The following is a 57,671-nucleotide window of genomic DNA, read 5'->3' as shown; positions in this document are numbered from 1 at the left end:
ATGACAGGTTAAGCCGCAATCCGCCCTGATAAATCAGCAGGCCGAAAATAACCGAGACCAGAAGGCCAAGTAATGCGCCTGATGGTGCGGCATAGCCCCCGCTCTGCTGGAAAATTGCCAGAAGAAAAAAGACCGATTCCAGCCCTTCACGCGCCACGGCAAAAAACACCATGGCAATCAGCGCCCATGTGGCAGATTTTGCAGCCAATGCGTGCTCAATGGAATGTTGCAGCTCATTTTTGAGAGAATGCGCGGCCTTTTTCATCCACAAAATCATCGACATCAAAACAATCACAGCAACAAAGCCAATAATCGCTTCAAATAATTCCTGAATTTTTTGCGGGAATTCAGCACTGATAATCTGCAGCACTGCACCAGTGAAAAAGGAAAGTGCTATTGCTAAGAAAATACCAACCCATACTGCAGGCATATAGGATGATCGTCCGGTTTTATGAAGATAACCGGCAATAATGCCGGTCAGGAGAGCGGCTTCCAGCCCCTCACGCAGCATGATCAAAAACGGTGCCAACATTGGCCAGCTCGCAATATTATTAAAATGGTTTTGGGCGCAAATACCCGCATTATGATGTAAATACCCAAACCAGAACAATCACTTAGAACATTTTCAGTTCACATTATCCGGCTGCGCCATAAAAGCAAAAGCAGAGGTTCAAGCAAGAACACATAAATATGTGAGTTATACTCATCTTTTATATGAGCACAGCTCCTGCGGCAACAAAAAATATGGGAGATGCAAAATTTTTTATGGAGCGGCTTGGATTGCAATAGCAAACCGGCGCCGCCCCAAAATTTATTTTCTTATCCTGCATATTAGCAGGTTGCCCTGTATTTCTGGCCCTGTATTTTGAGCATAAATAAAGGCTTTAAGGGTTTATATCTCAGCCAGAAGACGGCAGCACTGTTTTAATGATTGTGCGATCCAGCTCTTCATATTGATGCAGCCCGATCGTGTCATAAAGTTCGGCACGGGTTTGCATTTCCTCCACCATAGCCTTGGTTGAACCATCGCGCCTGATAATTGTATAGAGCTTTTCCTGCGCCTTATTGGCAACACGCAGGGATGAGACCGGCCAGATCACCATTTTATAGCCCATTTCTTCAAATTCCTGCGCGGTGAAAAAAGGCGTGCGGCCAAACTCCGTCATATTGGCAAGAAGCGGCACACCCGGCAGGCGTCTGGCAAATTCCCTGAACATTTCCGCAGTATTTAATGCTTCGGGAAAAATCGCATCAGCGCCGGCTTCAATATAAAGTCTGGCGCGCGCAACGGCACCTTCCAGCCCTTCACTGGCGGCCGCATCTGTACGGGCAATGAGATAGAGATGACGCCGCGCTTTGGCGGCAGCTGCAACCTTGGCTGCCATATCATCAGCGCTGGCAAGTTTTTTATCGTTCAAATGGCCGCATTTTTTGGGCAGCAACTGATCTTCAATATGCACGGCTGCAGCGCCTGCATCTTCAAATGTGCGTACCATATGCATCACATTCAGCGCCTCGCCATAGCCGGTATCGCCATCTACCACGAGCGGCAAACCACTGGAGCGGGCAATCTGGCGGATAAAAAACGCCACCTCATCCACAGTGATAATACCAAGATCCGGCAACCCCATAGAAGCGGTCATGGCCGCACCGGACAGATATAAACCTTCAAAACCGGCATTGCGTGCCTGAATGGCGGCCATACCATTATGCGCACCCGGCAATGGCACAATGCCGGGTTTGTTCATCAATTCACGAAACCGCTCACCGGCGGGTTTTACAGGCAAATCAGAAGCAGATAAATAGGGCATAGAACTTACTCAAACGGTTTTGGATATTGTGGCAGACCGTTCATCAATCGGGATAAAGGTCAGATGATCAGGGCCGGTATAATTGGCCGACGGGCGGATAATCTTATTATCAATGCGCTGCTCGATAATATGCGCTGCCCAGCCGGAGGTGCGGGCAATCACAAACAGCGGGGTGAACATGGCCGTTGGCACGCCAAGAATATGATAGGAGACCGCGCTGAACCAGTCGAGATTGGCAAACATCTTCTTGTTTGCCATCATCACATTCTCAATGCGCTCGGCAATATCAAACATTTTTGTGGTGCCTGCCTCCTGAGAAAGATCGCGTGCCACTTTTTTGATAATCTCATTGCGCGGATCTGCAATGGTATAGACCGGATGGCCAAAGCCGATCACCACCTGTTTTTGTTCAAGCTGACGCAGGATATCGGCCTCTGCCTCATCCGGATCGCCATAGCGTTGCTGAATCTCCAGCGCCACTTCATTGGCGCCGCCATGTTTTGCGCCGCGCAGCGCACCAATGGCACCCGCTATACAGGAGTAAATATCAGAACCCGTGCCGGCAATTGTGCGCGCGGTGAAAGTAGAGGCATTAAACTCATGCTCGGCATAAAGGATCAGTGAAATATTCATTGCCCGCACTGCAGAAGGGCTTGGCTCCCTGCCGTGAAGAACACGCAAAAAATGCCCGCCAATGGTCTGGTCATCCGTCTCAAGTTCCACCCTGCGACCATGATGGGCAAAGTGATACCAGTAAAGCAGCATCGAGCCGAGCGATGCCATCAGCCGGTCGGCAATATCCTTGGCGCCGGCCTGCGGGTGGCCGCTCATTTCAGGCAATACACAGCCAAGAACAGATACACCGGTGCGCATCACATCCATCGGATGGCTGGCTGCAGGCAGCAATTCAAGGGCAGCCTTTACATTGGAGGGCAGGCCGCGCATAGCCTTGAGCTTTTCCTGATAGGCGCCTAACTCGCGTTTTGTCGGCAAAGTGCCATGCACCAGCAAATGCGCCACTTCTTCAAAATCGCAATAGAGGGCAAGATCATGAATATCAAAACCACGATAATGCAGATCATTGCCGCTGCGCCCGACTGTGCAAAGGGCGGTATTACCGGCAACCACGCCTGACAGGGCTACGGATTTCTTCTTTTGTGGTGTTACCGGTGCATTTGTTTCATTGTCTGCAATGCTCATCATTTTCTCCCATTCTGCCTTTGATATTTTCCGATCCCTCCCGGATTTTGGCGGAAAAACATGCTGCAGTTCAGATTATGCGTTGCGGATAGCGGGCACTGCCAGATGCAATGCCCGCATGAGGCTTCAGCCCTGCCAGTCAAAAATGCCATGCGCCTTGCCGGGCTCACACTGCCCCGGCAGCGCCGTAATATTGAGCCCCCATAATTCATCAGCTGATAAGTCACACAGGCGCTCAACAGTTCTGATGAAGCGATCCTGCTCCTGTGGTGCAATGATGCCTTCAGCTAAAGTGCGGAACTTATTGATATAATCTGCGCGTTTAAACGGACGCGCACCAAGCGGATGAGCATCGGCCAGCGCCAGTTCATCTTCAATCACGGTGCCGTCCTGCATGGTGATGACGACACGGGCGCCAAAGGCTTTTTCCTGCGGGTCATGGCTGTGGTAACGCCGTGTCCATGCCGGATCCTCCACCGTGCTGATCTTGTGCCACAAGGCCACGGTTTGCGGGCGCTTGGCACGTTCCGGCGCATAGGAGCGCTCATGATGCCATGTGCCATCCTCCAATGCCACGGCAAAAATATACATGATTGAATGATCAAGTGTTTCACGGCTGGCATTCGGATCCATTTTTTGCGGATCATTGGCACCGGTGCCGATCACATAATGGGTGTGATGGCTGGTATGCAGCACAATGCTGGCAATTTTGGAAAAATCATGAATCCTGCTGCGCATGCGCCGTGCCAGATCAATCAGTGCCTGACTTTGATATTCCGCAGAATGCTCCTTGGTATATGTGTCCATAATGGCGCGTTTGCTCTCACCAATCTCCGGCACCGGAACAAAATATTCAGCATTCGGCCCGCCAAGCAGCCAGGCGATAAAACCATCCTCCCCTTCCCATGCAGGTGACGGCGCGCCCTCGCCGCGCATCACACGGTCAACCGCCTCAATCGCCATTTTGCCGGCAAATGCCGGTGCATAGGCTTTCCAGCTGGAAATCTCGCCCTTGCGCGATTGGCGTGTGGTGGTGGTGGTATGCAACCCTTGCTGGATTGCCTGATAAATCTGCTCGGTGCCAAGGCCGAGCATAGCGCCGATACCGGCCGCAGCTGAGGGGCCTAAATGAGCGATATGGTCAATTTTAAATTCATGCAGGCAAATGCCTTTTACCAGATTAACCTGAATTTCATACCCTGTGGCAATACCGCGAGCCAATGCCGCGCCACTCAGCCCGCAATGCTGCGCCACAGCCAGCATCGGCGGAATATTATCGCCGGGGTGGGAATAATCTGCTGCCAGAAATGTATCGTGAAAATCCAGTTCGCGCACTGCCACGCCATTGGCCCATGCCGCCCATTCGGGCGAAAAACGCTGATCTTGCGGCAGGCCAAACACCGTGGCACCACGCTGATAAGGGTGAGCAACGGCCTGCATACGGGCGCTGACCACCGGACGGCGCTTCAGCGATGCTGTTCCAACAGCCGCATTATCAATAATGCGGTTGCCGATCATCTCAACAACGTCATCATCAAGCGGCACATTGTCTGAAGCCATGGCGGCAAATTTCCATGCCAGCTGATCTTCACGCGCCAGATGCTCGGCAGATTTGTAACTACGCACTTTATGAAGTTTCACAGACATTCCCTTTCTGTCATGACAAAGCTCTCCGCCTTCGTGTCTTAAAACTATACAGCCGCAAAATTTTACGCCTATGCTTAAAAAGGCGAAGTGGCGGCGCCAAAATCTTGTGAAATTGTAAAGTTTGCGAAGTCCGGATTGACAGGGCAGTTGGCAAAGAGGAAATTCGGCATCAGGATTTTAGGCTTCAGCGTTGATCTGACTGGTCGGGAGGACCTGGGCAATGCGTAAGACTTTTGTTGGCATAAAACTGAAAAAACTGCGGGAAGAACGCCGGCTCACCCAGATGGTCTTGGCAAAAACACTAGGAATTTCACTTAGTTATCTGAACCAGATCGAGAATAATCAGCGCCCCTTAACGGTGCAGGTTCTGTTGCGCCTCAATGAGGCTTTTGGCATTGATGTGCAATTATTCTCAGAAGCCGATGAGGCAAGGCTGGTCAGCGATCTGCGTGAGGTTTTTGCCGATCCGCGGTTTAATCAGCATCTGGGCAAGACAGAGATCCGCGAACTTGCTGCCAATATGCCCGCTGTCGGGCGGCTTGTGGTTTCACTTCATAAGCAATTGGGGCAAGCGCAGGAGCAATCTGCATATCTTGCAAACCAGCTTGGTAATGACCGTTCCGCCGATTTGCCGGCCATGCTTTCCACGCCTTATGAGGAAGTGCGCGAATATTTTTATACCCATCGCAATTATATTCCGGAGCTTGATCATCAGGGCGAGATGTTAAGCCACAGCCTTGGCATGCCGGTGGGGCGGATGAAATATGCGCTGAGTGAATATTTAGCCAGCCGCCATAATGTGCGTCTGGTAGAGCCCGCACCCGATGATAATACAGATATTGTACGTCATTTTGACGGTCATGCCCGCATTATCAGCCTGTCGCCGCGGCTTGATGAGGGGCAGCAGGCTTTTCAGCTGGCAACACAGCTTGCTTTTCTTGAACAAGGGCAGTTGCTGGATCATCTGCTTGAAAAAACCGTTTTTTCGAGCCCTGAAGCACGAATTCTGGCACGTATCGGCCTTGCCAATTATTTTGCCGGCGCGGTATTAATGCCCTATATGCATTTTTGGCACAGTGCCGAGCAATTGCGCTATGATATTGAGCTTCTTGAACAACGCTATGCGGTGAGTTTCGAGACCATTTGCCACCGGCTGAGCACACTCCAGCGGCCTGAGGCACGTGGCGTGCCGTTTTTCTTCATTCGCGTGGATCGTGCAGGCAATATTTCCAAACGTCAATCGGCAACGGATTTCCATTTTTCACGTTTTGGCGGCACCTGCCCGCTCTGGAATATTTATGCTGCCTTTTCTTCGCCCGATCGCATTTTAACCCAGCAGGCGGAAATGCCCGACGGGCGTACCTATTTCTGGATTGCCAAAATGATCCGCCACCGGCAGGGTGGCTACAAGGCGCCTTCCAAGAGCTTTGCCATTGCGCTTGGCTGTGATCTGCACCATGCAGAAAGGCTGGTTTATTCCAAGGGAATGATTCTGGATGATCCGGCTGCGCGCACGCCAATTGGCGCCGGTTGCAAAATTTGCGAACGGCAAAAATGCCCGCAACGTGCCTTCCCTTCCCTTTATTCAACAATAAAGGTAGATGAAGCACAAACTAATTTTGCGCCCTATATGTCGGCCTGAGTGAAGTAAATACAGCTATATGTCTGATATATAAGAATAATTTTACACTATACTATAGTAGCATAAAAAGATTTTGCCGTATTATCAAACTTGACAAGCCGCGCCCGTCTTTTCATGCTGTTTGATGAGAACATTTCATTCTGGGAGAATAAATATGAAATTGGGCACAGGTTTTCGCCGGTTTATGGCTGCGGCAGTTATCGGCACGGCTGCGCTTGGCATCAGCGTTGCTGTAGCGCAGTCACCGGCATTTTTCCGCATTGGCACCGGCGGCACTGCCGGCACCTATTATCCTGTGGGCGGGCTTATTGCCAATGCGATTTCCGGCAATGGTGATCAGGGTGTGCCGGGGCTGGTGGCAACGGCTGTTTCTTCCAATGGTTCTGTGGCCAATATCAATGCGGTTAAAAGCGGTGGTCTTGAGGCCGGTTTCACCCAGTCCGATGTCGCTTACTGGGCCTATACCGGCACCGGCCTTTATGACGGTAAGGGCAAGGTTGAGGATCTGCGCCTGATCGCAACACTCTATCCGGAAACCATCCATCTTGTTGCCCGCAAGGATGCAAATATCAAATCCGTTGCCGATCTTAAAGGCAAGCGCGTTTCGCTGGATGAGCCGGGCTCCGGCACCATTGTTGATGCGCGGATTGTGCTTGCCGCCTACGGGCTGACAGAAAAAGACGTGAAGGCAGAATATCTCAAGCCGGGGCCTGCCGGTGACCGCCTGAAAGACGGCGCTCTGGATGCCTATTTCTTTGTTGGTGGTTATCCAACCGGCGCAATTGCCGAGCTTGCCAGCACCAACGGCATCTCCCTTGTGCCGATTGAAGGCCCTGAAATGGAGAAAATCCTCAAAGATTACAGCTTCTTTGCCAAGGATACTGTACCTGCCGATACTTATAAGGATGTGGGCGAGGTCAATACAATTTCGGTGGCCGCACAATTGGTCACCAATGCCAAACAGCCTGATGAGCTGATTTATAACATCACCAAGACCATGTGGAACGATGCCACACGCAAGGCTCTTGATGCAGGCCATGCCAAAGGCAAGATGATTACATTGCAAAATGCGGTAACCAGCCTTGGTATTCCGTTGCATCCCGGTGCCGAGCGTTTTTATAAAGAGGCAGGCCTGCTGAAATAAATCCGGTTCGCCGCCGGGATAATTCCTGTGCGGCGGCTATGCTTTATCTTGTCTGCCATGGCCACCGGGGCGGCCGTGGCAGATTTTAAATTTTCATAATCTGCATTTTTGAGTACAGGGCTCCTTTCAGCCAGGCGGGAAATGCATAATAAACAATTTGGAAAATTGCCTATGACCACAGAGCAACAATCGCGCAATGTGATGGAACTGGATGAGGAAAAAGCGCGCGAGCTTGAAGAAAAGTTCGACTCCGAAATCCGGTTCCGCCCCCTCCTGCCCCTGACTGCGCGTATTGTCGGCACATTGCTGATCATCCTGTCGCTGTTTCATTATTATACGGCCGGTTTTGGTATCCTGTCAGAGACCATGCATCGCGGCATTCATCTGGCATTTGTGCTTGGTCTGGTATTTCTGGTATTTCCGTTTTCTGGACAGGGCTATTCACAGCCTGTGCAATCCACATTGCTGCGCCCGCTCGGCATATCCTTGATAGACTGGGCGCTGGCTATTGGCGCAGTCGTGGCGGTTATGCATGTGCCGCTTATTCCGCTGGATGATCTTGCGTTTCGCGTTGGCAATCCAACCACAACCGATGTTGTGCTTGGCGGTTTGCTGATCCTTGTCCTGCTGGAGGCAACACGCCGCTCGGTTGGCTGGCCATTGCCGATTATTGCCGTTCTCTTTATGCTTTATGCCTATTTCGGGCCTTCCATGCCAGGCATATTGGTGCATCCGGGGTCATCCGTAGCGCAGATTGTTGATCATCTTTATATGACAACACAAGGCATTTACGGCATCGCGCTTGGTGTTGTGGCCACTTATGTGTTCCATTTTGTGCTGTTTGGGGTTTTTGCCACCCGTATCGGGCTGGGGCAATTATTCCTTGATTGTGCCGCATGGATTGCAGGGCGTTTTGCAGGCGGCCCCGCCAAGGTTTCCATTTTCGGCTCCGCGCTGTTTGGTATGATCTCCGGCTCATCTGTTGCCAATACAGTCACAGTCGGCTCTCTCACCATTCCGGCCATGATCCGTCTTGGCTATAAGCGCAATTTTGCCGCGGCTGTTGAGGCCTCTTCATCCACCGGCGGACAGATCACCCCGCCGATTATGGGGGCTGCCGCCTTTCTTATGATTGAGTTTCTCAATCTGCCTTATACCACCATTATCATTGCCGCTATTGTGCCGGCTTTCATGCATTTTTTCGGCGTGCTGATGCAGGTGCATTTTGAAGCAAAACGCACAGGCCTGCGCGGTATGAAGCCGGAAGAAATGCCGGATCTGAAAGAGGCCTTCAAACGTGACTGGCCAACCGTTATTCCGCTTGTGGTGCTCATTGGTGTGCTCTTGTCCGGCTATACGCCCTATCTGGCCGCCTTCTGGGGAATAACGCTTTGTATTGCTGTCGGCCTTCTTAATCCGCGTAAACGCATGAGCCTGACCGAAATTTTTGAAGGTTTGCGCGATGGCGCCAAATATGCGCTGGCTGTTGGCGCGGCAGCGGCAACGGTGGGTATTGTTGTTGGCGTGGTAACACTCACAGGCGTTGGTTTTAAAATCTCTTATATTGTAACCAGCACTGCGGCGGATATTGCCAACTGGTTCGGCACATTTGTGCCCGCAAGCCTGATCGGCACTTCAACACTCACTTTGCTGTTCACACTGATTATGACCGGCGTGGTCTGTATCTTGATGGGTTGCGGCATTCCGACAACCGCAAATTATATCATTATGGCAACGATTGCCGCGCCAACACTGGCGCTTCTCGGCGTGGAGCCGATTGTTGCCCATTTCTTCGTGTTTTATTACGGTGTGCTGGCCGATATTACGCCGCCTGTGGCCTTGGCTGCCTATGCGGCAGCGGGCATGGCCGGTGCAGACCCGTTCAAAACCGGTAATACTGCCTTCCGGCTTGGGCTCGGCAAAGTTCTGGTGCCCTTTGTCTTTGTGTTCTCGCCATCCCTCCTTCTGGTGAATTCCGGCTTTTCGTGGGGAGAATTTTTCACGGCCTTTATTGGCTGTGTTATCGGCATTACCGCGCTTGGCGCAGCACTTTCCGGCTTTATGCTGGCAAAAACAAAACGCTGGGAGCAGTTTTTGCTGATCATTGCCGCTATCTTGCTGGTTGTGCCGGAACTATACACATCCCTTGTCGGATTGCTGCTGCTGGTGCCGGTGCTGATCCGTCAGGTCGCAGAACTGCGCCGCCCACAACCTGCCTGAAAACCGGTTTTATAAATATGAATATCGCCGCTATTTAAACAATATAGCGGCGGTATAATTATAATATCGCAGTTTTTGAAGGATGAAATATCAGTTGTCGGTGACGGCGTTTAATTCTTCCAGCCTGTTCCAAAGCCGCCTGACGGCGCCACGTTGATTATTTCTGGCACAATAAAGCCGGATCTCCACCTGAATATTCCAGCTCGGATCAGCACCCGGCACAAGCTGCCCTGCGGCAAGCTCATCTGCAATCAGGCTTGAGGGCACCCAGGCCATGCCCCAGCCGGACATTGCCATGCCTTTCAGGCTGATCGACATGCTGCCCTCATGCACAAGCCGGTGTTCCGGCATTTTACGGGCAAAGAGCTCCCCCAGTAAATGTCCAAAAAAGGATGATTTTTCATAGCCGATATAGTCAAACGGCTTTTCTTCATCATTCACGCAGTGCAGTGGTTTTCCTTCAGCATCAGGCGCACTTACCGGAATGATCTGCTCATAGCCGATCACTTTATAATCAAAATCAGAATTATTGAGCAGCAACGGCACAGAAGGGTGAACATAGGTCAGCAGAAAATCACAATCGCCATCAACAAGTGCGTTAACATTGCCCTCAACACTGCCGCTATCCGGTCTCAGGCGCGAGAAAACCGGATATTGCAGGTCCTGAATCCGGCGCAGCCATTGCGGGAAAAATGTAAAAGACAAAGTATGCAGGGCAATAAAGGAAATTGTTTGCGCATCCATATTCTGATGCGCCTGAAAACCCTGTCTGATCTGATAAAGCGATCTCAGGGTTTCCTGTGCAACGGGGATAAACTTCTCTCCGTCCTCTGTCAGCCGTGAAGGATAGGTTGCCCGATCAATCAGGGTTGTGCCCAGCCATGTTTCAAGCTGTTTGATACGACGGCTGAAAGCAGATTGGGTAACATGGCGCTCATCTGCCGCTTTTGAAAAATTGAGCGTATGCGCAAGCGCCAGAAAATCTTCGACCCACTTAATTTCCACACCAGGGATCCTTCACCATGATTGCCCGCCCTGCACACAATTATGCAGCCACAGCACAGGATTTACACGATATAAAGGCGTATTTGAACAAAAACTTAAAAAAAGCTGGGGCTTATCAGCTTTTCTTAACAACGCTGATAAGCCCTGCCTGTCATTCATAGCAGGTTTTGCCTGTTTTGTAACAAACAGATTTTGCCACAAAACAGGTATTTCAAAAATTTACCGGTAATATTCGAGCATCCGGCTGCGGTTTAAAACCAGCTCTGCATGATTATCGCCTAAAATATGCAGGCAGACACGCTTGACCCACGGGCCGTCATGGAGCGTAAACAGATAACGGCCATTGCCAAGATCCAGCATCGGCATTGTTTGCCGCACAGGGCCTGTACCCATAATAACCGCGCCATCAATAATTTCAAAATATGCTCCATAAGGCGACCGCCACATACCATCAAGCTCGTTTCCTGCAGGCTTTGGCACAACAGGATAAAGACGGCGCGGAGCATGGCCGATCTCTCCTTGTAAGACCTCGCCAGTCCAGCATATCCGCACCGGTGAAGTGGCCGAGCGTGATGAAAACCAGCCATTGCCTTCATCATAAAGCGCATCTTCATTATCGATATAGGTTATATTGCCATTTTTCATCTCAACCCAGTGATGGCCGGTTTCCGTCAGATAAAAACCATCGGGAATTGTGCTGCCTGCCCGTGGCAGGGTGCGCCCTGTTAATGCTGCCATTGCGGCCTGTGCTATCTGCGCGCCATTGGCATCATCACGATTGGCAACAACAATAAAACCGCATTGATGTTCAGGGCAGATCAGCACATAGCTTTTATAACCGGGATGAGAGCCGCCATGACCAACAAGTTTCAGGCCATCCAGCTCAGAATTAACAAGCCCCAGACCATAGGCAGAAAGGCGCCCGTCGGCCATTTTGCGTGATGCGCCAAGTTTATCCATCATACCGGCAAGTTTGCCCTTGCCGCACATGAATGCCTGCGCCCAAATAGCAAGGGCATTGGCGCTGCCGGTCAGGCTGCCTGCTGCAGAAATATACAGGCCTGCCGCGCTTAACTGCCATTTTTTGCCATTATGCCAATAGCCCGGCACCAAACCATCCACAGGATCATTCCACATATCAGGGGCTTTAAACTTCACCCCAAGCCATGGCACAATTTCATTCTGCAAATAATCGTCAAAGCGCAATCCCTGACGCTCCAGCGCAATTTCCGCCAGCCGGTAACCGGTATTGGAATAAGAGATCTGCGTGCCGGCATCAAAATTAAGGCGCTTCATAGTTGCGTGAAAATCCATCAGCCGGTCATTATGCGTTTCCGTATAGATAGAAAGACCGAGCAAAGTGAGACATTCACGGGTATCGGGCAAACCGCCGCTCATATCCAGCGCCCGCCCCACGGTTACATCAGCAAGCGGCTTGTTTAATTCCGGCAAATATTTTCCCAGCCGTTCATCAAGGCTGATTTTATCCGGATTTTGCAAAACCATAGTGGCAAAGACATGTTTGGTAACAGAGGCATAACGCACAACACTGTCTGCTGAAAACGGCTTGTGCGTAGCAAGGCTCTCCACGCCGCCTGCTGCGTGAAAGCGAATATGATCCGCATCAAAACCAACAATGACGCCTCCCGGTTCATTGGCAGACCATTGTGCAGCCAGATTTTGTGCGGTTTTTAAAGCAGCGTCCCAATTCATAGCCATGAGGGTTTCATGCTCCTGTTGATGCGGATTGTTGATTTTGCCGATAAGAAACAGGCCGGAAAATCCGGCCTGTTGCATGATTATCGGGGCTCTTCAACCGTAATGCTTAAATTGCGCAATTCGGTTGTATGAGGATGCGTTGTGCGGCCTTGCCGCAGATCTTGCGCGGTGAGCTGCTCCACCATCACCCCGTTTTGCATAACCCCGACCTCAGGGCAAAGATGCGCAATAACCGCAAGGTTGTGGCTCACCAGCACATAGGTCAGATTGCGCTGTTCACGCAGATCAGCCAGAAGATTGAGAATTTCTGCCTGTACTGACACATCAAGCGCCGAGGTCGGCTCATCCAGCAGCAAGACCTGCGGATCGGCAATCAGCGCACGGGCAATGGCCACACGCTGGCGCTGGCCGCCGGAGAGCTGATGCGGATAACGGAAACGCACCGTCTGCGGCAGCGCCACATCATCAAGCGCCTGCTTAATGCGGCTCTCAATATTATCAATATTATGAACCAGCAAAAGTTCGCTCAAAATACGGTCAATGGTCTGGCGCGGATGCAGGGAACCAAACGGATCCTGAAACACCATCTGCACAGAGCGGAAAAACTCCGGCGTGCGTTTTAAAGGCGCATCCTTGCCGTCAAAGGCAATGCGGCCAGACCAGTTCTGGTTCAGACCCGCCATGGCGCGCAGAATTGTTGATTTGCCGGAGCCGCTTTCGCCGACAATGCCGAAACTGCCGCCTTTGGCAACCTTGAAAGAGACGCCCTTTACAACCTCACGGTGGCCAAATTGAATTTTTAAGCTGTCAACTTCAATCATTATTTCAGCCACTCCGGATCACGGGTCATTACCGGCAAACGATCGCGCGGATGCGTCAGCGACGGAATGCAATTGAGCAGCCCCTTGGTATATGGATGCCGGGCATTGCCAAGTTCCGATGCTTTCAGCTCTTCCATCACCTGCCCCATATACATAACCAATACGCGGTCACAGAAATGGGAAACAAGCGGCAGATCATGGCTGATCAGGATCAGGCCCATGCCGCGGCTGGAAACCAGATCATCAATCAGGCGCAGAATTTCTGCCTGCACGGTTGCATCAAGCGCTGAGGTCGGCTCATCGGCAATCAGCAGTTCAGGATCAGGTGCCAGCATCATGGCAATCATCACGCGTTGCCCCATTCCGCCGGATACTTCATGGGGATAGGCATGTGCCACTTCACGCGGATTGCGGATTTTCACCTGATCGAGCAGATCAATTGCCGCTTCCAGTGCCTGTTTTTTGCTGCCGCCTTTATGTGTGCGCCAGCTTTCAGCCACCTGCACACCAATGGTTTTAACCGGATTGAGCGAATATTTTGGATCCTGCAAAATAAAGCCAACCCGTTTGCCGCGGATCTGACGCATCTGCTTTTCAGAAGCATTCAGCAGATCCTGCCCGTCAAAACTTAAACGGTCAGCCTTGACTTCGGCAATATCCGGCAGGAGTTTCATTAAGGCGCGCGCAGTCAGGGATTTGCCTGAGCCGCTCTCGCCCACAATGCCGAGTTTTTCGCGGCCAAGCTGCAGGGAAAGACCGCGCACTGCTTCAAAACGTGAGGTGCGGGTCTCAAAGGCTATTCTCAGATTTTGAATATCTACCAGCATCTTCATCTCCCTCAGTTTTGCTTCGGATCGAGCACGTCACGCAGACCATCTCCGAGGAAATTGAAGGCGAGAGAGACAAGAAAAATGGCAATACCCGGGATTGTGGCAACCCACCATTGCTCAAAAATAAAGCGTTTGGCTGTTGCAATCATTGCGCCCCATTCCGGTGACGGGGGCTGTGCACCCATACCAAGAAAGCCAAGGCTTGCGGCAGTCAGGATGATGGAGCTCATATCAAGAGTGATGCGCACAATCAGGCTCGGCACGCAGAGCGGGGCAATATGACGGGCAATAATGCGCGCCGGTTGTGCACCGGTCAGCCGGTAAGCGGCAATATAATCCGTGTTGCGAATAGTCATGGTTTCTGCACGGGCAAGGCGGGCATAAGGCGGCCAGGCTGTGAGTGCAATCGCCAGAATGGCGCTTTCAACACCAGGTTTCAGCGCAGCCACAAAGGCGAGTGCAAGAATAAGGCGCGGAAAGGCAAGAAACACATCTGTGACCCGCATCAGGATTGTATCAACAATGCCACCAAAATAACCGGCGACACAGCCGATGATCAGCCCGATCGGCGCAACCAGAATAACAACAGCAATAACCATGCCCAATGTGACACGGCCGCCATAGAGAATACGCGAAAAAATATCGCGCCCCAGCTCATCGGTGCCAAACCAGTGTTCGGCGCTTGGCGCGGCAAGACGATTGCCAAGATCCTGCACACCCGGATCATAAGGCGCAAGCCATGGTGCAAGCAGCGACACAGTCACAAATACCAGAATAATGAACAGGCCGATCATTGCCAGCGGATTTGACTTGAGATTAAGCCAGATACGGTAGCGCCGGCCCCAAAGAGCCTGCGAAGGTGAGGACGGCGTTTCATTCAGCGCCCAATTATGAAAATTTGCAAAAATCATCTGACGCGTGGATCCAGTATCTTGTAGAGAATGTCAGCAAACAGGTTTAGCCCGACATAGATGACACCAATCAGAAGAGTGGCGCCGACGACAGGGTTCATATCTGCATTCATCAGCGAGACAGTCAGATATTGCCCGAGACCCGGCCAGCTGAACACGGTTTCTGTTACCACGGCTCCCTCAAGCAGACCTGCATAGGTGAGAGCCAGAACTGTCACCAACTGCACGGCAACAGTCGGGAATGCGTGTTTCCAGATTACTGATGTGGCTGACAGCCCTTTGGCGCGTGCCGTAATGACAAATTCACCTTTCAGGGCATCCAGCATGAATGCGCGGGTCATACGTGTGATATAGGCCATGGAAAAATAGGCCAGAATAATGACTGGCTGCGCCATATGGCTGAGCGCATCCCAGAAGGCATCCGTATCGCCGTCAAGCAACGTATCTATTGTCAGAATACCGGTGACATGCGGCACCATATCCTGAAAAATAATATCCTGCCTGCCAGGCCCCGGCGCAATGCCAAGTGCAGCGTAAAAAATAAGTAGCGAAATCAGCGCGAGCACAAATGTGGGCACCGAATGGCCGGCAAGACAAATGACGCGGATAATCTGATCGGTCATGCTGCCCTGACGAACAGCTGCCCAGACCCCGAGCGGAATACCAATGACAGCCGCAATAAGCAGAGCGGCCGTTGCCAATTCAAGAGTTGCCGGAAAATAACGGGCAATATCTGTGGTCACAGGGTTGCGGGTTAAAATGGAATTGCCAAAATCGCCATGCAAAACCTGACCGATATAATGGAAAAACTGCACAATAAGCGGCTGATCCAGCCCCATTTCTGTGCGCACACGTTGAATAACAGCCTCCGGCGCATTATCGCCAACGGCTGCAATCACAGGATCAACCGGCATAACGCGACCGATCATGAAGGTGACAATAGCCAGTCCGAACAGCGTGATTAACACGCTGCCCAGAGTGCCTGTCAGGGTTTTCAGTCTCTTATTCAAGCTTTCGCAATCCCTGCATAGGAGTGGCTGTCAGAAAGCACGCCAAGGCGCATACCGGTCACGTCCTTGCGGCAGGCTGCTGTCAAAACAGTTTGCAACATCACAACAAACGGGCTGTTATGCATGAATTCGCGCTGCAATTCTTCATAAAGCTTCACGCGGGTTGCAGGGTCTTTCTCATCGCGAGCGGCGAGTGATTTCTTGGCAAAATCTTCATTCTGGAAGTTTGAGCGCCAGGCAAAAGGCTTGGTCTTGGCATCATCTGAAAGATCAGACACGTTGCAGAACACATCAGCATTGGTATTTGGATCAAAATAATCCGAGCCCCATGCAGTGAGTGCAATTTCATGCTCACGGGCACGCATTTTGGTGAGAACCTGACGATTTTCCGCTGCACGCAATTCCAGTTTGATACCGATTTCTGCCAGATTGGCCTGAATGGCCTGTGCAATATCCGGCCATGGCTGTGCGGAATAGTGATCCATGCTGATGGCAAAACCATCGGCAAGACCGGCTTCAGCCATCAATGCCTTTGCTTTTTCCGTATCTTTCTGGAATGGCAGGTCATTTACCGCACCGGGAAACCCTTCAGGAATAATGGTCTGATGCTGCTGGTGGGTCAGCGGCACGATATTTTCCTGTATACCCTTATAGTCAATTGCCCATTTAACGGCTTCCCAGAGCTTTGGATTTCTGAGTTTTTCAACTTTCTGGTTGAGTGACATCAGGCCGATACCGGCAATACCCTTGGTAACCAAAGTGAAATTGTCATCACCTTTGAGAACGCGTAATTGTTCGGATGTCAGATTACGGGCAATGTCCACATCCCCCTTCTGAAGCATAAGAAGCTGGGAAGAAGGATCAGCCACATGACGCAGAACAATGCGTTTGACATTACCCTTATAAGAGCCATGCGGATTGAGGCTGAGCATCACGCTTTCGCTTGGCTTCCATGCAGCCAGTGTCCATTCAGCGGAACCGGCGCTGTTTTTCTGCAGCCAGCCATTGCCAAGATCATCGCCGGAAGCATTGTCCATAACCAGCTTTTTCTCAACAATGCTGCCAATGCTTGAAGACAGGCAATAGAGCAGGAATGACAGGGATGTCGGGTTTTCAAGAGTGAGGGTTACGGTACCGGCATCGGTTGCGACAATCGACTTCTCAACATTTTCAGGCGTGAAGCCAAACTGGCCGATAATGAATGCAGGGCCTTTGTTCAGTTTGATTGCGCGCTGCAATGAAAAAGCAACATCTTCCGCGGTGATCTTGTTGCCGGTTGCAAATTTTGCATCCGGATTGATCTTGAAGGTGAAAACCTTGCCATCCGCATCCGCTTCCCATGAGGAGGCAACACCGCCTTCAATGGTTTCAGGGTTTTCAAAACCCGGATGCACGAGGCGTTGATATATATTGTTGCAGATTTCACTGCCCACAGCTTCAAAGCTTTCATGTGGATCAAGTGAGGTCATATTATCAAGCTGCTGGGCAACAACCAGAATATCCTGACGACCTGCGCCAATGGCTGGCAGAATACTGGCATAAGACAAGAACGGTACGGCTGCAGCGCCGGCCAAAAAATTACGTCGTGAAATCACGGTGATTTCCTCTTCCCTGATCCGATAGGCGAAAACTGGCTGGATGCCCAGCCAGTGGTTGAGTTTTTGATATCCAGAGCATTTCCGGTTTGATCCGGATGGTTCAGAAACACACCATCCTCTGCCAAAAGCGGTTTTCGCTTTTGGTTTGCAAATGCTCCGGCAGAACCATCGATTTAATCTGATGCAGTTATCATGAAGCTCAATAACGCGGCCAATGCAGATTTTGCCAGCGTCTATGCATGGTTTGCATGTAAATTCTTGTTTACAACTTTATAATTTTAGAAAAAAGACGTGATGCATATCCGGACTATCAATTGTCATAAAAGACATTTGCAATTCATTGGCAAAATGGCCAGTCTCGCAAATCATGCACCGCTATTGCCGGTCACCGCCTGCACATATCAGTTTGTGTGTCGGCTTCCTATCAATAAGGCAATATGTTGTGCTTTGAATAATAACAGAATTCTATTCGCTAAATATTTCTGTTTGCGACATATTTTATGTCTCGTAACAGAATGAGTAAGGTATTTTTCCAATGTCCAGTTCTCTGCCGGAAGATCAAATGACACCCGTTTTTGATGGTCACAATGACGTATTGCTGCGTTTGTGGACATCCTCTGAGGCTGATCCCGTTAAACGTTTTATTGAAGGCGAAAAGGCCGGCCATATTGATCTGCCGCGCGCGAGAAAAGGCGGCCTTGCCGGCGGCCTCTGCGCTATTTATGTGCCCTCCCCGTCAATGGAAAAAGATGCCAATGGCGATTATCCGGCACCGGAGCAGGGTGATGCGTTGAGAATCACCCTTGGCATGGCAGCACTTTTGGCAAAGATTGAAGCCCGGTCGGCCGGCACCCCGCAAGGCGGCCTGAAAATCTGCCGCAATGCCGATGATATTCGCAATGCCATGGCCAATGGCACATTTGCATCTGTGCTGCATATTGAGGGGGCAGAGGCAATCAGTGCCGATCTGGATGCGCTTTATGTTCTGCATCAGGCAGGTCTGCGCACCTTAGGCCCTGTCTGGAGCCGGCCGAATATTTTTGCCTATGGCGTTCCGTTTCGCTTCCCCAGCACGCCGGATATCGGCCCCGGCCTGACTGATGCGGGCAAGGCGCTGATCCGCGCCTGTAATGAGCTGAAAATCATGATTGACCTGTCACATATGAATGATAAGGGTTTTTGGGATATTGCGGCAATTTCCGATGCGCCATTGGTGGTCAGCCATTCCAATGTGCACACGCTTTGCACCCACAGCCGTAATGTGACCGAAAAACAAATGGATGCCATCAAGGAAACCGGCGGCCTGATGGGCATTAATTATGGTGTCTCTTTCCTGCGGGCTGACGGCCAGAAAATCACGGCCACACCACTGAGCGAAATGGTGCGCCATATTGATTATATCATCAACCGGATTGGTGTTGATCATGTGGCGCTTGGTTCTGATTTTGACGGTACGACAATTCCGGACGCACTGGCCAGTGCCGCCGATTTGCAATTGCTGATCGCAGAACTGCGCAAGGCAGGTTATGATCAGGAGACAATCGACAAGATCGCCTATAAAAACTGGATCCGTGTTCTGGAAAAGACCTGGGGCTGAGATAACACCCCTTTTCATCACACCCATATCGGGCTTCCGGCGGCACGCCGGGAGCCTTTTTATTTATAAAAAACACAGAATTTATTTATTTCACAATAATTTTCTCTCGTTAAACGGCGATCATTTATATTTTATAAGAACATTATAATAATTAAATATATTTGCTTCTTTATAAAACTTTTTAATATTATCTGGTATTTTTAAAACAGTAATTATACAAAACTATTATTGGATAGATTCCACAATATACTGAATGTGCCTTGCGCTCATAGGTGTGCTGGTTGAAACATATGCCACAGGCATAGGTGTGCCCTTGCAAAAGGCAGAAAGCAGCCCGCTTATACGGATGGCTATTGAGCGAGGGGCGGATGTCTTCAAATAGTGCTGTTAAACCAGAGAAATTCAATACAATTCAAATTCTGCGCGGCATTGCGGCTCTGCTGGTGGTCATCGGCCATACATTACAACATGCGCTGGAAAACCCGCCTGCTTTTCTGGGCGTGTTTGGTGCTTTTGGTGTTGCGGTTTTCTTTGTAATCAGCGGTTTTATTATCAGTACAATCACGCCTTATGCATTTTCGCCTGTCACATTTATATGGCGGCGGGTCACACGGGTTGTGCCACTATATTGGCTTTGCACGCTCTTTCTTGCATTTTGTGCTGCTTATTTACCAAGCCTGTTTAAAACAACCGTTTTTACCAGGGATTATCTGTTGCATTCGCTTGGTTTTATCCCTGCGCTTGTGCCAAATACTGCAGATGACTGGCGCCCTTTGCTCAAACCCGGCTGGACGCTCAATTATGAAATCTTTTTCTATTTGTTATTTGTACTGTTCTGGTGGTGTGAAACAGCATTCCGGCGCACATTATTGCTGAGTGCTGTGCTGGGCGCCTTTATTATTGGTGCATTTTTCACCACACGTAACAGCAATATCACAGCCTTTTATTTCAACTTCCATTTGCTGCCATTTCTGGCTGGTATCTGGATTGCAGAATTACAACGCCGCCAATTATGGAACAATGTTTCGGTCAATTCGTTGCCGCTGCTGATTTTTGCCAGTGCACTGAGCCTTGCAATATTATTCAGTCTGGATTTTCCGGCCGTACCGCTCTTTGTGGAGCATATTGTTTATCTTGCAGCTGCTGTCTTGCTGGTTATTACTGCCCTTTGTACAGAACGCTGGATGAAACATCTATCAAAACGCAATCTTTTCATGCAGATTGGTGATAGTTCCTATTCGCTTTATCTCACCCATATGTTTGTTGTCGGAGCCGGCTGGGCAGTGTTTAACAAGCTTGGCTTTAATCACGATCCCTATTCATGGGCATTTGCCGGCGCAGCCCTGATGATTATTCTGGCAAGCCTTATTGGTGCAAAAATCAGCTATCTTATTATTGAAAAACCATTTATCCGGCTGGGGCACAAGAAGTTTGGCAAAGTGCGCAGCCCTGCCCTGCATGGCTGATCGTAACCACACAAAACAGGGCGCATCAATAAGCAGAGCCTCATATTCTGCTTATTATCCGGCATTGATATATAACAGGTAAGCCCGACGGGCTTTTTGCAGGGCTTAATCCTGTTCAACAAAATGCAAATATGTATCCGGTGTGGCCAAAGCCAGAAACTCCAGCAGGTCTTGCCGGGAGAGAGCGGCGCAACCGGCCGTCGGCGTATAATCAGGGCGTGCAATATGCAAAAAAATTGCACTGCCTGCCCCCGGCACGACCGGATCATCATTATGGCCCAGCACAACAACACAATCATAAACATCAGCTTCCATCCACATTTCTTCATGACTGGCGGCAAAGGGTAGTTTTACCAGCTTGTTATAATCGGGATGCGAAGGCTCATCACACCAGCCCATATCTCTTTCAATAATGGTGCAATCAAGAAAAGTTTCCGGTTTTTCAATACGGTCAGCACGATAAAACAGGCGGCGCAAAGGCCAGCGGCCGGCCGGACTTTTGCCCGAACCCTCCTTGCTATCTCTGCGGATACCATTAGGGCCCACAGCACAACGCCATTTTTTTTCGCCATATTCTGCCTGATAGATATTGTCGCCAATATGTCTAACAACAAGATCCATAACCATTTCCTTTTTCTGTAATGATATTTGCCTGCTCATATCCGGCGGCGATATAATTGCGCTTATAAGGATCGTTCATGATAACGTCGCGCAGCATCGCAAAACGCTTTCAGCAAATGCGCATCACCTGAAGATTGCTTATATTCCGGATGCCATTGCACGCCGATCGCAAAGCTTTTATCCGGATGCTCGATTGCTTCAATAATACCGTCTTCAGCCCGCGCGCTTACCTGCACCGGCGCTTTGACCATGCGCACAGATTGATGATGGGAACTATTGACATGCAGGCTTGTTGCGCCTGTCAGGGCGGCCAGACGGCTTTCAGCCACAAGTTTGATTTCATGTGTTGCCCAGGCACGACCGCCGGCATTTTCGGTATTTTTAGATACAGAATGCTCCAGCGCATCCTGCACCTCATCCGGAATATGCTGTACCAATGTGCCTCCTGCAAGCACCGCCAATAGCTGATGCCCGCCGCAAATGCCAAGCACCGGCATATCGCGCTCCAATGCGCCGCGCAAAACCGCGGTTTCAAACTGTGTGCGTGCCGGCTTCAGGCGGATTGTATCCGTGCGTGCCACTTCACCAAACATTTCCGGCGGCACATCAAAAGCACCGCCTGTCACCATCAATCCGTCAATCATATCAAGATAAAAGCCAGCAATATCAGCCAGATGCGGCAGTGCAACCGGCACTCCGCCGGCCTCTTCTATACAGGACAGATAATTTTGCCGAATGGCATACCACGGGGAATCTGAAAAACCGCCGCCCTCCTCGCTGTCAAGGGTTACACCAATAATCGGACGGAAAGGACTGGTATGTGTCATATCACTTTATTTCTTTAAACATTATAGGCAGACATAAATCCGGCTATAGAATTTTCTGTTCTGCCTGAATGAACACGCGGCCAGACAGGAACACAAGCGCAATTATCATCTGGCATCATGCAATTTTGCGATCATATGGTGGAGAGGTATGCTCTTGTTTCCGGCATAATCCTGCAATATACAGATCCTGTTCTTACAAGGAGATTTATGCGCAGCATCCTCAATCGTTAATTTATCCGTCTTACGGATCTGTTCGCCTCAAGCGAACACGATGGCCTGTGCTTTAACTTTCTCCTTCTCAGGACAATTCCCATGTTTATTAAAATTTTGCTGCCGCAAACCGGTGGCACAAACGGCTGTTCGCTCCGTTTCCACAACGGGAGGCAGCCATGAATATCTCCCGTTTTGAACGCCGCATTCTCGATATGCTGGCACGTGGCGGCAGGATTGAACCGCAAAAAGATGAAAGCGGAAAAATCATTGATGTCGATTTCATTTCCCGCGAAGGCTGGTTCCTTGACGGCACGGATTTGCAAACCTTCAAGAAACTGCGCGCCAAAAGACTGATAGCCTCATTTAACGGCAGTGCCTACCGCATTTCGAAACGCGGAATTCAGTGCCTGCAAAAAGCTCGGAATGCATGAAGATCGGGCGCAGTCTCTTGCCAAAACTGCGCCTGATCAAAACTAATCCAGCGATAAACGCTGCGAACCGCTGATTTTGTTTTCCGCCCATTTGGAAAATTTAAGGATCGGATAACAATAAACAAAATAAACCAGTGCAATCAGCCCGTATATAAACAGCACATCCCGCGGAAAGCGCAGCATTGACACTTCTCCCTGCCTTGTCAGTTCGGAAATACCAATGACCGAGAGAATGGCTGTGCTTTTAATGATAATCACATAGACACTGCTCATAGGCGCAATGGTCAGTTTCAGTGCCTGAGGCAGAATAACATGCCATAATTTTTGCAACTGATTCATACCCACGGCTGTTGCCGCCTCCCACTGGCCACGGGGCACGGCATCAATTGCACTGCAAACAATTTCTGCCACATAGCAGGATGTATAAAGCGACAGCGCCACAAAAGCCGCGGTATTTGAATCCCAGCTCAGCCATGAAATACCGCTATTTGGCAACACAAAATAAAACACATAAAGCTGTACCAGAAACGGCGTGCCACGCAAAACATGCACATAAAGCCCGAAAATTTGCGACAATACCGCCACACGGTAACTGCGCACTATGCCAATGATCGAACCGATTGCTGAGCCGGCAAAAATAGCAATCAATGATACAATAATTGTCTCCTTGAAGCCTTGCCAGAGAAAAGGCATAACCGAGACTGTCAGCTTCCAGTAATATTCAAACATCGCTTCAGCCTTTCGTTGCCCAGGCAGGGCCCGCCAGTTTTTTCTTCACATAATGTGAAAGTAACAGCATGACACAATAAATTGCGAGATAGCCGGCGGCGATTGTAAGAAAGCTCTCATTCGGCCGCACACGCTCACTGTTGAGCAACAGCCCCGCACTGGTAAATTCAAACACGGTGATCAGCGATAACAAGGACGTATCCTTGATCAGCACCGCGGTTTGCCCCAGTACCGGCGGAATAACATTGGCAAAAGCCTGCGGCAGCACAATATAAGAAAGGCGCTGGCCATAATTCATGCCAACGGCTTTTGCAGCCTCAACCTGTCCGCGGGGCACTGAGCCAATGCCGGTGCGGATGATTTCTGCCATATAGGGCGTACAATTCACTGTCAGCGCGGCTATGCCAAGCCACATTTCCGGCCATCGCGCCGTAAAAGGCAGCACCACCGGCAGCCCAAAATAGACCAGATAGATCTGCACCAGCAGCGGTGTGGAACGGATGAATGTGATGTAAGCCTGAAAAATATTGCGCAGCACCCGCCATTGCGTGAACATAACAACAGCAATGATTGTGCCAAATATCAGAGAAAGCACAAAGCTCACCCCGGTTGCAAGCAGCGTATTGCCCAAGCCCTCCGCAAATCTGTCGAGATATTGCGCAACAATGCGGTAGTTAAAATAATCGAGAATGAATGATGACATTATCTTATCCTGAATATTTCACTCCCCCGTTGTGACAGGAGCTGCGCGAAATATCTGAAGACAGGCTTCACCGGCATAAAACAGCGGCCGGATCAGAACTGGCGAAACAGCAATCCCCTGCCCGCCAATAAAGACGGGCAGGATATCAAACTGTTATTTATGGTCTTTTTCCCAGTCTGTGGTATTCCACCAATAATTGACCATGTCATCAAGACGCTTGTCTGAAGAGATCAGCTCCACATAATTATCGAGCCAGAATTTCAGATGCACCTCATCAGGGCGTACGGCAAAGGCCAGCGGATTCTTGACAATAATGCCATCGAGAATTTTAAGATTACCAAATTCATTGACGAAATTGGTAACATTGCCAAGGTCGGAAACCGTTGCATCAATGCGGCCGGCAGAGAGCGCCTGTGCCACAGCGGCCGTGCCTCCTGTAAACTCTTTCAAGTTTGCCTTTGGCATAAATTTCTTGATTGCTTCACTATAGGAGCTGGCCTGTGTGGAGCCAATATTCAGCCCTTCCTGATTAAGATCCTGCCATTTTGCCAATGGTGAATCTTGACGCACAACGGCCACTGTTTCTTCATAAAACATGGGTCGCGAAAACAGCAATTGCGCAGCACGCTGCGGGGTCGGGGTCATATCTGCGGCAATCATATCAACCTTGCCAGCAAGCAATGCGGGAATAAGCCCTTTCCAGTCATAATCCTGAAACACAACCTTAACGCCAAGATCCTCACCCATCATGCGGGCAAGCTCAACCGCAAGGCCGGTCTGTTTGCCGTCTTTATTGATAAAGCTTACAGGCGCGCCTTGCGTCTGCACGGCAACGCGCAATTCACCGCGTTTCAGAATATCTTCCATAATATCGGCTTTGGCTGTTGCAGCCACACCGGTTGATACAGCGGCAATGCCTGCAAGCATGCCGATTGACAAGGCAAGTTTTCTCAGAAATTTCATGATGTTCTCCTCATTATTATCCGTATTTTATTATCTGTGATTTCCGGTTTGGCGGAAATATTATTTATTCATTTTAACCCGCGCCCTCCATGCGCCTGCCCCAACATAAAAGGTCTTCTGAAAAGATCAGAGAACCTGCTCCAGAAAATGCTGCGTGCGCTGATGAACCGGTTTTGAGAACAGCACATCCGGCGTTCCGGTTTCCACAATCAGCCCCTCATCCATAAAAATCACCCGATCTGCCACCTCGCGGGCAAAGCCCATTTCATGGGTTACCACAATCATGGTCATGCCGGAGCGGGCAAGCTCTTTCATCAGATCAAGAATCCCGCCCACCATCTCCGGATCAAGCGCCGATGTTGCTTCGTCAAACAACATTACTTTCGGGTTCATCGCCAAAGCCCGCGCAATCGCCACACGCTGCTGCTGCCCGCCGGAGAGCTGGCTCGGATAATGATCAGCACGTTCTGCAATCCCCACCCGCGCCAGCATATCCTGTGCAATTTTCATTGCTTCCTGTTTGGGCCGTTTTAAAACCACGGTCTGCGGCATCACCACATTTTCCAGCGCAGTCTTATGCTGGAAAAGATTAAAATGCTGAAACACCATGCCGATTTCAGAGCGGGCGTGGTTAAGATTGGTTTTTGGATCAGAAATTGCCAGTTTATTGACAGTAATCGTACCGCTGTCGATGGATTCCAGCGCATTCAGGGTGCGCAGCAAAGTGCTTTTGCCCGAGCCGGACGGGCCGATAATCACCAATACCTCACCTTTTTCCACACTGAAAGACACTCCGCCCAAAGCGCGATGTGCTTTGCCATTAGCGGTTGCCGGATAGGTTTTGGTAACCTGATCTACCGATATAAAAGCCATTGCTCCCCTCCTTATAACGCGGTCTTTGGCGGATATTTGCGTTATTTTTCCATATGTTGTTTATCGTATTTCCGGCCAGAACCCGCAAAATGCAACCGCGACTTCTCCTGTCAGGATGATCGTATCATCTGCACATAATTCAACCTGTAAAGCCCCGCCGGGCATTGATACATGAAATTTTCTTAAAACCGTACGCCCGCTTTTCAAGGCAGCAACAGCTGCAGCGCAGGCACCACTGCCACAAGCCTGGGTAAGAATGCCCGGGCGCTCATAGACCACCAATCGCAACTGCGCCACATCCCCTGTTGGCGGCAAAAGCTGTGCGATACCAATATTGGCCTGTCTGGGTAGATAGGAACTGTTTTGCACTGCACCGGCATCAACAGGCACATTAACCGCATCAAAATCCTGTACAAAATAAACCAGATGCGGATTACCCATATCCACGGCAAAGGGCTCGTTCAACAAACCATGGTTTAACAAACCCTGATGTTGTGACAGCGGGCCTGCCAGCGGAACAGCCTGCCAATCCGTAACAGCCGGAGCAATCTGCAGGCTGATAATTGGTTTGCTGCTATTTTCTGTCATGCGCGCCTTGATCAGCCCGCCGGCCGTTTCAAGAATAGCGGAAGTTTTGCCGGCTTCCTGCATCCAGAGGAAAGCGGCGCAGCGGCTGGCATTAAAACAGGCCGGCGCCTCCATGCCGTCTATATTATAAATCCGCAATTTTATATCGGCATCAGCCTGGTCCGGCTGTTCCAATACCAATAGCTGATCACCACCTATACCGCGATACCGGTCACAAATCTCTTCAACAAAAGTTTTTCCCGGCCGGTAAATACGCTGACGCCCGTCAACCAGCACAAAATCATTGCCCAAAGCATGGGTCTTGATAAAAAATATTCCGGCAGTGCCTGCCTGCACCACATCCAGATATGGCTGCATATGCCCCTCGCTTTCGGACCATGTTTTTCACGGTCTCAGGAAGCGGCCTCCCTGCCGCTTCTCCTGAAGCACTCCGGTTTTTAACAATGCCGGAATGCTTTTTATTTTTTATTTTTACATAGTCGTGCACGCAAAACTGCGGCACATTTCTGCTTGCAACATGTTAAAGATCCCGCTCCAGCGCCAGTGCATCCTCCACTGTCCATTGGCGGCGCACCAAACGGAAACTATCACCCTCAACCAGCACTTCCTGAATAAGCGGGCGGGCATTATAGGTTGATGACATGGTGGCACCATAAGCGCCGGCCACGCCAAGCATAACCAGATCACCACGCTCCAATGCCGGAAGATGATCAAACTCACCAAATGTATCAGAGCTTTCACAAACAGGCCCCACCAGATGAACCGGCAAAGCCTCTGCATCGGCTGCCGGCTCCCGCACCGGCCACACCGGATGCAAGGCATCATAAAGCGCCGGTCGCATCAGATCATTCATCGCAGCATCCACGATCGAAAATTTTACATTGCCCTGATTTTTGCCATAGAGCACTTTGGCAACCAGAGCGCCGGCTTCAGCAATGATAAAGCGCCCCGGTTCTATGGTCAGGGCGCAGCCGCTATCTCCCAGTGTTTCACGAATTGTCTGTGCATAGGCAATAACATCAATACCGGCTGAACCATCATAAGACACACCAAGACCACCGCCAAGATCGAGACGGGAAATGGTAAGCCCTTTGGCACGGATGGCCTGTGTAAGCTGCGCCAAACGTTCAAATGTCTGGCGGAAGGGTGCCACATCAGTAATTTGCGAGCCAATATGCACGGCAATGCCCACCATATTGATCTCTTTACGCGCGGCCGCGGCAGCATAGGTGTTCACGGCATCGGCATAGGCTATGCCGAATTTATTCTTGCTGGTGCCTGTGGTGATTTTCGGATGCGTCAATGCATCCACATCCGGATTAACGCGCAGCACAACTGTTGCCACCTTGCCGATTTTGCCGGCAACACGGGAAATTGCATCCAGCTCTTCAATAGATTCAACATTAAGCTGATGCACACCGGCATTGAGTGCGGCAGCAATTTCCTCATCTGTCTTGCCGACACCGGAAAAAACAATTTTTCCCGCAGGCGCGCCCGCTGTAAGCGCCCGCTGCATTTCCCCGTCCGATACAATATCCATGCCGCAGCCTTCATTGACCAGCAATGACAATAACGACAAGTTATTATTCGCTTTTACCGCATAGCAGATCTGTATATCCAGACCATCCAGCGCCGCACGCAATTTTGCCACCCGCTCACGCACCGCCGCAGCAGAATAGACATAAAACGGCGTGCCGTATTTGGCGGCAATGGCAGATATTGCAACATTCTCAACAGCCAGTTCACCGTTTTTATAGCCAAAATACGCAACATGCGGACGCGAAAACTCTGTGGTCATTATATCCTCAAATGATGAGGGCTATATATGGCGTAATATACAGCCTTTTTTAATTATCCTATAAGCTAGCAGAGATGCGAGCGCCGTCAAATTCATAATTATGTCTTTATTATTCATTTTTGATATGCTCTAAGTGCACTGCCAATATTCAGCCTGTCATAATGAGGGGAGATGCCATGCGCCTGACTCACCGCCAGTTGGAAATCTTTCAATCCCTGATGCATACGCTCAATGTCACGGAGACGGCAGAGCATCTTGGCTCATCCCAGCCAACAATCAGCCGCGAGCTGAAAGATTTGGAGGCCATTCTCGGTTTTACCTTGTTTCATCGTGATAATCGCCGCCTTAAACCAACCCAGCAGGCAACCGCGCTTAATGTGATTGTGCAGCGTTCCTTTGTAAGTATTGAGGAGATTGCCCGCACGGCACGCGCCATGCGCGGTGATAATCTGCAACGTGTGGCTGTTGCCTGCCTGCCCGCCTATGCCCATGCGCTTATTCCACAGGCTACCAAATTGTTTCTGGCGCAACATCCGCAGGCATCGGTCAAAATCCACTCGCTGGAGGAAAGCGCACTGACCCGTGATTTGCTGAGTAAATTTTTTGATGTCGGGCTGGTTGAGGGCAACCTTACCCTGAACGCCTCCGCGGCACTGCAAATCTATGCCGGCGATCTTCTATGCATCATGCCGCCGGATCATCCGCTGGCGCAACATGATAGACTCGATCTTGAGCAATTTGCCGGTCATAATTTTATATATTATACGGATGAGGATTATTACCGCCGTCAGGTGGATCAGTGGTTCAACACCGCCGGTATTCAGCGCAAACTGACAATCGAGGCAACCACGGCCTCTTCCATAGGGTCTCTGGTTTCTGCCGGTATCGGCATTTCTGTGATCAATCCTTTAAGTGCGCTGGCATTTGAAGGCTCGCATCTTTTGGTGCGGCCAATCCGTCATTCCATTCCCTATTATGTCAATATCTGGCAGCCGGAAGATATCCGCCGCGGCATATTAGGGCCGCAATTTGTGCAGGCCATTGTTACAGCGGTTGACAATATTGTCCTTAAACAAAAACAGCGCGGATTATGCAATTGAACCCGCCGCTTTACGATAGCAAAAATATTCCTGTAATAAGGCGCATAGTATCACTTTATACTCCTTTATGCGCTCTTCCATTGGTATTGCTGCTTTTTCAAGCTATTTCATAAAGTTATAGTGGCAGAGCAATGCGGCAGTCCGCTGAGACTATAGGGGGAGAAAAATGGTCAATCCGGTTTTTTCATCACTTGGCACCACAATTTTTGAAACCATGTCAAAACTTGCCGGAGAAACCAATGCCATCAATCTCGGTCAGGGCTTTCCGGAGGCACTGGAACCCCGGCCATTGATTGAAGCGGCTATTGCAGCCCTGCGCAATGGTTCACATCAATATCCACCTATGCCGGGTCTGCCGGTATTGCGGCAGGCGGTTGCCGCCAATGCCCGCCGCTTTTTCAATATTGAAGCTGACTGGGAGACTGAAATCCTCGTCACATCGGGCGCAACAGAGGCGCTGGCTGACAGTTTTCTGGCGCTGATCAATCATGGCGATGAGGTGATTATTCTCGAACCTGCCTATGATGCCTATAGCCCGTTAATCCGCCGCGCTGGCGGTGTTGTGGTGCCTGTGCGTCTATCACCTCCCCATTGGCATTTGCCGCAACAGGCGCTGTGTGATGCGATTACACCACGCACCCGTCTGATCGTGGTCAATAATCCGATGAACCCGATCGGCAAGGTTTTCACCCGTGAGGAACTGGATTTTATCGCAGAGCTGGCCGTCAAACATAATCTTATTATTGTGACTGATGAGGTTTATGAACATCTGGTTTTTGCCGGCAACCGGCATATTTCCTTGTTTTCATTGCCGGAAATCCGCAATCGCGTGGTGCGTATCGGCTCGGCCGGCAAAAGCTTTTCGCTTACCGGATGGAAAGTCGGCTATATTACAGCAGATGCCGGCTTGTTAAAAATTATTGCCCGCGCACATCAATATGTCACTTTTACCACGCCGCCAGCCTTGCAGGCGGCAGTTGCGGCAGGGCTCAATCTGCCTGACAGCTATTTTCAAAACCTGCGGGAAGAACTGGCACAACGCCGTGATTATCTGGTCAATGGTTTGCGTGATGCAGGCTTTAACACCGCCACGGCACAGGCCACCTATTTTGTGGTGGCAGATATCAGCGATCTTGACCGGAACAGCGATGATCTGGCGTTCAGCCAGCGATTAACCCGTGAAGCGGGCGTAACGCCGGTGCCGGTATCTGCTTTTTATTCAAAGCGGGATGTAACCAGCCATATACGTTTCTGTTTTGCTAAAAAGCCGGATACGCTTGAGGAGGCCATTGAGCGTTTGCGCCGCTGGCGTGATGAAAAATATCGTAAGACCAGATAGTGAGAATAGGCAGCCGGCACAAAGGGCGCCGGCTTTTATCCTTGTCGCATCAGGTAATCTCCAGATGATCCTTAAGCGGCATATCATCATGGCGCGGCACGGTCTGACGTTCAATCATACGATGCACGCGAGGCTTTTCAGAGCCTTTGTGCAATGCCAGCAATTTTTCCGAAACTTCAGCATCCGCATATGTGCGGCGCTGATTATGGCGCACATATTCCACCCATGTCGGCACGTGATAGCTCTCTGTCCATAAATCCGGATTTTCAAGATCCCGCAGCAAGGCCCATTGCTGCGCCCCGTCACGGATGCGAATACGCCGGCGCGCCGTCATTGCCTCAAGAAATGCAGGTACATCCTGTTGTTCAATATGATAATCCACCATCACCATAATCGGTCCGCTGCGCGGGCGGATATCAAGCCGCAATTGCGGTTCAGAAAATGAATTCAGCGGATCAAGATTAAGCTTGTCAAATTCCGGCAATTTAAATGCCAGCCCCACCAATGCCCCGCCAATCAGCGTAAAGGCAGCCACAACAAGCGCCGCGGCCACGCCATAATCATCCGCAATCACCCCCCATAGCCAGCTGCCGCCTGCCATGCCGCCAAAAGTAGCCGTTTGATACAAGGCCAATGCGCGGCCAACCACCCAACGCGGCGTGGAAAGCTGCACAGTTACATTAAACAATGAAAGGGCAATAACCCATGATGCGCCGGCAGGCAGCAATAACAGGCAGGTCAGCCATACGGAATGGCTATAGGATAATAAAAATACGCTGATGCCAAAAGCGATAAAGGCTCCGCGGACAATGGTTTCATTGGCAAATTTTTCACGCAACTCGCCAGAACTTAAAGCGCCCCCGATAGCACCAAGGCCAAATGCGCCAAGCATGATACCATATGTCAGCGCCGTGCCCTGCACCAGATCGCGGGCAACAAGCGGCAAAAGCGCCAGAATAACAATGGCAGACAGGCCAAACAGAAAGCCGCGAAACATCACCTTGATCAGATTGGGTGACATGGAGACATAACGCAAGCCTGCCGAGACCGCTCTGCCAAAGGATTCACGCGGCAGGGCAGATTTGCTGACCTGCGGCTTCCATTGCAACAGCGCGGCGATAAGCGGAATATAGCTGAATGCGTTAATAATAAATGCAAAGGCAGCGCCGGCCAATGCCACAACCAGACCGCCAATCGCCGGCCCGATACTGCGCATGGCATTAAAGCTCATACTGTTGAGCGCCACGGCACCCGGCAAATCGGAACGCGGGACAATATCGCCCATAGAGGCCTGCCATGACGGATTATGCAGAGCACCGCCGCAGCCGATAAGAAAGGTAAAACTAAGCAACAACCATGGTGTAAGCCAGCCCATATAGCCAAAAACCGCCAAAGTGAGCGACACAAGAAGCATCAGGAACTGGGCAGTCAGCATAATGCGGCGACGGTCAAAATTATCTGCCAGGGCACCGGCAAACAGTGAGAAAAACATAACCGGCAATGTTGTGGAAGCCTGCACCAGTGCAACCATATTGGAAGACTGTGCAATGGTTGTCATCATCCAGCCTGCCCCTACCGTTTGAATCAAACCACCGAGATTGGAGGCAAGCGTTGCTGTCCATAGCGAGCGGAAAGCTCTATGTTTAAACGGGGCTAGAGGAGATACGCTTTGCGACACCGCAGAATTTCCTATCCGAAGCAGATGCTTCATCATGCATGTTTCAATGGCTTATGCACACCGAAAATCAAAAAACCTGTAAAATCAATATACGGATTGTAACAAGTGCGAATTTTATGATCGTTAATTTTTACCACATGGTCTTTGTTTTTATGCGTTTTATTATTGCATATGGTTTGATGCGATCAGGCAGACAGTAAAAACTGTGCCGCTCTTGTCCTTATCAGCATGTTAAACGGCTAAGCTGCAACAAGCCTTAAAAAAACGAGCCGGTTATTATAATGTCGGTAAAAACAAGTTTTTCACACTACATTATAATGTGTGATAATAAACAATTCTGGCCACAGCGCATAAATACAGTTACAGCTATCCTATAAGATGCCTGGTTTAAGACAAAACACGGATAGAAGGCTATGAGCGAGATTAGAAATCTGACGCTGGCAGATATGCCGCAATTTACCAGATTATTTCAAAAAATATTCCTCAAAAGCCGGCAAGAACCTTCCGCCGAACTTAGTGATTATTTGCATAAGCTTTATATCGGCTTTGCCGGTGAGGCGGAGCCTGCCTCCAAAGTGCTGGTCAATGATAATGATGAGATCTACGGTTTTATCGGCGCCCATAAGCTTGATTATGTTTGTGAGGGAAAAACACTAAAAACCGTTATTGCCAGTTCGCTTATGGTTGATAATCATGAGCAGAACCCCATGGGCGGGGCGCGGCTGATACGCAGTATTTTCAATAGTGATTATGATCTGGCACTGACAGAAACTGCCAGTGAAGTGAGCGCGGCAATGTTGAAAATGCTCAATGCTGTTCAACTTACCGATTACAGCCTGGACTGGCTGCGCATTATCCGTCCGCTCGGTTTTGCGGTTGAAACAGCAGGATCAAAATTGCCGTTTTTGAATATGTTGCATCCTGCCGCCCGTATTCTTGATGAGCGTAAACGCAGCCGGCTCCAGGGCAAAAGCCTGCGTTGGTCTGCCACGCCACAGCAGTGGCCGGCAGGGCAAAGCCTGCAATGCAGCGAGATTGATCCGGAGGAATTTATTGCGCTTTATACGGAATTCAGCAATGATTTCAGCGCGCGCCCGCAATGGACGGGCCTGCAATTGCAAGCAAGATTGCAGGATGCATTACAAAAGCCTGATTATGGCCGCCCCTATATGGTCAAGGCAAGCGCCAAAACCGGCAGGCCGGTCGGCCTGTTCCTCTATCATCTGCAAAAAGGGCGCACTGCAAGGGTGCTGGAGCTGTTCAGCCACGCCAAAACCGGCAGTCAGGTGATTGATGCGCTCATCCACCATGCCGCACTGCAAGGCGCTGTTGCCATTCGCGGGCGCACCCGCCCGCAAATGATGGAAGCCATGCTTGGCAAGCGCATTGCCTTTACCCATCTTGCCTCAACCATGGTCTGGGCAAAGGATCCCGCGCATTTGCAACCTTTTTTGGGGGGCAAGGCACTTGCGAACGGGCTGGCCGGTGAATATTGGAGCCGCCTCACCGGCAACCCGTTATAGCGGTTTTATAACGGGCGGTTTTTCGTTTAAGGCAAAAAATCCTTAACCGGCTCTACCAGCAATGGCGCCTCATGCAAGGCTCTGGTTGTCTTGCGTTTGGCGGCAATATCCGCCCACACATATTGCACCTGCTCCTCGCTCAGATTTGTGGCAGCGGCTGTTTTTGCCGCACTGATATTATGATTGAGCGCATAAAGGCAAAGATCCATCAGGCGATACGGCAGGGAGAAATAAAATTCTTCCTGTGTCTGTGCCAGTGAGAAAGTATCGGTTGTTGGTGGCCGCCGGCGAATTTCCTCAGGCACACCCAGATAATCTGCAAGCTGATAAACCTGTGTTTTATAAAGATGGGCAATTGGCTTTACATCCGCTGCACCATCACCGTTTTTAACAAAAAAGCCCTGATCATATTCCAAACGGTTTGGTGTGCCGACTACGGCAAAATTCAGCCGGTCGGCATGGTAATATTCAAATTGTTTACGGGTGCGCTGTTTCATATTAGTGGCAGCTACAATGCCAAGATAGGCTTGCCCTGTTAAACGGATTTTTTGCTGTTTGCCATCCGGCGCCTGCACAACCAGTGATGAAATATTATAACCGCCATTTTCGGCACTGTTATTAATCACCAGTTTTGAAGCCCATCCCGCACCATAATCAGGCACAACAGAGCGGATAAAATCATCACGACGGCGGTAGCAGCCCATTGCCGCCAATGCCGGACCGATATCTTCAATCACTGTTTGCACACCATAGGTTGCGGCCAGTTTTTGCCCCAATGCAAGGCTTAACGGATCAGAATCGTTTTCCGGCATAAAGATGCCGAAGACTTTATCCGCCCCCACAGCGCGCACGGCCAGAGCCGTACTGACACTTGAATCAATTCCGCCGGAAATACCAACCACCAAACCGCGACGATGCAAATGGCGCAACTGGCTGCGCAAAGCCGCAGTAATTTTGGCCACTTCCGCTTCTGCATCAATTACCATTGTTTGTGCAGAAAAATCCTGAGTTTTATTCATCTCGTAATTGCCCATATTGTTTGGCTAATATTTCCGCGGCAAGCCGGCGGCTGACTTTGCCCGTATCCGTTCGCGGCAGGTCTTCTGCAAATTGCACAAAAGCCGGAACCATAAAATCTTCCAGATGTTGCCGGCAAAACCGCAAAATATCCTTATCACTCACATTGGCATCAGCCAGTGTGACAAGCGCGGCAACGGCCTGCCCCAATACCGCATCAGGCACACCGGCCACCACCGCTTCGCGGATGGCCGGATGGGCATAAAGCACGGTTTCCACCTCTTTGGGGGGCACTTTTTCACCGCGTGACTTGATAATATCATCCTTGCGGCCGACAAAATAATAATAACCATCGGCATCCATGCGCAGCAAATCGCCGGTAAACAGCACTTTTTCCCAAAGGTTGCGGCCGGTTTTCAAAACCGCAGCACTGGCCTCCGGATTATTCCAATAACCCTGCATCACATTGGGGCCGCGTACAACCATTTCGCCGGTTTCGCCTGCAGCCAGCGGTAACCCTGCCTCATCCACCAGATAAACCTCGCTATTGGGCAAGGCAATGCCAACGGAATCCGGTTTTTTATCAATCATATGTGGCGGCAGCCATGTGCAGCGCTTGCACTCAGTCAGCCCGTACATGGAATAAATCTCGGCACGCGGAAACAATTGCTGCAAAAACTCAATATGCTGTACCGGCAATTGCGCCGCCGTATTGGTTATAAAGCGCAAATCCGGCAGAAAGGCTCCGCCCCCCTGTTTTGCCGCCTGCACAAGCTCCTCCATCTGCATCATCAGCGCAGAAATGGTTGGCACAATTGGAAAACCGGTTACTTTTTCTTTGCGCATCACCTCAAAAACCGCATGAGGAAAAGCAAAGGATTTTTCCAGCACCAGTGTTGCGCCAAGCTTTATGGCCATCAGCAATTGGTAAAGCCCGTAATTGAATGATAATGGCAAAACCGACAAGATCACATCATCAGCGGTATTTTTTAACAGGCCGGTCAGAGATGTGGCGGCGGCCTCAATATTGCGGTGCGTCATCATCACGCCTTTTGGCCTGCCGGTGGAGCCGGATGTATAGATCAGCATGGCCAGATCAATATCAATGCCGCCATGCTCAATCTCTTCATCAATGCCGGCTTCCAGCGCCTCTTCAAAAGGCAGATATGCACGCACTGAACGGCTTGGCCCCTGCACCGCAAAGGTAACAGGCACGGTTGCCGCTGCTTCCGCCTCATCAAGAACCGGCAATAATCTGGCTTGTGTCAGCACTGCTGCCGGTGTGCAGTCATTTAAGATATAGGCCAGCTTATCCGCCTTTGTTGACGGATTAACAAGCGTGAAAACCGCCCCCGCTTTCAAAATCGCAAAAACGGATATAGCCGCTTGCCAGCAATTATCCATAAAGATCAGCACACGGTCACCACGGCGCACATTTTGCGCCGTCAAACTTTGTGCCAATGCACCGGCATATGCCTCAAACTGTGCGTAGGAAAGCCGCATCTGCCCCGCGACCAGTGCAGTTTTTTCACCGGTTTTACAGGCATGAGTGCAAAGATAGCTTTCAATACGCATTGATAATTACGCCGGCTGATGGTTTTTAAGATAAGCGGTGATCTTTTCCACACTGTCGAGATTATCCGGCACAATATCTGCATCAGGCATTTTTATGCCAAAGGCCTCATCAAGAAATGCCACCAGTTCCAGCACGCCGGTTGAATCCATAATATCATTATCAATCAGCGAAGCATCATCTGCCAGTGCGTAATCATTGTCACCAAACAAAAAATTCTCAATAATAAACGCACGCAGACGGTTTTTCACATTCTCACTCATCATCATATCCTATTCCAGAAAACACCATACTGCCCGCGGCGTCGTGACGTTTTTTCAGGCCTTACATAATATTTTTTTCCTGTTATCCTAACACAGGAATTGGATAATAAATATTATATAAGAATCTAATTTTTGTTTATTTCAGACTATTGGTAAATTTTTTCAACCATAATTGTGTGGAAAGAATACCAATATAGGCTGTATTATCGCGAAAACTGCTTAAACCTTGCCTCTTATTCTTATTAAATAAATTAGCCACAGCTTTACTATTAAAGTAACCACCCTGCAGAATACGCGCCTCATCCATCAGATCACGCACATAATCTTTCTCGCCCTTGCCGGTAAAAGACTGGCTGTCCGGCGCGCGATAGGGTTGTTTCTGGCGTTGCAGCACTTCTGCCGGCACACGATTGCGCGCAATGCGGCGCAGCAAAAACTTTTCCGTCAGACCATGCAATTTGAGGGAGGGATGCAGACGCGCGGCAAATTCCGACAGGCGGTAATCAAGAAACGGAAACCGTGTTTCCACGCCATGTGCCATTGCCATGCGATCTCCCTGACTGGAGAGAATATAGGAGGGCAGCAAAAAGCGGCATTCCAGATATTGCGCCTGATGCAGCGCATGCCAGCGGCCAAATTGTGCCGGCAATTTAGATACCAGCTCCTCACCGGCATCATAATCACCGACAGATTGTTTAAGATCATTCGAAAAGAACAGTTTTGCAGCGCCTGTTGCTTTCATGCGCGGCCGGTGTGAAAAAAGCGGATCGGCAAAATCTGCTCCTTCCACACCAAAAAATGCTGCCAGATATTCCGGTGTCTGAGCTTTAAGATTGGCAAGATAAGGATAAAGCCTGCGAAACAGCTGCGGTCTGATTTGTGAATGCGGCTGGCGGGCACAGAAACGGCGCACTTTCGCCTCACGGAAAATATCATAGCCGGCAAAAACCTCATCCGCCCCTTCACCGGTTAACACGGCTTTCATGCCATGGTCGCGCACCAATTGCGCCAGACGATAAAGCGGTGCGGGTGCGGTGCGCACCAATGGCACTTCAGCGGCTGAAATAACATCCGGAAAAATAGCGGCAATATCGCCATCAGCACAGCGGATATTGTGGTGCTGTGTATGCAGTGCCTGCGCCACAGTGTTTTGAAATCGGCTCTCATCATAATCCGCATTGTCAAAACCAACGGAAAAACTATGCAATGTTCCTTTGGTTAACGGTTGTGCAAAAGCTGCAATTAATGAGGAGTCCAGCCCGCCGGAAAGATAGGTGCCCACCGGCACATCAGCCTGCACCCGCAAATTAACCGCATCCTGCAACAGCGCCTCCAGCGCCTCGGCAGCCTCATTTTCATCTCGCATGAGCGTATTATCATCACGATCGGGATAATCCGGCGCCCAATAGCGCAGCATTTTAATTCCCTCCGCATCGCAGATCATCATATGAGCCGGCTCAAGCTCATAAATATTACGAAACGCTGTGCGCGGCGCGATCGGAGCCCAGAGCGAAAAAATCTGATCCAGCGCCAGCGGATCAAGTTCCGCCGCTGCACCCGCGCGCAGCAATGCCTTGATCTCTGAGGCAAAATAAAAAATACCATCCATTGTGGTATAAAAAAGCGGGCGCACCCCCAGCCGGTCGCGGGCAATAAACATGCGCCTTTTGCGCGCATCCCACAAGGCAAAGGCAAAATCACCATTCATATAGTGCAGGCAGTCTGTGCCATAGCGGCCATAGAGCTGCAGGATCACTTCCGTATCACTGTGTGTGCGAAACTGCACCCCTTGCGCCTGCAGATCACGGCGCAAGGCCTGATAGTTAAAAATTTGGCCATTAAAAACCAGAACACAGTCCTGTTCTGTCATCGCCATTGGCTGCTGGCCATCAGCAATACCAACAACCGACAGGCGTTTATGCGCCAGCCCCGCACCATCCAGCACGGCAAGGCCTTCTTCATCCGGCCCGCGATGGGCAATTGCACCGGCCATGGCAGGCAGCAGTTTTTCTGCCCGCTGTTTCTGCATCTGCCCGATATATCCTGCCAAACCACACAAGGCACTGCCCCCGCTAGCCAAACGCCTTTATTCTACCCAATAAGCAATCTTCAACCTCTGCCATCTGGCATGAAAATCACCTTGCCATCTAACAACAAATTCTAAAATTGCCGTTTGTCTTAAGTTCAATACAGCGAAAGGGTTAATGCGATTATAAAAATATTGTCCGGTAACAAACCTGTTATCGCTGCCTGATCCTGTTTAAATTATTATTCTGAAAGCCGAAAAACAGCCATCAATCCAAAGCCGGAGGCTTTTTTGCCGCGCAATTCACACAGAAAATATATCCGGCCAGCTTTTGGCTTCAACTTTTAAAAACTTTGTTCTACAACAAGACGCGAAATCATTGCAAAAATTCCGGCTCGCAAAAGCAATAAAGCATCGGGGCGGACGGCAAGTGAGTAAAGCACGACAGATTATTGCCGCTGCCTCACTGCCGCTTGAGATAAGGACAAACAGATGCCAAAATTTCAGCTCACCCGTCGTCAGGCTCTGGCGGGCTTCAGCGCCGCCGGCGCCTTGAGTGTTGCGCCTTTCACATTTTCTGCCAAAGCTGAGGATGCACAGATCAAGGCTGTTCTTGGTATTATCCGTCTTGCCAGTCAGGCACCAAGCTTTATTGCGATGGAACGGGGTTATTTCAAAGCTGAAAATCTCGCTATGGAATTCAAATATTTTGAAGCCGCACAGCCAATGGCCGTTGCCATTGCCGGTGGTGATGTCGATTTCGGCGTAACAGCAATGAGCGGCGGCCTGATCAATCTGGCCGAGAAAAACGCCGTTAAGGTTATCGGCGGCTCTCTGCAGGAGGAAAAAGGCCTTGCAGGACAGATTATTCTTGCCTCCAACAAAGCCTATGAAGCAGGCCTCACCGATCCGAAACATCTGGCAGGCAAGAGCTTTGGTATCACCACAGCCGGTTCATCTTTCCACTTCATGGCCTATAAAATCGCCAAAGCCAATAATATTGCACTATCTGATATTACCCTGCGCCCATTGCAAAAAGTGGGCGCGATTGTCGGTGCGCTGACCTCCGGCCAGATTGATGCATGGGCTATCCAGCCAAGCATTGCTAAAAAAATGATTGCTGAAGGTGCGGCAAAACAAATCGGCCTGATCTCTGATTACGCGCCGGATTATCAGGTGACAACCGTTTTCACCTCCACAAAAAATGCCGCACAGGAGCGCGCCAAAACCGAGGCCTTTATCCGCGCCTATTCCAGAGCTATTGATGATTATAATGCTGCTTTAGTGGATAAAACCGCTTCTGCGGAAGAAGTGGATGCCATTGCCAAAATCACCCATAAATATGTGGAAATGGATCTGCCGTTTGAGCAGGCCAAAACCAATCTGGTCAATGGCGCCATGCGGATTAATAAAGGCCTTGCGCTGTCCCTTGCTTCGGTTACGGAACAATTGAACTGGTTCAAGGATGAAAAAATGGTCAAGGACACGATCACCCCTGAAGTTTTGTTTGATACCAGTTACGTCAAAACTATCTGATATCCAACGGATAAGCTTATCAAAAACAGTGCGGTTTTCTTGCAAACGGAAAATCGCATTGTTTTGAGGTAGCACGTGCCTGACTTGACTATTGCCCGCCTGACCAGAAGAAGTACAATAAGCATGGATTTGCTGCTACAAAATATCAGCCACCATTACGGAAATGTCGAGGTTCTGCGTGATATCACGCTTGAGATCAATCAGGGGCAGATTGTCTGCCTGATCGGTCCTTCCGGTTGCGGTAAATCCACATTGCTGCGTTTTATCGGCGGGCTTGAGCAGCCATCCTCCGGTGCGGTTTTGCAGATTGGTGAGGCCTCAGCGGCATCGCTCAACCCGCTCACTTATGTGTTTCAGCATTTTGCCCTGCTGCCATGGCGCACTGTGGCGGGCAATATCCGGCTGGTGCTGGAAGATCATAAATTGCCCGCCGCAGAGATAAAAGCCATTATCGCCGATGTGCTGGCGCGCACGCGCCTCTGCGATTTTGCCAATGCCTATCCCAAACAACTCTCCGGCGGCATGAAACAGCGCGTGGCCATTGCCCGCGCATTGGCGGTGCGGCCGGATGTTATGCTGATGGATGAGCCGCTTTCGGCATTAGACAGCCAGACACGTGAATTGCTGATGGATGATTTGGTATCCTTATGGATGCGCCAGCCTTTTACGGCTGTTTATGTGACCCATAATCTGGCTGAGGCTGTGCGCCTTGGCCATAAAATTGTTATCTTGTCACGCCGCCCCGGACGTATCAATAAGGTCGTGACAATTGATACGCCGCTTGATCAGCGCCATCTGGCCGATCCGGAGCTTGATGTTAAACAACAGGAATTATGGGCATTAATGCGTGATGAGGCTATGGCCGCCGATCAGGAGCTGTTGAAATGACAAAAACATCAGGCCTTGAATCAGGCGTAACAATCCGCCCTGTACCCTTTCGCGGCGGCGGCTTTGCGCCGGTTAAAGTGCGTTTTATTGCGCCGGTTCTGTTTATTGCACTCATTGCATTGGCTGAATTTGGCACCCGCACCGGTTTTATTTCCAACCTTACCTTGCCGCGCCCTTCTGCCGTGCTTGGCACTTTTTATCAGCTTTATGATACCGGCTTGTTATGGAAGCATTTATTGCCATCTCTGCAGCGTCTGTTTGTGGGGGCAAGCGCCGGCATTATTGCCGGTGTTCTTCTTGGCACAATGATCGGCCTGTTTTCCTATATCCGCGCCGGTCTCGTGCCATTGATTGCCGCACTGTTTCCCATCCCTAAAATCGCGCTGTTGCCGTTGTTTGTGATCTGGTTTGGCATTGACGAAATGTCAAAATATGCGCTGATTGCTTTTGGCACTTTTACACCGACTGTTGTGGCCACTTACGGCGCTGTTGATAATGTGGACCGCAGCCTGATCCGCATGGGGCAAAGTTTCAATCTGAGCTGGTGGTCGCTCATCCGCAAAATTGTGCTGCCGGGCGCTTTACCCGGCATTCTTTCAGGCCTGCGTGTTTCTGTGGCTATTGCCATTATTTTGCTGGTGGCCGCTGAAATGCTCGGCGCGGAATATGGCATTGGCGCTTATATTCTGGAAGCCGGCTCACTTTATGATCTTGAGCGCCTGTTTGCCGGCGTTACCATTCTCTCCGCTCTCGGATTGATAACCAGCTGGATCATTGGCCGGATTGAGCATTATTTTCTCAGCTGGCGCTGAAGGAACAGGCACTTAAAAATATTGTTTTACCGTGCCTGTTCTCAGCGTGAATATCCTATTCAACCCAGTCTGTGCCGCGTTGAGGAGACTGGCAACCATAAGGCGGCAGGGTTTTGGTGCCGAAATTTTGCTTCAGCTGCATACAGCCCCAATAGCGCAGGGATGCAGGCATATAAGATTGCAAAGTGATGCCAACTTCATCAAACGGGTCTTTGGTATTGGTGACATAGCTGTACCAACGCTGGCCGGCAAGGGCAATGGCGGCAATCACCACAATCAGTACAAATCGAAGCAGTTTTTTCACAAAACCTCCAGCATTTTCAGATGCATGTTAAAAAATTACATAATAAACACATAATCATGTTCAGAAAATGCCTGTTTGGCATTCAGGCTGTTTTTATAACAATAAAACCGGCCGCTTTATATTGCAGCCGGTCTTAATATCTGCAGACTAACAGTCTTTTTAATTAATAGCGGGCATCTTTTGGTTTTGGCATGTTCGGCCAGTCATGAACCTTGCCGGCAAAATCCGGCCGCGGCATATGGGTAAAATATTCTGACACATCCACAGCCTCCTGATCAGTCAACACACCGCCCTGCCCCAGCGGGCCGCCCAAATGCACACTGACAGGCATATTATATTTTACAAAAGCTGCCGCCTTATAGGTACGTGCCATACCCGCACCAATATTAAAACTGTCATCACCCCAGAGCGGCGGGAATATATAATCACCAAACTGGTCTTTCATCCCCTCCCCGTCATGGCCATGGCAGGCCGCGCATTGGGCTGCATAGATAGCCTTGCCCTTTACAGGGTCGGGTATCAGCGTTTCATCAATCTTGCCAGCGCCTGAGACCTTGACCAATTGCCCTTTCGGCACACCCTGGCCAAGCCACTTCATATAAGCGATCATGGCTTCCATTTCTCTGGATTTAGGATCAAGCGGCTTACCGTTCATTGAACGCTGAAAACAGCCATTGATACGCATCACCAGATCAACTTCCTTACCTGCGCGCGGCATGACACGCGGGTAAAAATTATAGGAATTGATATAAGGAGCGCCTTTATCCAGCTTGCCCTGGGACAAATGGCAAGAGTTACAGTTCAACCCCGCACCGACATTTTCAGGCAAAAGGCGGGCTGTCTCATTCAACAGCCGCTTGCCATACATGATTGCATCGGCATCCGGTTCCTTAACGATCAGATCATCGCTTGGAACGGTATATTTGCCAACCACATTGCCATCGGCATCCACCACATCAAAAGCCGGCACAGGCTTGGCATCGATACGTGAAGGCTGCACGATAAATGTCCATCCGGCACCTGCGGCACCAAGCGCCACAATAAAAGCTGCCGCTGTTCCGATCCAGAATTTCCTGCTCATTATTTTGCCTCCGGAACATAGTGCACAGGCTTGTGCTCAATCAGATGACGCATCCGCGCAATGTCACTTTCTTTGATATGTGAGCCATGATTGCCCCAGCCATTGCGGATAAAATTGAGAATATCTGCAACCTGTTTATTGGTGAGATGGGCAAAGCCCGGCATTTTAAACACCATCGGATCATGCGGCGTATCTGCCATGGCTGCACCATCCAGTGTCAGCTGGATCAACGAGCTCGGATCTTCAGCAAAAACGATGGAATTACCGGCAAGGGCAGGGAAAATCCGCGGTGCCCCACGCCCGTCAAGACGATGACATGCCGCGCAATGATCCACATAACCTTTGGCACCCGGTGCGGATAAATCACCTTCACGCAAGGCGGCAGTTGTCACATCCTGTTTGGGTGTCCATTGCTGCGGATGCCCCGCACGCGCAGGCAGTTTTTTCAGATAGCGCGCAATGGCTGTAAGATCATCATCTGTAAGATATTGTGTGCTATGGGCCACCACATCCGACATACCGCCAAAGGCAGCCGTGCGATCATTGCGCCCTGTTTTCAGAAAATCGACTATTTCTGCTTCCGTCCATGTGGAAAGGCCTGTGTCTTCATCGCGCAGATTTTTTGCATACCAGCCCTCAAGCACCGAGCCGGATAAATATTTTCCGCTCTTGTCATCGCTCAATGCCGTTTCCTGATAACCAATACCCCGCGGGGTATGGCAGGCGCCGCAATGGGCAAGCCCTTCAACCAGATAGGCTCCACGATCAACCATCATATCCATGCCGGTTGCCGATGCAAATTCCCGCGGCTGAGCAAACAGCATCTGCCAATAAGCCAGCGGCCAGCGCATATTCATCGGCCAGGGCAATGTGGAAGGCTGATTATCCTGCTCAACAGCTGTGACCTGCGACATGAAATAAGCATAAAGCGCTTTAATATCATCATCTTTAACAACGACATAAGACACATAAGGCATGGCCGGATAAAGAGACACGCCATCAGGGCGCACACCACGGCGTACAGCGCGCTCAAAATCGCCATAGCTGTAATTGCCGATACCGGTTTTCTTGTCAGGTGTAATATTGGTGGAATAAATTGTGCCAAGCGGGGTCTGCATGCCAAGCCCGCCGGCAAATTCCTTGCCGCCCGGCGCTGTGTGGCAGGCAATACAATCGCCGGCCCGCGCCAGATATTCCCCTTTTTTAATTAACTCCGGATCCTGAATATTAACTTCAGCTTCCTGTTTGGGAGCATACCAATGGTGGGAAGTAACAGCGACAGCATAGCTTGCGCCAAACAATCCTATGCCGCATAGGATCAATGCCTTAACAAGCTTCATAATAAACTCCTGAGTCGTCTCTTTCCTGTTATGTGCGACGTTCAGGCAGCTTTCTCATTGATCAAGATCAATGGCAGGGCACATAAAGCGCGAATATGTTCTAAAAAATACAGGCGGGGAGGAATAAGCCACTCACCCCTCCCCTGTTAAAAGAATTTTATATTAAAAATGCTTATCAGGTCACACTTCCCCATTCTGTCCAGGAGCCATCATAAAGACGTACATTCTCATAACCGATCAGTTTTAGCGCCAAAAACAACACTGCCGCAGTCACACCGGAACCACAGCTTGTTACAACCGGCTTATCCTTAAGCACGCCTTGCGCCTCAAAAATAACCTGCATGGTTTCAAGCGGTTTGAATGCACCCTCTTCCACCAGTGAGCCATAGGGAACATTCACCGAACCCGGGATTGAGCCGGAGCGCACATTGGCGCGTGGTTCCGGCACAGCTCCGGTAAACCGCTCTGCAGAGCGGGCATCAACAATATGGGCTTGCCGGTGTTTGGCAAGAAGAACCATTTCTTCAATAAAAACAATATTTTCCGGCGCATAAGATGGCTTGAATTCAACCGGTTGCGGTGTAGCTTTGCCACTTTGCGTGGCAAAACGCTCTGCCTGCCAGGCAGCAATGCCGCCCCGCAAAATATGAAGCTTTCTCGCGCCCATAATATAAAACAGCCACCACACACGCGGCGCAGCAAAAAGGTCGCCGGTTTCATAAATCACAATTTCATCATCAACCTTAATGCCAAGCTTGCCAACAGCAGCGGCAAACACCTCCGGCGATGGCACAGTATGCGGCAAAGATGATGCGGGATCGACAATTTCATCCTGATCAAAGAATACTGCGCCCGGAATATGGACTTTTTCAAATTCTTCAGCGCAATTGCGTTTTGCAGCCGGCATATACCAGGATCCGTCTATAATTTTCAGACCGGATTGACCCTGGCGCTCTTTCACCCATTGCGGTGTTACAAAAATATCTTCCGGCGTCATTCTGTTCCCCGTGAGTCACTCAGCTGTTTATCAGAGTATAACCCCCGTTTATAATCGCAAGTGCAGATTTTTGTTAATTGCCGGTTTATCAGGCGCGCCCGTTTCCAGCAAAGCTGTTTTACCGGAAATAAAGAGCCATTATTTGCAAATAATGGACAATGAAAGGATGTTCTCGGCAATTTATGCCCTGTTTACGCAACAGATTGTTCACAGTTCCGAGCTTTTTCTTTTGTGCCGGCTGATATAAATAAGCCCTATCAATTTCGCTATTGCTAAAAAACAAAAATCTATAAAAGGCTCACCAGTATGACAAGCAGTGTAATTTCTTTTCTCAAACAGCGCCGCACCCAATATGCTCTTGGCAAAGATCTGCCAATCTCCAAAGACGCAACCATTCGTCTTATTGAGGAAGCCGTGCGACAAGCGCCGTCCTCCTTTAACTCACAGAGCTCCCGCATTGTTATTTTGTTTGGTGCAGAGAGTGAAAAGCTTTGGAATATAACACGTGAGACGCTGCGCAAAATTGTTCCTGCTGATGCGTTTGCACCAACCGATGCAAAAATGAACAGCTTTGCAGCCGGTGCCGGCACAGTGCTTTTCTTTGAAGATCAGGAAACAATCAAAGACCTGCAGCAAAAATTCCCGCTTTATGCGGATAATTTTCCGACCTTTTCAGAACATTCATCCGGTATGGCACAATTTGCGGTATGGACATCGCTTGCCTCTGTAGGCATTGGCGCCAGCCTGCAACATTACAGCCCGCTGATTGATGATGAGGTAGCCGCGCAGTGGAATATCAACCCTGCATGGAAAATGAGAGCGCAAATGCCATTTGGCGCCAATGCGGCACCTTTTGCGGAAAAAACATATATTGACGATGCTGAACGTTTTAAAATCTTCGGCTGATATTTTATAATCTTCCAAAGCCCTGTCGTTTGTTGCAAGACGGCAGGGCTTCATTCGTTTTTGCAGCATTTATTACCTGTTTTAAACAGGAGGAAACAGCCTGATCGCGGTTTTTAAACTTCATCCGGCTCTTGCCTCAACAAAATGTGTATAACCCTCCCCTGTTCTGCCCCGCTTTTGTAACAAGCCGATTGACTCTGTGCAGAAGAGTCCGTATCGAGAGATGATTAAACGATTAATCAAGGTCGCCTTTATGCCGGACCCCGTGCAACCCAAACAAACGATCAATCTTAGCGATGTGGCTAAGGCTCTTGGCGTGTCGGTTGCAACTGTTTCTAATGCCCTGTCCGGAAAGGGGCGTGTTTCAGCAGCGCTCATTGCCCGTATAAAAGAACAGGCCGCGCGCATGGGCTATGTGCCAAGTCATACAGGACGAGCCTTGCGCACAGGACGCAACAGTGTTTTGGGGCTGGTGCTGCCCGATATTGCCAATCCTTTATTTCCGCAGATCGCACAGGCAATTGAGGCTGCGGCCGCTGCGGCCGGCTATGGCATCCTGATTGCCGATTCCCGCGGGGATATCAGCCTGCAGACCGAGGCGATCAGCCGCCTAATCGAATATGGCGTTGATGGTCTGGTGATTGTGCCTCGTCTTGGCACACGCATTGCCGGTCTTGATATTCCCGTTGCGGTGATTGACAGCCCCTCCACCCCCGGCAATACGGTTGCTGCCGATCATTGGCAGGGCGGTGAACTGGTGGGGCGGCATCTGCTGTCATGCGGGCATCAAAAAGTGCTGCTCATCGGAAAAAATCCGGCTTCTGTTGTGCAAAGCGACCGGCTTGGCGGCATCCGTGCCGGCCTTGGCAAACAAACGCATATTGAAATTTTGTGGATTGAGCAGCATGAGGCAGAATTCGGCAAAGGTGCCCATCTTGGGCTTAATGCAAAAATTGCCGCCGGCGTTACCGCGATTGCTGCTGTTTCCGATGTGCATGCACTGCGCGCAATAACCGAACTTTATCACAGCGGCTATCGCGTGCCGAATGATGTGAGCGTGATCGGTTTTGACGATCTGTTCTGGGCTTCCGGCATCACGCCTGCACTTTCCACCGTGCGCATGGATCTGCCGCGCATTGGCGAGATTGCCATTGCCTCCCTGATTCAGGCGATTGAGGGAAAATTACAAAATCATCAAGGCCCGGTTCCCGCATTTGGCAGCGCCCGCGTGCCGATGACACTGATACCACGCCAAACCTGCCGCTCCTTACTCTCTGAACACCATCCAGCAAAGGACTATGAAAGTGCTGAAGAAACTCATCGCCGCATCCACTCTGGCGCTTTTGACCACAGCGTCTTACGCAGCTGATCGCACCCTGACCATTTCGGTATACGCTTTTGCGCAGGATGATTTTCAGGAAATTCTCTATAAGCCGTTTGAAGAAAAATGCGGCTGTAAACTGGTTGTTGAAACCGGCAACAGTGTGGAACGCCTTGCCAAGATGGAAGCCAATAAGGAAAATCCGGTTGTGGATATGGCCGTTGTTTCCATGGCCGATGGGTTGCAGGCTGCCCGCGCCGGCCTGATTGACAAGATCGACACTGCAAACTTATCCAATTATGACAAGCTCTACGACATTGCCAAAGATCCGAACAAGGATGGTATGAGCGTTGGTTATACTTTTTATGCCACTTCAATTGTCTATCGTACCGACAAGATGAAAATCGAGTCCTGGGCTGATCTCTTGAAGCCTGAATATGCTTCCCATATTGCTTTTCCCAATGTGACAACCAATCAGGGCCCAACAACACTTTACATGCTGGAAAAAGCCCTTGGCCATGACAGTGCAGATCTTACAAATGCCATTACGGCTGTTGGTGAAAAAGCCGATGATATTGTAACTTTTTACGTCAAGTCCTCACAGCTTGTGCAATTGATGCAGCAAGAAGAGATCTGGGCGGCGCCAATCGGGCGCTTTTCCTGGGCGCCTTTTACCAAGCTTGATCTGCCGCTTGCCTGGGCAACGCCAAAAGAAGGCCAGACCGGCGGCATGAATGTGATGGTTGTTACCAAGAATTCCAAAAACCGTGATCTGGCACTGCAATTTATGGATTTCTGGCTCTCCACGGAAATTCAGGCCAAAATCGCTGAAAAACTGGTTGATAGCCCGGCCAATAAGGAAGTGAAAGTGTCTGATGATGTTGCAGGCAATATCACCTATGGCGAGGAAACCGCCAAGAGCCTGCAGCTTATCCCGTCCGATGTTGTGCTTGATCATCGCGATACATGGCTGAAAGAGTGGAACGCCAGGGTCGGCCAGTAAATCCGGCCTTCTGTTCATGCTGCCCGTAAAATTTTTAAAATTTGCGGGCAGCTTTCTGTTTTGTTTTGCGCCTAATCTGCAAAGGCGGTTTCCGCTTTTATCCGGCAATGTTTTTTACGGCACAGCATAAGCGCCGCTTCACCGCCGGTTTATATAAACCGGCTGTCCTAATAGGAAAGCTCATGTTCAACAACCGCACCGAGGCCTTGTGGCTGGCATTGCCGGCAGCTCTTTTCGCGGCACTTGTCTTCCTTGTTCCTGTTATACTTTTATTATCTGAAGGTTTCAGGACAACACAGGGATGGACAATCGCCCCGTGGGTTGATTTTTTCTCCGAGCCGATGAACCGCACCGTCTTCTGGCGTACTTTGCGGCTTGGTCTGGAGGTAACCATTGTTGCAGCAATCATTGGCTATGCCACCGCATGGGCAATTGTTGGCATGCCCGCCGGTTCCAAGGGTCGGATGATCGGCCTGATCATGCTGCCAATGATGATTTCGCCGGTTGCCCGCACCTATGCGTGGATTGTTATTCTGGGGCGCACGGGCATTATCAATCAGGCTCTGCAATTTATCGGGCTGAGCGATGCACCAATACGCCTGTTATTCAGTGAAACCGCGATATTTATCGGTCTCCTGCAGCTGTTCCTGCCTTTGATGGTTATTTCACTGATCAGCGCGCTGGAAAACCTGCCGAAAGATGTGGTGCCTGCAGCACGTGTGCTTGGCGCAAGCTGGTTGGTGATCTTTGCCAAAATCATTCTGCCCCTGACCAAAGAAGGGCTGGTGATCGGCGGTACATTGGTGTTCACCGGTTCACTCACCGCCTATATCACGCCGGCGATACTTGGCGGTTCCAAGGTTTTAATGCTGGAAACCCTGCTCTACCAACATGTCACCGTATCCAATAATTTTGCTTCAGCCAGTGTCATTGCTCTCATTCTTGTGGTGATGAGTTTTGCCGCCAATGTGCTTTTGAAGCGTATCGCTACTGTTAAGGCCAAAAAATGAACCCGCATTCGCTTTTCCGGCTGTTGCATCCGGCCAATCTGGTTCTCTGGCTCGTTATTGTGTTTCTGATCGGGCCGTTTGTCATCATTGTTGCCGCTTCTTTTTCAGCGGGCGACACGCTGGCGTTTCCACCGCAGGGCTTTTCTTTGAAATGGATCTATAAGGTCTTCACAGTAGAAAGTTTCCGGCAAAGTTTTATCACATCCATGGTTCTGGCGGTTGGCGGCACAGTCGTGGCGCTCATGCTCGGTGTGCCGGCAGCCTATGCGATGGCGCGTTATAAAATGCCGTTTTCCGAAACCGTACGCACGGTTGTCTCTTCGCCAATCATTGTGCCGGGCATCATTGTCGGTCTGGCGCTGCTGCGTTATTTTGTGGTGCCGGTTGGCATGCCTATAACCCTGGCATTGTTTTTGGCGCATACGGCACTGGTGTTGCCCTATGCCGTGCGTGTGGTTTCAGCCAGTCTCAATAATCTGCGCTCTGATATGGAAGAAGCAGCGGTGCTGCTTGGCTGCTCGCGTGCCGGCGCATTTTTCCGTGTGGTCATGCCAAATATCAAGGGCGGTATTCTTTCCGCTTTCATCCTCGGTTTTGTTACCAGTTTCAATCAGGTGCCGGTTTCGCTGTTTCTCTCCGGCCCCGGTGTGCGCACTCTGCCAATTGATATGCTGGGCTATATGGAAATCGTCTTTGATCCCTCCATTGCCGCTCTCTCCTCACTGCTTGCGTTTTTGTCCATGGGCATTGTCCTGCTCGCAGAACGCTTCCTAGGATTTTCCCGCTATGTCTGATCAAGCCTTTCTCTCCCTCGACCAGCTCACCCTGCGCTATGGCACAACCACAGCCGTGGACAAACTTGACCTGAGCATTCGCAAGGGTGAATTGCTGGCGCTGCTCGGCCCTTCAGGTTGCGGCAAGACCACCACCATGCGGGCCATTGCCGGCCTGATGGATGTGGCAGGCGGTAGCATCCGCCTTGATGGCAATGATATTACCCGCACCCCCGCCAATAAGCGCGAAATCGGTCTGGTATTTCAGTCCTATGCATTGTTTCCGCACCTCACCGTGTTTGACAATGTTGCCTTTGGCCTCAGGCTCAAGGGCATCAGGGGCGATGAATTGCGCCAGAAAGTTGAGGCCGGCCTGACATCCGTTGGCCTGACAAAATTTGCAAGTCGCAAGCCGCCGGAATTATCCGGCGGGCAACAACAGCGCGTTGCCCTTGCCCGCTCCATGGTGATGGAGCCTAAAGTGCTGCTGCTTGATGAGCCGCTCTCCAATCTCGATGCGCGCCTGCGCCTTGATATGCGCACCGAATTGCAGCGCGTGCAGCAGGAAACCGGCATAACCATGATCTTCGTAACCCATGATCAGGCAGAGGCGCTGGCACTGGCCGACCGTATTGTGGTAATGCGCGCCGGTGCAATTGAGCAAATCGGCACGCCGGAAGAAATCTATAACGCACCCGCCTCGCGCTTTGTGGCTGATTTTGTCGGCTTTGAGAATGTCTATACTATTCGCGATGGCAAACTTTATTCTGAAACCGCACAAGTGCCGTTAGATGCCGCACTGCCTGAGGCTGCCGGTCTGGCTTTTCGCCCCAAAATCGTCGCACTCGGGCAAGGGCCGCTCAAGGGCATTGTGCGCGGCGCGGCTTTTGCCGGCAATACGCGTGAATATGTACTGGAAACAGCCTTTGGCCAGGTCAAGGCAGATGTGGATGCATCATTGCCGGCCTTTACGCTTGGCCAGGACATTGCCTTTGATCTCCCGGTTGATCAGGCTGCAATTCTGGAGCGGGAGTAAATTACAAATATGGGCGTGTGGATTGATACGGATATGGGCTTTGATGATATTGCCGCTATTTTGGTGGTCAAACATCAGGGGCTTGATATTGACGGTATTTCCCTGGTTTTTGGCAATACGGAACTGGATCAGGTCTGCCGTAATGCTGCAGGTGCGGCACAGATTTTTGGCTGGGATTTTCCGGTCTGCCGCGGGCGTGCCAAACCGGTTCTTGGAAAGATCGAAACAGCCGCCTCAATCCTCGGTGAGACCGGCATTCCGACGCTCGGCCTGAGCCTGCCTGTTTGTGAAGACAACACACAAGGCAATGCCTTTGCCGCGCTTTGCAACTGGCTTAAACATACAAACGGCTCCAAGCGCGTGCTGGCACTGGGGCCGCTGACCAATATTGCCGCACTGGCACTAGCACGGCCTGACCTTGCAGCAAAAATAGACGAATTGGTCTGGATGGGTGGCGGCATTGGTAAAGGCAACCACACGGCTGCGGCTGAGTTTAATGCCTTTGCCGATCCGGAAGCTCTGGCTATCATACTGGCGCATAATTTGCCGTTAAAAATGGTGGAGCTTGATTTTTGCCGCAGGATTCTGGCAAGTCCGCAGGATGCCGAGCCAATTCGTGCGGCCGGCGGCACCAATGCCGCTTTGCTGGCTGATATGACCGGTGGTTTCATCAATATTGCCGTTGCGCGCGGGCGCACAGCTATGGCGCTTTATGATCCGGCGGCAGCCGTGGCTTTTGCCTGCCCTGACCTGGTGCGTTTTGATGCGGCTTTCATTGGTGCGGAACTCTGCGGCTCACTGACACGTGGACGTACCGTGGTGGAAACCCGCGCCAGCCATGCAAGTTTCAACGCCGCCTATGCCGCAGACGGCGATGTGCAGACTATTCGCGCCATTATCTTTGAGGCGCTGATTGCCGAGGCAGCTAAAAAATGAGCAGATTGAACGAACCTTTTGATCTGGCCGCACCTGCATTGCGACTAAAGGCAACTGCGGCGGCACGCGGCGCAGAGGCCTTTGATTGCCTGATTATCAACGGCACAATTATAGATATGGTAACCGGCGAACATCGCCGTGCCGATATTGGTATTACCGGCGCGCTGATTGCCTCGGTGCATGCGCCGGACAGCCGCAAGGATGCGCTTAAGATTATTGATGCCAAAGGCGGCTATATCACACCCGGGCTGATCGATACGCATATGCATATTGAAAGCTCAATGATTACCCCGTCAACTTACGCACAGGCGGTTGTACCACGCGGCGTGACCACTATTGTCTGGGATCCGCATGAATTTGGCAATGTGCATGGTGTTGCCGGTGTGGATTGGGCAATCCGTGCCACACGCGATTTGCCCCTGCGCACCATCATGCTCGCGCCATCCTGCGTGCCGTCAGCGCCGGGGCTGGAACTGGCGGGCGCAGATTTTGACGCTTCTGTGCTGGCCGGCCTGCTGGCACGCCCTGAGATCGGCGGCATTGCAGAAGTGATGACCATGCGCAATGTCATTGACGGCGAACCACGCATGAGCGCCATTGTGCATGCAGGATTAGCAGCAGGCAAACCGGTTTGCGGTCACGCACGCAGCCTAACCGGCTCTGACCTCGCCGCTTTTATGGCTGCCGGTGTGACCTCCGATCATGAACTGGTTTCCGGCCAAGACCTGATGGAAAAACTGCACGCCGGTCTCACTATCGAGATGCGCGGTTCACACGACCATCTGCTGCCGGAATTTGTGCAGGAGCTGAACCGCCTCGGCCATCTGCCACAAACGGTCACCCTTTGCACGGATGATGTTTTTCCCGATGATCTGCTCAATGCCGGCGGCCTTGATGATGTGGTGCGCCGTCTGGTGCGCTATGGCATGAAACCGGAATGGGCCTTGCAGGCAGCAACGCTCAATGCAGCGCGCCGCTTTGGCCGTGATGATCTGGGCTTGATTGCGGCAGGCCGCCGTGCGGATATTGTGATTTTCAATAACTTGTCTGCGTTCACAGCACAGACCGTGCTTGTCAATGGCAGGGTCACCGCAGAAAACAGCACATTATTGCAACCATGCACAGACACAAATGCCGGTGCATTCCTGCAATCCATGAAGATTGGCGCTCTGTGTGCCGATGATTTTCGTGTTTCCTCCAAGGCCGGCCGCGTTGTTGTGGCCACCATTGACCGACCGCGTTTTACCCAATGGGGGCAAGCAGAAACAAACGTAGAGAATGGTTTTGTAGTGCCGCCGCAAGGCGCAACCATCATCGCCGTTGCCCACCGCCATGGCCGGGCTGAAGCAAAACCGCGCGTCGGTTTTCTGCGGGAATGGGGCAGTTGGCGCGGCGCTTTTGCCACCACAATCTCCCATGACAGCCACAATCTCACGGTTTTTGGCGGTAATGAAGAAGATATGGCGCTTGCGGCCAATGCGGTGATTGCCGCCGGCGGCGGCATGGCGGTTGCTCTTGGCGGCAAAATCACCGCTTTGCTGCCATTGCCGGTTTCCGGCCTCGTTTCAGAAGCGCCGCTTGAGGATGTTGCCACGCAATTTGCAAGCCTGCGCACAGCCATGGATGATGTGGTTGACTGGCAGCCGCCCTATCTCATTTTCAAAGCCTGTTTTGGAGCAACCCTGGCCTGTAATGCAGGCCCGCATCAGACAGATCAGGGCATTGCCGATGTCAAAACCGGTCAAGTGCTGCCCTGCCCTGTTCTGCAATCAATCGAGTAATTTTTATGACTGATCCTGTTCTTGACGATATTGCTTTTTTGACGGAGCTGCGCCGTGATCTCCATGCGCATCCTGAGCTTGGCTTTGAAGAGACCCGCACATCGGCTATTGTTGCCAGACTTCTGGAAGAGGCTGGTATTTCTATCCACCGCGGCCTTGGCGGCACCGGTGTGGTCGGCACATTGCAGATCGGCAACGGCACCCGCACTATTGGCCTGCGTGCGGATATGGATGCACTGGCAATGCCTGAGCTGGCAGAGCGCCCCTATAAATCCAAATTTGCCGGCAAAATGCATGCCTGCGGCCATGACGGCCATACAACCATGCTGCTTGGAGCCGCGCGCGCCCTGGCAAAAAGCCGCAATTTCTCCGGCACTGTGCATTTCATCTTCCAGCCTGCGGAAGAAGGCCGCGGCGGTGCCAAACGCATGGTGGAGGAAGGGCTTTTCCGCTTATTTCCCTGCGATGCTGTTTATGGTCTGCATAATATGCCGGGCCTTGATACGGATGAAATCGCCGTGGTTGAAGGGCCTCAGCTTGCCTCTTCCGATAGCTGGCGCGTCACCTTTCGCGGCACCGGCACCCATGGCGCCAAACCACATCTTGGCAAGGATCCAATAACCGCCGTCGCCACTTTTATCGCCTCCCTGCAGACCATAATCGGCCGTGTGGTGGATCCGCTGCAGCCGGCTGTTGTCAGCGCGTGTTCTTTACAGGCCGGAGATCCGAAGGCACTCAATGTTATTCCGGATATTGTTGAAATCGGCGGCACAGCGCGGGCATATACTCCCCATGTGCGCGATCAGCTGGAACAGGAGATCGGCCGTCTCGCGCATGGCACGGCCATGATGTATGGCATTGCTGCCGATTATGAATTTATCCGCCGCATCCCACCGGTTGTCAATCACGCGGATGCCACAGCGCGCGCGTTACGTGCCGCACAGGATGTGTTTGGTAACAAGGTGCGCACCAGTTTTCCGCCTTCCACAGCGGGGGACGATTTTGCCTTTTTCGCCGGGGAAGCGCCGGGCTGCTATGTGTGGCTTGGCAACGGCCCTGCGGTAGATGGTGCGTTGCATCACAATACCGCCTATGATTTTAACGATGAGGCGATTGAACATGGCGTGCGCTTCTGGATCCGCCTTGTGAGCCAGGAATTGTCAGGAGACCATGATGCAACCGCATGAATTCTGGCAAAAACTCTACGCGCCTGAAACATTTGTCAGCAAAGGCGTGTTTGAAACCTTTTTTCCCGCCACGCTGGATGATGGACGCCAGTTACAATTGCCAATCCGCCAGCTTTCCGACAAACAGCATGCGCTGGCATCACTGATTGTCAATCAGGCCGCTTTTGAGGTGGTTGATGCCTTGTCTGATGATCTGGCCGCCAAGCTGAAGGTCTTTGAACCGGATGTGATTGTCGGCCTGCCGACACTGGGGCTCACCCTTGCCAGTGAGGTGGCGCGCAAACTTGGACATAGCCGTTATGTGCCTTTGGGCACTTCACGTAAATTCTGGTATGAGGAAAAACTGTCGGTTCCGCTATCTTCCGTTACCACGCCGGATCAGATTAAGCGGCTTTATATTGATCCGCGTATGCTGCCCCTGCTTGATGGCCGCCGCATTGCTCTGGTGGATGATGTCATCTCCAGCGGTAAATCGATTGTGGCTGCACTCAACCTGTTAAACGCCCGTGCACTCAAGCCTGTTGTTATCGGCGCCGCCATGCTGCAAACTGAGCGCTGGCGCATTGCGCTTGAACAAGCTGGCGCAGATTATGCAGATATAGTGCGCGAATGTTTTACAACGCCGCTGTTAAAACGGGCTGCGAATGACGGCTGGATGCTGGCGGCTTAGCGCGATGCCGGCTTAATCAGGCTACTGATGGCGAGATCTTTTGCAACTCCCGCCTTATGCATGTGCTATTATAGGTTTTACTCAAAGAACTAAACCGGAAAAATGTGTGGCTGCGTTCCGGTTACAGAGATCCAACGGTACATCTACCACAGATAAGACGATCAAGGATATACGGCGCGCAACGGGCAAGCATTATTCGGTAGAGGATAAAATCCGCATTGTTCTGGACGGTCTTCGCGGCGAAGACAGCATTGCTGCACTGTGCTGCCGCGAAAGGATCACCGAAAGCCTTTGTGATAGCTGATCGAAGGAATTTTTCTAAGCGGGCAAGAAGCGCCTTGCTGGCGATACTGCCCATTCGGTGACCAGTAACGAGGTTAAGGCACTGCGTCGTGAGAGCCGTGACCTGAAGGAGGCATTGGCCGACGTCACGCTGGAAAACCGTCTGTTCAAAAAAAGCATGATCGGGGATGGGGGGGCGACGACGAATGGGATATCCCGCCACCGAAAAGCTTGAGATCATCCGACTTGTGGAGCAGTCGCATTTGTCAGCCAGACAAACCCTCGACAAGCTGGGTATTCCAAGACCGACCTTCTATCGATGGTATAATCGGTTCCTTACCCACGGTGTTGAAGGACTAGAGTCCCCACCATTGCGGGTGTGGAACCGCATTCCTGACGACATCCGGGATCATATCATCGCACTGGCGCTCGATCATGCCGACCTGTCGCCGCGCGAACTGGCGGTGAAGTTCACCGATAAGGAAAGTTATTTTGTATCAGAAGCTTCAGTTTATCGTCATCAAGGCCAATGACGCGTTCAGGGACAAGACCTCGCGACCAAATGAGATGTGGCAAACCGACTTTACATATTTGAAGGTCATCGGCTGGGGATGGTTTTATCTGTCGGCCATTCTGGACGACTATTCCCGCTATATCATCGCCTGGAAGCTCTGCACCACCATGAAGGTCGAGGATGTCACCGACACGCCCGATCTGGCACTAACCGCCTTGGCACCTTGCGGTTGATTTTTGAGGGGATGCAGGTGGCAATTCCGCGTTTGGCCAGCGCGGCTCGGAACCAGTCGGCGTCATAGCCCCTGTCAGCCAGCAGCGTTCTGGCTTTGGGGAAAGCCTCGATCATCAGCGCTGCGCCCTTGCAATCATTCATCTGCCCTTCGCTGAGCAGCATGATCAGCGGTCG

Annotated in this window: 51 protein-coding genes and 1 pseudogene (1 of these 52 running past the window's edge); 23 read left to right on the top strand and 29 right to left on the bottom strand. The window is 50.9% G+C overall.

The features are described from left to right. From efeU to ACSTTO_RS01605, 4 genes are all read right to left on the bottom strand, one after another. Nucleotides 1-532, bottom strand: partial view of an iron uptake transporter permease EfeU gene (gene efeU, locus ACSTTO_RS01620; protein WP_439271353.1) — the 5' portion only. It extends 290 nt beyond the left edge of the window; 532 of the gene's 822 nt are visible here — the first part of the coding sequence; it begins with the start codon at nucleotides 530-532; its stop codon lies beyond the left edge, outside the window. Nucleotides 533-899: 367 nt separating this feature from the next. Then, complete coding sequence (gene prpB / locus ACSTTO_RS01615) at nucleotides 900-1,811, bottom strand: methylisocitrate lyase (RefSeq protein ID WP_439271352.1); 912 nt, start codon at nucleotides 1,809-1,811, stop codon at nucleotides 900-902. A 9-nt stretch (nucleotides 1,812-1,820) separates the two neighbouring features. Beyond that, nucleotides 1,821-3,011 carry a bifunctional 2-methylcitrate synthase/citrate synthase gene (prpC, locus tag ACSTTO_RS01610; protein WP_439271350.1) on the bottom strand — a complete coding sequence of 397 codons (1,191 nt, stop codon included), beginning with the start codon at nucleotides 3,009-3,011 and terminating at the stop codon, nucleotides 1,821-1,823. Between the two features lie 126 nt (nucleotides 3,012-3,137). Beyond that, entirely contained in the window at nucleotides 3,138-4,652 is a 1,515-nt protein-coding gene (locus ACSTTO_RS01605; RefSeq protein ID WP_439271349.1) for an MmgE/PrpD family protein, read from the bottom strand. Between the two features lie 226 nt (nucleotides 4,653-4,878). On the opposite strand from ACSTTO_RS01605, the gene ACSTTO_RS01600 reads away from it, so the two are divergent. The 3 genes from ACSTTO_RS01600 to ACSTTO_RS01590 all read left to right on the top strand — a co-directional run bounded on the left by ACSTTO_RS01600 (nucleotide 4,879) and on the right by ACSTTO_RS01590 (nucleotide 9,664). Beyond that, a complete protein-coding gene (locus ACSTTO_RS01600) occupies nucleotides 4,879-6,300 on the top strand; it encodes a short-chain fatty acyl-CoA regulator family protein (protein WP_439271348.1) in 1,422 nt (473 codons plus the stop codon). 154 nt (nucleotides 6,301-6,454) lie between these two features. Then, nucleotides 6,455-7,444 carry a TAXI family TRAP transporter solute-binding subunit gene (locus ACSTTO_RS01595; protein ID WP_439271347.1) on the top strand — a complete coding sequence of 330 codons (990 nt, stop codon included), beginning with the start codon at nucleotides 6,455-6,457 and terminating at the stop codon, nucleotides 7,442-7,444. Nucleotides 7,445-7,615: 171 nt separating this feature from the next. Then, nucleotides 7,616-9,664 carry a TRAP transporter permease gene (locus tag ACSTTO_RS01590; protein WP_439271346.1) on the top strand — a complete coding sequence of 683 codons (2,049 nt, stop codon included), beginning with the start codon at nucleotides 7,616-7,618 and terminating at the stop codon, nucleotides 9,662-9,664. 90 nt (nucleotides 9,665-9,754) lie between these two features. Here the strand turns inward: ACSTTO_RS01590 and ACSTTO_RS01585 are convergent, their stop codons facing one another. The 7 genes from ACSTTO_RS01585 to ACSTTO_RS01555 all read right to left on the bottom strand — a co-directional run bounded on the left by ACSTTO_RS01585 (nucleotide 9,755) and on the right by ACSTTO_RS01555 (nucleotide 17,555). Next, complete coding sequence (locus ACSTTO_RS01585) at nucleotides 9,755-10,669, bottom strand: LysR family transcriptional regulator (protein ID WP_439271345.1); 915 nt, start codon at nucleotides 10,667-10,669, stop codon at nucleotides 9,755-9,757. Nucleotides 10,670-10,888: 219 nt separating this feature from the next. Beyond that, nucleotides 10,889-12,388 carry a serine hydrolase domain-containing protein gene (locus ACSTTO_RS01580; protein ID WP_439271389.1) on the bottom strand — a complete coding sequence of 500 codons (1,500 nt, stop codon included), beginning with the start codon at nucleotides 12,386-12,388 and terminating at the stop codon, nucleotides 10,889-10,891. Between the two features lie 80 nt (nucleotides 12,389-12,468). Then, nucleotides 12,469-13,209: an ABC transporter ATP-binding protein gene (locus ACSTTO_RS01575; RefSeq protein ID WP_439271344.1), complete on the bottom strand. Its 741-nt coding sequence runs from the start codon at nucleotides 13,207-13,209 to the stop codon at nucleotides 12,469-12,471. Next, on the bottom strand, nucleotides 13,209-14,036 hold the full coding sequence (locus tag ACSTTO_RS01570; RefSeq protein ID WP_439271343.1) for an ABC transporter ATP-binding protein: 828 nt from the start codon (nucleotides 14,034-14,036) through the stop codon (nucleotides 13,209-13,211). The genes ACSTTO_RS01575 and ACSTTO_RS01570 overlap by 1 nt, the downstream gene beginning before the upstream one ends. A gap of 11 nt (nucleotides 14,037-14,047) precedes the next feature. Continuing rightward, entirely contained in the window at nucleotides 14,048-14,950 is a 903-nt protein-coding gene (gene nikC / locus ACSTTO_RS01565; protein WP_439271342.1) for a nickel transporter permease, read from the bottom strand. Continuing rightward, nucleotides 14,947-15,960, bottom strand: coding sequence for an ABC transporter permease (locus ACSTTO_RS01560; protein WP_439271341.1), 1,014 nt, complete (start codon nucleotides 15,958-15,960; stop codon nucleotides 14,947-14,949). Before ACSTTO_RS01560 ends, nikC begins: the two co-directional genes overlap by 4 nt. Then, nucleotides 15,957-17,555 (bottom strand): ABC transporter substrate-binding protein, encoded by a 1,599-nt coding sequence (locus tag ACSTTO_RS01555; protein WP_439271340.1) that lies wholly within the window; start codon nucleotides 17,553-17,555, stop codon nucleotides 15,957-15,959. The genes ACSTTO_RS01560 and ACSTTO_RS01555 overlap by 4 nt, the downstream gene beginning before the upstream one ends. A gap of 538 nt (nucleotides 17,556-18,093) precedes the next feature. Here ACSTTO_RS01555 and ACSTTO_RS01550 point away from each other — a divergent pair. Further along, nucleotides 18,094-19,155 (top strand): dipeptidase, encoded by a 1,062-nt coding sequence (locus tag ACSTTO_RS01550; RefSeq protein ID WP_439271339.1) that lies wholly within the window; start codon nucleotides 18,094-18,096, stop codon nucleotides 19,153-19,155. 368 nt (nucleotides 19,156-19,523) lie between these two features. Continuing rightward, a complete protein-coding gene (locus ACSTTO_RS01545) occupies nucleotides 19,524-20,621 on the top strand; it encodes an acyltransferase family protein (RefSeq protein WP_439271338.1) in 1,098 nt (365 codons plus the stop codon). A gap of 105 nt (nucleotides 20,622-20,726) precedes the next feature. Here the strand turns inward: ACSTTO_RS01545 and ACSTTO_RS01540 are convergent, their stop codons facing one another. Further along, nucleotides 20,727-21,242: a L,D-transpeptidase family protein gene (locus tag ACSTTO_RS01540; RefSeq protein ID WP_439271337.1), complete on the bottom strand. Its 516-nt coding sequence runs from the start codon at nucleotides 21,240-21,242 to the stop codon at nucleotides 20,727-20,729. A gap of 62 nt (nucleotides 21,243-21,304) precedes the next feature. After that, nucleotides 21,305-22,069: a gamma-glutamyl-gamma-aminobutyrate hydrolase family protein gene (locus tag ACSTTO_RS01535; protein WP_439271336.1), complete on the bottom strand. Its 765-nt coding sequence runs from the start codon at nucleotides 22,067-22,069 to the stop codon at nucleotides 21,305-21,307. 389 nt (nucleotides 22,070-22,458) lie between these two features. On the opposite strand from ACSTTO_RS01535, the gene ACSTTO_RS01530 reads away from it, so the two are divergent. Then, the gene (locus tag ACSTTO_RS01530; protein WP_439271335.1) at nucleotides 22,459-22,713 is read left to right on the top strand and encodes a YjhX family toxin; all 255 of its coding nucleotides are present in this window, start codon (nucleotides 22,459-22,461) and stop codon (nucleotides 22,711-22,713) included. A 42-nt stretch (nucleotides 22,714-22,755) separates the two neighbouring features. On the opposite strand, the gene ACSTTO_RS01525 is transcribed toward ACSTTO_RS01530, so the two are convergent. From ACSTTO_RS01525 to lysA, 6 genes are all read right to left on the bottom strand, one after another. Further along, nucleotides 22,756-23,442 (bottom strand): amino acid ABC transporter permease, encoded by a 687-nt coding sequence (locus ACSTTO_RS01525; RefSeq protein WP_439271334.1) that lies wholly within the window; start codon nucleotides 23,440-23,442, stop codon nucleotides 22,756-22,758. Nucleotides 23,443-23,446: 4 nt separating this feature from the next. Further along, on the bottom strand, nucleotides 23,447-24,145 hold the full coding sequence (locus tag ACSTTO_RS01520) for an amino acid ABC transporter permease (protein ID WP_439271333.1): 699 nt from the start codon (nucleotides 24,143-24,145) through the stop codon (nucleotides 23,447-23,449). Between the two features lie 153 nt (nucleotides 24,146-24,298). Continuing rightward, the gene (locus ACSTTO_RS01515; RefSeq protein ID WP_439271332.1) at nucleotides 24,299-25,108 is read right to left on the bottom strand and encodes an ABC transporter substrate-binding protein; all 810 of its coding nucleotides are present in this window, start codon (nucleotides 25,106-25,108) and stop codon (nucleotides 24,299-24,301) included. 126 nt (nucleotides 25,109-25,234) lie between these two features. After that, on the bottom strand, nucleotides 25,235-25,981 hold the full coding sequence (locus ACSTTO_RS01510; protein WP_439271331.1) for an amino acid ABC transporter ATP-binding protein: 747 nt from the start codon (nucleotides 25,979-25,981) through the stop codon (nucleotides 25,235-25,237). Between the two features lie 60 nt (nucleotides 25,982-26,041). Next, nucleotides 26,042-26,926, bottom strand: a complete 885-nt coding sequence (gene dapF / locus ACSTTO_RS01505; RefSeq protein WP_439271330.1) for a diaminopimelate epimerase — start codon at nucleotides 26,924-26,926, stop codon at nucleotides 26,042-26,044. A 163-nt stretch (nucleotides 26,927-27,089) separates the two neighbouring features. Next, on the bottom strand, nucleotides 27,090-28,367 hold the full coding sequence (lysA, locus tag ACSTTO_RS01500) for a diaminopimelate decarboxylase (RefSeq protein ID WP_439271329.1): 1,278 nt from the start codon (nucleotides 28,365-28,367) through the stop codon (nucleotides 27,090-27,092). Nucleotides 28,368-28,543: 176 nt separating this feature from the next. On the opposite strand from lysA, the gene ACSTTO_RS01495 reads away from it, so the two are divergent. Next, complete coding sequence (locus ACSTTO_RS01495; RefSeq protein ID WP_439271328.1) at nucleotides 28,544-29,467, top strand: LysR substrate-binding domain-containing protein; 924 nt, start codon at nucleotides 28,544-28,546, stop codon at nucleotides 29,465-29,467. A gap of 166 nt (nucleotides 29,468-29,633) precedes the next feature. Continuing rightward, nucleotides 29,634-30,806 carry an aminotransferase gene (locus ACSTTO_RS01490; RefSeq protein ID WP_439271327.1) on the top strand — a complete coding sequence of 391 codons (1,173 nt, stop codon included), beginning with the start codon at nucleotides 29,634-29,636 and terminating at the stop codon, nucleotides 30,804-30,806. 49 nt (nucleotides 30,807-30,855) lie between these two features. Here the strand turns inward: ACSTTO_RS01490 and ACSTTO_RS01485 are convergent, their stop codons facing one another. Further along, a complete protein-coding gene (locus ACSTTO_RS01485; RefSeq protein WP_439271326.1) occupies nucleotides 30,856-32,484 on the bottom strand; it encodes an MFS transporter in 1,629 nt (542 codons plus the stop codon). Between the two features lie 413 nt (nucleotides 32,485-32,897). Here ACSTTO_RS01485 and ACSTTO_RS01480 point away from each other — a divergent pair, with 413 nt between their 5' ends. Next, nucleotides 32,898-34,007 carry a GNAT family protein gene (locus ACSTTO_RS01480; protein WP_439271325.1) on the top strand — a complete coding sequence of 370 codons (1,110 nt, stop codon included), beginning with the start codon at nucleotides 32,898-32,900 and terminating at the stop codon, nucleotides 34,005-34,007. Between the two features lie 26 nt (nucleotides 34,008-34,033). On the opposite strand, the gene nadE is transcribed toward ACSTTO_RS01480, so the two are convergent. The 4 genes from nadE to asnB all read right to left on the bottom strand — a co-directional run bounded on the left by nadE (nucleotide 34,034) and on the right by asnB (nucleotide 38,919). After that, nucleotides 34,034-35,026: an NAD(+) synthase gene (gene nadE, locus ACSTTO_RS01475; protein WP_439271324.1), complete on the bottom strand. Its 993-nt coding sequence runs from the start codon at nucleotides 35,024-35,026 to the stop codon at nucleotides 34,034-34,036. Next, nucleotides 35,019-36,599 (bottom strand): class I adenylate-forming enzyme family protein, encoded by a 1,581-nt coding sequence (locus ACSTTO_RS01470; RefSeq protein WP_439271323.1) that lies wholly within the window; start codon nucleotides 36,597-36,599, stop codon nucleotides 35,019-35,021. The genes nadE and ACSTTO_RS01470 overlap by 8 nt, the downstream gene beginning before the upstream one ends. Before the next feature lie 6 nt (nucleotides 36,600-36,605). After that, complete coding sequence (locus ACSTTO_RS01465) at nucleotides 36,606-36,860, bottom strand: acyl carrier protein (RefSeq protein WP_439271387.1); 255 nt, start codon at nucleotides 36,858-36,860, stop codon at nucleotides 36,606-36,608. A gap of 136 nt (nucleotides 36,861-36,996) precedes the next feature. Continuing rightward, a complete protein-coding gene (gene asnB / locus ACSTTO_RS01460) occupies nucleotides 36,997-38,919 on the bottom strand; it encodes an asparagine synthase (glutamine-hydrolyzing) (protein WP_439271322.1) in 1,923 nt (640 codons plus the stop codon). A gap of 459 nt (nucleotides 38,920-39,378) precedes the next feature. Between asnB and ACSTTO_RS01455 the strand changes: the two genes are divergently transcribed. From ACSTTO_RS01455 to ACSTTO_RS01445, 3 genes are all read left to right on the top strand, one after another. Beyond that, the gene (locus tag ACSTTO_RS01455) at nucleotides 39,379-40,422 is read left to right on the top strand and encodes an ABC transporter substrate-binding protein (protein ID WP_439271321.1); all 1,044 of its coding nucleotides are present in this window, start codon (nucleotides 39,379-39,381) and stop codon (nucleotides 40,420-40,422) included. A 123-nt stretch (nucleotides 40,423-40,545) separates the two neighbouring features. Next, entirely contained in the window at nucleotides 40,546-41,310 is a 765-nt protein-coding gene (locus tag ACSTTO_RS01450; protein ID WP_439271386.1) for an ABC transporter ATP-binding protein, read from the top strand. Beyond that, nucleotides 41,307-42,122 carry an ABC transporter permease gene (locus ACSTTO_RS01445; protein WP_439271320.1) on the top strand — a complete coding sequence of 272 codons (816 nt, stop codon included), beginning with the start codon at nucleotides 41,307-41,309 and terminating at the stop codon, nucleotides 42,120-42,122. Before ACSTTO_RS01450 ends, ACSTTO_RS01445 begins: the two co-directional genes overlap by 4 nt. 55 nt (nucleotides 42,123-42,177) lie before the next feature. Here the strand turns inward: ACSTTO_RS01445 and ACSTTO_RS01440 are convergent, their stop codons facing one another. The 4 genes from ACSTTO_RS01440 to sseA all read right to left on the bottom strand — a co-directional run bounded on the left by ACSTTO_RS01440 (nucleotide 42,178) and on the right by sseA (nucleotide 45,844). Next, entirely contained in the window at nucleotides 42,178-42,426 is a 249-nt protein-coding gene (locus ACSTTO_RS01440; protein WP_439271319.1) for a hypothetical protein, read from the bottom strand. 163 nt (nucleotides 42,427-42,589) lie between these two features. Next, entirely contained in the window at nucleotides 42,590-43,507 is a 918-nt protein-coding gene (locus tag ACSTTO_RS01435; protein ID WP_439271318.1) for a c-type cytochrome, read from the bottom strand. Continuing rightward, entirely contained in the window at nucleotides 43,507-44,847 is a 1,341-nt protein-coding gene (locus ACSTTO_RS01430) for a c-type cytochrome (RefSeq protein WP_439271317.1), read from the bottom strand. Before ACSTTO_RS01430 ends, ACSTTO_RS01435 begins: the two co-directional genes overlap by 1 nt. Nucleotides 44,848-45,022: 175 nt before the next feature. Next, entirely contained in the window at nucleotides 45,023-45,844 is an 822-nt protein-coding gene (gene sseA, locus ACSTTO_RS01425) for a 3-mercaptopyruvate sulfurtransferase (protein WP_439271316.1), read from the bottom strand. Nucleotides 45,845-46,150: 306 nt separating this feature from the next. On the opposite strand from sseA, the gene ACSTTO_RS01420 reads away from it, so the two are divergent. The 11 genes and pseudogenes from ACSTTO_RS01420 to ACSTTO_RS01370 form a co-directional block, all read left to right on the top strand. Further along, on the top strand, nucleotides 46,151-46,750 hold the full coding sequence (locus tag ACSTTO_RS01420; protein ID WP_439271315.1) for a nitroreductase family protein: 600 nt from the start codon (nucleotides 46,151-46,153) through the stop codon (nucleotides 46,748-46,750). A 253-nt stretch (nucleotides 46,751-47,003) separates the two neighbouring features. Further along, on the top strand, nucleotides 47,004-48,119 hold the full coding sequence (locus ACSTTO_RS01415) for a LacI family DNA-binding transcriptional regulator (RefSeq protein WP_439271314.1): 1,116 nt from the start codon (nucleotides 47,004-47,006) through the stop codon (nucleotides 48,117-48,119). Further along, nucleotides 48,055-49,074: an ABC transporter substrate-binding protein gene (locus tag ACSTTO_RS01410; protein WP_439271313.1), complete on the top strand. Its 1,020-nt coding sequence runs from the start codon at nucleotides 48,055-48,057 to the stop codon at nucleotides 49,072-49,074. The genes ACSTTO_RS01415 and ACSTTO_RS01410 overlap by 65 nt, the downstream gene beginning before the upstream one ends. A 182-nt stretch (nucleotides 49,075-49,256) precedes the next feature. Further along, nucleotides 49,257-50,084, top strand: a complete 828-nt coding sequence (locus ACSTTO_RS01405) for an ABC transporter permease (RefSeq protein ID WP_439271312.1) — start codon at nucleotides 49,257-49,259, stop codon at nucleotides 50,082-50,084. After that, entirely contained in the window at nucleotides 50,081-50,878 is a 798-nt protein-coding gene (locus ACSTTO_RS01400) for an ABC transporter permease (RefSeq protein WP_439271311.1), read from the top strand. The genes ACSTTO_RS01405 and ACSTTO_RS01400 overlap by 4 nt, the downstream gene beginning before the upstream one ends. Continuing rightward, nucleotides 50,871-51,893: an ABC transporter ATP-binding protein gene (locus tag ACSTTO_RS01395; protein WP_439271310.1), complete on the top strand. Its 1,023-nt coding sequence runs from the start codon at nucleotides 50,871-50,873 to the stop codon at nucleotides 51,891-51,893. The genes ACSTTO_RS01400 and ACSTTO_RS01395 overlap by 8 nt, the downstream gene beginning before the upstream one ends. A gap of 9 nt (nucleotides 51,894-51,902) precedes the next feature. Further along, nucleotides 51,903-52,829 carry a nucleoside hydrolase gene (locus ACSTTO_RS01390; protein WP_439271309.1) on the top strand — a complete coding sequence of 309 codons (927 nt, stop codon included), beginning with the start codon at nucleotides 51,903-51,905 and terminating at the stop codon, nucleotides 52,827-52,829. Next, complete coding sequence (locus ACSTTO_RS01385) at nucleotides 52,826-54,610, top strand: adenine deaminase (protein WP_439271308.1); 1,785 nt, start codon at nucleotides 52,826-52,828, stop codon at nucleotides 54,608-54,610. Before ACSTTO_RS01390 ends, ACSTTO_RS01385 begins: the two co-directional genes overlap by 4 nt. Nucleotides 54,611-54,615: 5 nt before the next feature. After that, a complete protein-coding gene (locus tag ACSTTO_RS01380; protein WP_439271307.1) occupies nucleotides 54,616-55,797 on the top strand; it encodes a M20 aminoacylase family protein in 1,182 nt (393 codons plus the stop codon). Further along, a complete protein-coding gene (locus ACSTTO_RS01375) occupies nucleotides 55,784-56,467 on the top strand; it encodes a phosphoribosyltransferase (protein WP_439271385.1) in 684 nt (227 codons plus the stop codon). The genes ACSTTO_RS01380 and ACSTTO_RS01375 overlap by 14 nt, the downstream gene beginning before the upstream one ends. Nucleotides 56,468-56,573: 106 nt before the next feature. Then, a pseudogene (locus ACSTTO_RS01370) lies at nucleotides 56,574-57,478 on the top strand (helix-turn-helix domain-containing protein); the annotation flags it as partial. Here the strand turns inward: ACSTTO_RS01370 and ACSTTO_RS01365 are convergent. Then, a complete protein-coding gene (locus ACSTTO_RS01365; RefSeq protein WP_439271383.1) occupies nucleotides 57,447-57,611 on the bottom strand; it encodes a hypothetical protein in 165 nt (54 codons plus the stop codon). The pseudogene ACSTTO_RS01370 and the gene ACSTTO_RS01365 sit on opposite strands and share 32 nt — an antisense overlap. Nucleotides 57,612-57,671 lie beyond the last annotated feature (60 nt).

Source organism: Pseudochrobactrum albidum (genome assembly GCF_051851455.1).
Taxonomy (GTDB): Bacteria; Pseudomonadota; Alphaproteobacteria; order Rhizobiales; family Rhizobiaceae; genus Pseudochrobactrum.
Note: the sequence above shows the minus strand (reverse complement) of the source record. Positions and strands in the feature narration are given on the sequence as shown.

Bases quoted from the DNA above. Each gene is read 5' to 3' on its own strand.
- prpB (WP_439271352.1), bottom strand. From the start codon at position 1,811: ATGCCCTATTTATCTGCTTCTGATTTGCCTGTAAAACCCGCCGGTGAG.
- prpC (WP_439271350.1), bottom strand. From the start codon at position 3,011: ATGAGCATTGCAGACAATGAAACAAATGCACCGGTAACACCACAAAAG.
- ACSTTO_RS01600 (WP_439271348.1), top strand. From the start codon at position 4,879: ATGCGTAAGACTTTTGTTGGCATAAAACTGAAAAAACTGCGGGAAGAA.
- ACSTTO_RS01595 (WP_439271347.1), top strand. From the start codon at position 6,455: ATGAAATTGGGCACAGGTTTTCGCCGGTTTATGGCTGCGGCAGTTATC.
- ACSTTO_RS01590 (WP_439271346.1), top strand. From the start codon at position 7,616: ATGACCACAGAGCAACAATCGCGCAATGTGATGGAACTGGATGAGGAA.
- ACSTTO_RS01580 (WP_439271389.1), bottom strand. From the start codon at position 12,388: ATGGCTATGAATTGGGACGCTGCTTTAAAAACCGCACAAAATCTGGCT.
- ACSTTO_RS01575 (WP_439271344.1), bottom strand. From the start codon at position 13,209: ATGATTGAAGTTGACAGCTTAAAAATTCAATTTGGCCACCGTGAGGTT.
- ACSTTO_RS01570 (WP_439271343.1), bottom strand. From the start codon at position 14,036: ATGCTGGTAGATATTCAAAATCTGAGAATAGCCTTTGAGACCCGCACC.
- nikC (WP_439271342.1), bottom strand. From the start codon at position 14,950: ATGATTTTTGCAAATTTTCATAATTGGGCGCTGAATGAAACGCCGTCC.
- ACSTTO_RS01550 (WP_439271339.1), top strand. From the start codon at position 18,094: ATGTCCAGTTCTCTGCCGGAAGATCAAATGACACCCGTTTTTGATGGT.
- ACSTTO_RS01545 (WP_439271338.1), top strand. From the start codon at position 19,524: ATGTCTTCAAATAGTGCTGTTAAACCAGAGAAATTCAATACAATTCAA.
- ACSTTO_RS01540 (WP_439271337.1), bottom strand. From the start codon at position 21,242: ATGGATCTTGTTGTTAGACATATTGGCGACAATATCTATCAGGCAGAA.
- ACSTTO_RS01535 (WP_439271336.1), bottom strand. From the start codon at position 22,069: ATGACACATACCAGTCCTTTCCGTCCGATTATTGGTGTAACCCTTGAC.
- ACSTTO_RS01530 (WP_439271335.1), top strand. From the start codon at position 22,459: ATGAATATCTCCCGTTTTGAACGCCGCATTCTCGATATGCTGGCACGT.
- ACSTTO_RS01525 (WP_439271334.1), bottom strand. From the start codon at position 23,442: ATGTTTGAATATTACTGGAAGCTGACAGTCTCGGTTATGCCTTTTCTC.
- ACSTTO_RS01520 (WP_439271333.1), bottom strand. From the start codon at position 24,145: ATGTCATCATTCATTCTCGATTATTTTAACTACCGCATTGTTGCGCAA.
- ACSTTO_RS01515 (WP_439271332.1), bottom strand. From the start codon at position 25,108: ATGAAATTTCTGAGAAAACTTGCCTTGTCAATCGGCATGCTTGCAGGC.
- ACSTTO_RS01510 (WP_439271331.1), bottom strand. From the start codon at position 25,981: ATGGCTTTTATATCGGTAGATCAGGTTACCAAAACCTATCCGGCAACC.
- dapF (WP_439271330.1), bottom strand. From the start codon at position 26,926: ATGCAGCCATATCTGGATGTGGTGCAGGCAGGCACTGCCGGAATATTT.
- lysA (WP_439271329.1), bottom strand. From the start codon at position 28,367: ATGACCACAGAGTTTTCGCGTCCGCATGTTGCGTATTTTGGCTATAAA.
- ACSTTO_RS01495 (WP_439271328.1), top strand. From the start codon at position 28,544: ATGCGCCTGACTCACCGCCAGTTGGAAATCTTTCAATCCCTGATGCAT.
- ACSTTO_RS01490 (WP_439271327.1), top strand. From the start codon at position 29,634: ATGGTCAATCCGGTTTTTTCATCACTTGGCACCACAATTTTTGAAACC.
- ACSTTO_RS01480 (WP_439271325.1), top strand. From the start codon at position 32,898: ATGAGCGAGATTAGAAATCTGACGCTGGCAGATATGCCGCAATTTACC.
- nadE (WP_439271324.1), bottom strand. From the start codon at position 35,026: ATGAATAAAACTCAGGATTTTTCTGCACAAACAATGGTAATTGATGCA.
- ACSTTO_RS01470 (WP_439271323.1), bottom strand. From the start codon at position 36,599: ATGCGTATTGAAAGCTATCTTTGCACTCATGCCTGTAAAACCGGTGAA.
- ACSTTO_RS01465 (WP_439271387.1), bottom strand. From the start codon at position 36,860: ATGAGTGAGAATGTGAAAAACCGTCTGCGTGCGTTTATTATTGAGAAT.
- ACSTTO_RS01455 (WP_439271321.1), top strand. From the start codon at position 39,379: ATGCCAAAATTTCAGCTCACCCGTCGTCAGGCTCTGGCGGGCTTCAGC.
- ACSTTO_RS01450 (WP_439271386.1), top strand. From the start codon at position 40,546: ATGGATTTGCTGCTACAAAATATCAGCCACCATTACGGAAATGTCGAG.
- ACSTTO_RS01445 (WP_439271320.1), top strand. From the start codon at position 41,307: ATGACAAAAACATCAGGCCTTGAATCAGGCGTAACAATCCGCCCTGTA.
- ACSTTO_RS01435 (WP_439271318.1), bottom strand. From the start codon at position 43,507: ATGAGCAGGAAATTCTGGATCGGAACAGCGGCAGCTTTTATTGTGGCG.
- ACSTTO_RS01430 (WP_439271317.1), bottom strand. From the start codon at position 44,847: ATGAAGCTTGTTAAGGCATTGATCCTATGCGGCATAGGATTGTTTGGC.
- sseA (WP_439271316.1), bottom strand. From the start codon at position 45,844: ATGACGCCGGAAGATATTTTTGTAACACCGCAATGGGTGAAAGAGCGC.
- ACSTTO_RS01420 (WP_439271315.1), top strand. From the start codon at position 46,151: ATGACAAGCAGTGTAATTTCTTTTCTCAAACAGCGCCGCACCCAATAT.
- ACSTTO_RS01415 (WP_439271314.1), top strand. From the start codon at position 47,004: ATGCCGGACCCCGTGCAACCCAAACAAACGATCAATCTTAGCGATGTG.
- ACSTTO_RS01405 (WP_439271312.1), top strand. From the start codon at position 49,257: ATGTTCAACAACCGCACCGAGGCCTTGTGGCTGGCATTGCCGGCAGCT.
- ACSTTO_RS01400 (WP_439271311.1), top strand. From the start codon at position 50,081: ATGAACCCGCATTCGCTTTTCCGGCTGTTGCATCCGGCCAATCTGGTT.
- ACSTTO_RS01395 (WP_439271310.1), top strand. From the start codon at position 50,871: ATGTCTGATCAAGCCTTTCTCTCCCTCGACCAGCTCACCCTGCGCTAT.
- ACSTTO_RS01390 (WP_439271309.1), top strand. From the start codon at position 51,903: ATGGGCGTGTGGATTGATACGGATATGGGCTTTGATGATATTGCCGCT.
- ACSTTO_RS01385 (WP_439271308.1), top strand. From the start codon at position 52,826: ATGAGCAGATTGAACGAACCTTTTGATCTGGCCGCACCTGCATTGCGA.
- ACSTTO_RS01380 (WP_439271307.1), top strand. From the start codon at position 54,616: ATGACTGATCCTGTTCTTGACGATATTGCTTTTTTGACGGAGCTGCGC.
- ACSTTO_RS01375 (WP_439271385.1), top strand. From the start codon at position 55,784: ATGCAACCGCATGAATTCTGGCAAAAACTCTACGCGCCTGAAACATTT.
- ACSTTO_RS01365 (WP_439271383.1), bottom strand. From the start codon at position 57,611: ATGATCGAGGCTTTCCCCAAAGCCAGAACGCTGCTGGCTGACAGGGGC.